49 protein-coding genes and 1 pseudogene are annotated in these 57,014 nt (G+C 61.3%); 20 read left to right on the top strand and 30 right to left on the bottom strand.

All coding sequences use genetic code 11. The features are described 5' to 3' along the window. Positions 1-63: 63 nt before the first annotated feature. Entirely contained in the window at positions 64-1,584 is a 1,521-nt protein-coding gene (locus tag ATY80_RS09955; protein ID WP_088692375.1) for an ABC-F family ATP-binding cassette domain-containing protein, read from the top strand. A gap of 159 nt (positions 1,585-1,743) precedes the next feature. Here the strand turns inward: ATY80_RS09955 and ATY80_RS09950 are convergent, their stop codons facing one another. After that, positions 1,744-2,991 (bottom strand): hypothetical protein, encoded by a 1,248-nt coding sequence (locus tag ATY80_RS09950; RefSeq protein WP_245306789.1) that lies wholly within the window; start codon positions 2,989-2,991, stop codon positions 1,744-1,746. A gap of 302 nt (positions 2,992-3,293) precedes the next feature. Here ATY80_RS09950 and ATY80_RS09945 point away from each other — a divergent pair, with 302 nt between their 5' ends. Continuing rightward, the gene (locus ATY80_RS09945) at positions 3,294-4,175 is read left to right on the top strand and encodes a transglutaminase-like cysteine peptidase (RefSeq protein ID WP_245306788.1); all 882 of its coding nucleotides are present in this window, start codon (positions 3,294-3,296) and stop codon (positions 4,173-4,175) included. 68 nt (positions 4,176-4,243) lie between these two features. Here the strand turns inward: ATY80_RS09945 and ATY80_RS09940 are convergent, their stop codons facing one another. Genes ATY80_RS09940 through ATY80_RS09925 form a run of 4 tightly spaced genes read right to left on the bottom strand, consistent with a single transcriptional unit; the run spans position 4,244 to position 9,742 of the window. Next, positions 4,244-4,903 carry a ribbon-helix-helix domain-containing protein gene (locus tag ATY80_RS09940; RefSeq protein WP_088692278.1) on the bottom strand — a complete coding sequence of 220 codons (660 nt, stop codon included), beginning with the start codon at positions 4,901-4,903 and terminating at the stop codon, positions 4,244-4,246. A gap of 1 nt (position 4,904) precedes the next feature. Then, a complete protein-coding gene (locus tag ATY80_RS09935) occupies positions 4,905-6,203 on the bottom strand; it encodes an HlyD family type I secretion periplasmic adaptor subunit (RefSeq protein WP_088692277.1) in 1,299 nt (432 codons plus the stop codon). Next, on the bottom strand, positions 6,200-8,362 hold the full coding sequence (locus ATY80_RS09930) for a type I secretion system permease/ATPase (RefSeq protein ID WP_088692276.1): 2,163 nt from the start codon (positions 8,360-8,362) through the stop codon (positions 6,200-6,202). Before ATY80_RS09930 ends, ATY80_RS09935 begins: the two co-directional genes overlap by 4 nt. 18 nt (positions 8,363-8,380) lie before the next feature. Next, on the bottom strand, positions 8,381-9,742 hold the full coding sequence (locus tag ATY80_RS09925; RefSeq protein WP_088692374.1) for a TolC family outer membrane protein: 1,362 nt from the start codon (positions 9,740-9,742) through the stop codon (positions 8,381-8,383). 454 nt (positions 9,743-10,196) lie between these two features. On the opposite strand from ATY80_RS09925, the gene ATY80_RS09920 reads away from it, so the two are divergent. Next, complete coding sequence (locus tag ATY80_RS09920; protein ID WP_245306787.1) at positions 10,197-10,820, top strand: diguanylate cyclase; 624 nt, start codon at positions 10,197-10,199, stop codon at positions 10,818-10,820. Between the two features lie 481 nt (positions 10,821-11,301). On the opposite strand, the gene ATY80_RS09910 is transcribed toward ATY80_RS09920, so the two are convergent. The 4 genes from ATY80_RS09910 to ATY80_RS09895 all read right to left on the bottom strand — a co-directional run bounded on the left by ATY80_RS09910 (position 11,302) and on the right by ATY80_RS09895 (position 22,349). Further along, complete coding sequence (locus ATY80_RS09910) at positions 11,302-19,944, bottom strand: immunoglobulin-like domain-containing protein (protein WP_088692273.1); 8,643 nt, start codon at positions 19,942-19,944, stop codon at positions 11,302-11,304. A gap of 344 nt (positions 19,945-20,288) precedes the next feature. Further along, positions 20,289-21,068: a VOC family protein gene (locus tag ATY80_RS09905; RefSeq protein ID WP_088692272.1), complete on the bottom strand. Its 780-nt coding sequence runs from the start codon at positions 21,066-21,068 to the stop codon at positions 20,289-20,291. Positions 21,069-21,119: 51 nt separating this feature from the next. Beyond that, positions 21,120-21,587: a DUF1579 domain-containing protein gene (locus tag ATY80_RS09900; RefSeq protein WP_088692271.1), complete on the bottom strand. Its 468-nt coding sequence runs from the start codon at positions 21,585-21,587 to the stop codon at positions 21,120-21,122. 33 nt (positions 21,588-21,620) lie between these two features. Continuing rightward, positions 21,621-22,349, bottom strand: coding sequence for a thioredoxin family protein (locus ATY80_RS09895; protein WP_088692270.1), 729 nt, complete (start codon positions 22,347-22,349; stop codon positions 21,621-21,623). Positions 22,350-22,438: 89 nt separating this feature from the next. Here ATY80_RS09895 and ATY80_RS09890 point away from each other — a divergent pair, with 89 nt between their 5' ends. Next, a complete protein-coding gene (locus ATY80_RS09890) occupies positions 22,439-22,885 on the top strand; it encodes a MarR family winged helix-turn-helix transcriptional regulator (protein WP_088692269.1) in 447 nt (148 codons plus the stop codon). 24 nt (positions 22,886-22,909) lie between these two features. Here ATY80_RS09890 and ATY80_RS09885 read toward each other — a convergent pair whose 3' ends face one another. The 3 genes from ATY80_RS09885 to ATY80_RS09875 form a co-directional block, all read right to left on the bottom strand. Next, positions 22,910-23,665 carry an RES family NAD+ phosphorylase gene (locus tag ATY80_RS09885; RefSeq protein WP_088692268.1) on the bottom strand — a complete coding sequence of 252 codons (756 nt, stop codon included), beginning with the start codon at positions 23,663-23,665 and terminating at the stop codon, positions 22,910-22,912. Then, positions 23,625-24,008, bottom strand: coding sequence for an antitoxin Xre-like helix-turn-helix domain-containing protein (locus ATY80_RS09880; RefSeq protein WP_088692267.1), 384 nt, complete (start codon positions 24,006-24,008; stop codon positions 23,625-23,627). The genes ATY80_RS09885 and ATY80_RS09880 overlap by 41 nt, the downstream gene beginning before the upstream one ends. A gap of 88 nt (positions 24,009-24,096) precedes the next feature. Further along, positions 24,097-24,519, bottom strand: coding sequence for an organic hydroperoxide resistance protein (locus tag ATY80_RS09875; RefSeq protein ID WP_088692266.1), 423 nt, complete (start codon positions 24,517-24,519; stop codon positions 24,097-24,099). Positions 24,520-24,642: 123 nt separating this feature from the next. Between ATY80_RS09875 and ATY80_RS09870 the strand changes: the two genes are divergently transcribed. Beyond that, positions 24,643-25,110 carry a MarR family transcriptional regulator gene (locus tag ATY80_RS09870; RefSeq protein ID WP_088692265.1) on the top strand — a complete coding sequence of 156 codons (468 nt, stop codon included), beginning with the start codon at positions 24,643-24,645 and terminating at the stop codon, positions 25,108-25,110. A gap of 34 nt (positions 25,111-25,144) precedes the next feature. Here ATY80_RS09870 and ATY80_RS09865 read toward each other — a convergent pair whose 3' ends face one another. Continuing rightward, the gene (locus tag ATY80_RS09865; RefSeq protein WP_088692264.1) at positions 25,145-25,969 is read right to left on the bottom strand and encodes a winged helix-turn-helix domain-containing protein; all 825 of its coding nucleotides are present in this window, start codon (positions 25,967-25,969) and stop codon (positions 25,145-25,147) included. 188 nt (positions 25,970-26,157) lie between these two features. Between ATY80_RS09865 and ATY80_RS09860 the strand changes: the two genes are divergently transcribed. Beyond that, positions 26,158-26,424: a DUF1127 domain-containing protein gene (locus ATY80_RS09860; protein ID WP_088692263.1), complete on the top strand. Its 267-nt coding sequence runs from the start codon at positions 26,158-26,160 to the stop codon at positions 26,422-26,424. Between the two features lie 120 nt (positions 26,425-26,544). Here the strand turns inward: ATY80_RS09860 and ATY80_RS09855 are convergent, their stop codons facing one another. The 5 genes from ATY80_RS09855 to ATY80_RS09835 all read right to left on the bottom strand — a co-directional run bounded on the left by ATY80_RS09855 (position 26,545) and on the right by ATY80_RS09835 (position 32,058). Next, a complete protein-coding gene (locus ATY80_RS09855; protein ID WP_088692262.1) occupies positions 26,545-27,270 on the bottom strand; it encodes a L,D-transpeptidase in 726 nt (241 codons plus the stop codon). 166 nt (positions 27,271-27,436) lie between these two features. Beyond that, positions 27,437-28,273, bottom strand: a complete 837-nt coding sequence (locus tag ATY80_RS09850) for a L,D-transpeptidase (protein WP_088692261.1) — start codon at positions 28,271-28,273, stop codon at positions 27,437-27,439. A 113-nt stretch (positions 28,274-28,386) separates the two neighbouring features. Beyond that, positions 28,387-29,310 carry an alpha/beta fold hydrolase gene (locus tag ATY80_RS09845; protein WP_088692260.1) on the bottom strand — a complete coding sequence of 308 codons (924 nt, stop codon included), beginning with the start codon at positions 29,308-29,310 and terminating at the stop codon, positions 28,387-28,389. A 109-nt stretch (positions 29,311-29,419) separates the two neighbouring features. After that, on the bottom strand, positions 29,420-31,048 hold the full coding sequence (locus ATY80_RS09840; protein ID WP_088692259.1) for a cisplatin damage response ATP-dependent DNA ligase: 1,629 nt from the start codon (positions 31,046-31,048) through the stop codon (positions 29,420-29,422). Further along, positions 31,048-32,058, bottom strand: a complete 1,011-nt coding sequence (locus ATY80_RS09835; protein ID WP_088692373.1) for a ligase-associated DNA damage response exonuclease — start codon at positions 32,056-32,058, stop codon at positions 31,048-31,050. The genes ATY80_RS09840 and ATY80_RS09835 overlap by 1 nt, the downstream gene beginning before the upstream one ends. A gap of 121 nt (positions 32,059-32,179) precedes the next feature. Here ATY80_RS09835 and ATY80_RS09830 point away from each other — a divergent pair, with 121 nt between their 5' ends. Together ATY80_RS09830 and ATY80_RS09825 are read left to right on the top strand one after the other, a co-directional pair. After that, entirely contained in the window at positions 32,180-33,556 is a 1,377-nt protein-coding gene (locus tag ATY80_RS09830) for a TIGR03808 family TAT-translocated repetitive protein (protein WP_088692372.1), read from the top strand. A gap of 99 nt (positions 33,557-33,655) precedes the next feature. Then, positions 33,656-34,315: a glutathione S-transferase family protein gene (locus ATY80_RS09825; protein WP_088692258.1), complete on the top strand. Its 660-nt coding sequence runs from the start codon at positions 33,656-33,658 to the stop codon at positions 34,313-34,315. Here ATY80_RS09825 and ATY80_RS09820 read toward each other — a convergent pair whose 3' ends face one another. After that, a complete protein-coding gene (locus ATY80_RS09820) occupies positions 34,316-35,212 on the bottom strand; it encodes a LysR substrate-binding domain-containing protein (RefSeq protein ID WP_088692257.1) in 897 nt (298 codons plus the stop codon). Positions 35,213-35,332: 120 nt separating this feature from the next. On the opposite strand from ATY80_RS09820, the gene ATY80_RS29510 reads away from it, so the two are divergent. Together ATY80_RS29510 and ATY80_RS09810 are read left to right on the top strand one after the other, a co-directional pair. Beyond that, complete coding sequence (locus ATY80_RS29510; protein WP_088692256.1) at positions 35,333-35,521, top strand: hypothetical protein; 189 nt, start codon at positions 35,333-35,335, stop codon at positions 35,519-35,521. Positions 35,522-35,570: 49 nt separating this feature from the next. After that, entirely contained in the window at positions 35,571-35,924 is a 354-nt protein-coding gene (locus ATY80_RS09810) for an MmcQ/YjbR family DNA-binding protein (RefSeq protein ID WP_088692255.1), read from the top strand. 51 nt (positions 35,925-35,975) lie between these two features. On the opposite strand, the gene ATY80_RS09805 is transcribed toward ATY80_RS09810, so the two are convergent. Together ATY80_RS09805 and ATY80_RS09800 are read right to left on the bottom strand one after the other, a co-directional pair. Further along, the gene (locus ATY80_RS09805) at positions 35,976-36,593 is read right to left on the bottom strand and encodes a glutathione S-transferase (RefSeq protein ID WP_088692254.1); all 618 of its coding nucleotides are present in this window, start codon (positions 36,591-36,593) and stop codon (positions 35,976-35,978) included. 92 nt (positions 36,594-36,685) lie between these two features. After that, positions 36,686-37,042, bottom strand: a complete 357-nt coding sequence (locus ATY80_RS09800) for a DUF4406 domain-containing protein (protein WP_088692371.1) — start codon at positions 37,040-37,042, stop codon at positions 36,686-36,688. 121 nt (positions 37,043-37,163) lie between these two features. Here ATY80_RS09800 and ATY80_RS09795 point away from each other — a divergent pair, with 121 nt between their 5' ends. Next, positions 37,164-37,919: a DeoR/GlpR family DNA-binding transcription regulator gene (locus tag ATY80_RS09795; RefSeq protein ID WP_088692370.1), complete on the top strand. Its 756-nt coding sequence runs from the start codon at positions 37,164-37,166 to the stop codon at positions 37,917-37,919. On the opposite strand, the gene ATY80_RS09790 is transcribed toward ATY80_RS09795, so the two are convergent. The 3 genes from ATY80_RS09790 to ATY80_RS09780 form a co-directional block, all read right to left on the bottom strand. Beyond that, positions 37,894-38,643 carry a hypothetical protein gene (locus ATY80_RS09790; RefSeq protein WP_088692253.1) on the bottom strand — a complete coding sequence of 250 codons (750 nt, stop codon included), beginning with the start codon at positions 38,641-38,643 and terminating at the stop codon, positions 37,894-37,896. The genes ATY80_RS09795 and ATY80_RS09790 overlap by 26 nt on opposite strands. A 139-nt stretch (positions 38,644-38,782) precedes the next feature. Next, positions 38,783-39,790: an asparaginase gene (locus tag ATY80_RS09785; protein WP_088692252.1), complete on the bottom strand. Its 1,008-nt coding sequence runs from the start codon at positions 39,788-39,790 to the stop codon at positions 38,783-38,785. Between the two features lie 97 nt (positions 39,791-39,887). Then, positions 39,888-40,508 carry a MarR family transcriptional regulator gene (locus ATY80_RS09780; RefSeq protein ID WP_088692251.1) on the bottom strand — a complete coding sequence of 207 codons (621 nt, stop codon included), beginning with the start codon at positions 40,506-40,508 and terminating at the stop codon, positions 39,888-39,890. 105 nt (positions 40,509-40,613) lie between these two features. Here ATY80_RS09780 and ATY80_RS09775 point away from each other — a divergent pair, with 105 nt between their 5' ends. Together ATY80_RS09775 and ATY80_RS09770 are read left to right on the top strand one after the other, a co-directional pair. Next, on the top strand, positions 40,614-42,047 hold the full coding sequence (locus tag ATY80_RS09775) for an MFS transporter (protein ID WP_088692250.1): 1,434 nt from the start codon (positions 40,614-40,616) through the stop codon (positions 42,045-42,047). 207 nt (positions 42,048-42,254) lie between these two features. After that, positions 42,255-43,469, top strand: coding sequence for an MFS transporter (locus ATY80_RS09770; RefSeq protein WP_088692249.1), 1,215 nt, complete (start codon positions 42,255-42,257; stop codon positions 43,467-43,469). 12 nt (positions 43,470-43,481) lie between these two features. Here the strand turns inward: ATY80_RS09770 and ATY80_RS09765 are convergent, their stop codons facing one another. The 5 genes from ATY80_RS09765 to ATY80_RS29505 form a co-directional block, all read right to left on the bottom strand. Next, positions 43,482-44,477, bottom strand: coding sequence for an NAD(P)H-quinone oxidoreductase (locus ATY80_RS09765; RefSeq protein ID WP_088692248.1), 996 nt, complete (start codon positions 44,475-44,477; stop codon positions 43,482-43,484). Between the two features lie 78 nt (positions 44,478-44,555). Continuing rightward, positions 44,556-46,361 carry a GGDEF domain-containing protein gene (locus ATY80_RS09760; RefSeq protein WP_088692247.1) on the bottom strand — a complete coding sequence of 602 codons (1,806 nt, stop codon included), beginning with the start codon at positions 46,359-46,361 and terminating at the stop codon, positions 44,556-44,558. Between the two features lie 137 nt (positions 46,362-46,498). Beyond that, complete coding sequence (locus ATY80_RS09755) at positions 46,499-46,741, bottom strand: type II toxin-antitoxin system ParD family antitoxin (protein WP_088692246.1); 243 nt, start codon at positions 46,739-46,741, stop codon at positions 46,499-46,501. 184 nt (positions 46,742-46,925) lie between these two features. Next, positions 46,926-47,474 (bottom strand): HdeD family acid-resistance protein, encoded by a 549-nt coding sequence (locus ATY80_RS09750; protein ID WP_088692245.1) that lies wholly within the window; start codon positions 47,472-47,474, stop codon positions 46,926-46,928. 63 nt (positions 47,475-47,537) lie between these two features. Then, positions 47,538-47,786 (bottom strand): hypothetical protein, encoded by a 249-nt coding sequence (locus ATY80_RS29505; protein ID WP_245306799.1) that lies wholly within the window; start codon positions 47,784-47,786, stop codon positions 47,538-47,540. Here ATY80_RS29505 and ATY80_RS09745 point away from each other — a divergent pair. The 4 genes and pseudogenes from ATY80_RS09745 to betA all read left to right on the top strand — a co-directional run. Next, positions 47,671-48,340, top strand: a pseudogene (locus ATY80_RS09745) (transposase); the annotation flags it as partial. The gene ATY80_RS29505 and the pseudogene ATY80_RS09745 overlap by 116 nt on opposite strands. Before the next feature lie 421 nt (positions 48,341-48,761). After that, positions 48,762-49,361 carry a transcriptional regulator BetI gene (gene betI, locus ATY80_RS09740; protein ID WP_088692369.1) on the top strand — a complete coding sequence of 200 codons (600 nt, stop codon included), beginning with the start codon at positions 48,762-48,764 and terminating at the stop codon, positions 49,359-49,361. Further along, a complete protein-coding gene (gene betB / locus ATY80_RS09735) occupies positions 49,358-50,827 on the top strand; it encodes a betaine-aldehyde dehydrogenase (RefSeq protein ID WP_088692244.1) in 1,470 nt (489 codons plus the stop codon). The genes betI and betB overlap by 4 nt, the downstream gene beginning before the upstream one ends. Before the next feature lie 106 nt (positions 50,828-50,933). Next, positions 50,934-52,586 (top strand): choline dehydrogenase, encoded by a 1,653-nt coding sequence (gene betA, locus ATY80_RS09730; protein WP_088692243.1) that lies wholly within the window; start codon positions 50,934-50,936, stop codon positions 52,584-52,586. 139 nt (positions 52,587-52,725) lie between these two features. Here the strand turns inward: betA and ATY80_RS09725 are convergent, their stop codons facing one another. Continuing rightward, on the bottom strand, positions 52,726-53,172 hold the full coding sequence (locus ATY80_RS09725; RefSeq protein ID WP_088692242.1) for an Rrf2 family transcriptional regulator: 447 nt from the start codon (positions 53,170-53,172) through the stop codon (positions 52,726-52,728). Between the two features lie 412 nt (positions 53,173-53,584). On the opposite strand from ATY80_RS09725, the gene ATY80_RS09720 reads away from it, so the two are divergent. The 3 genes from ATY80_RS09720 to cysN all read left to right on the top strand — a co-directional run bounded on the left by ATY80_RS09720 (position 53,585) and on the right by cysN (position 56,885). Beyond that, positions 53,585-54,331 carry a phosphoadenylyl-sulfate reductase gene (locus ATY80_RS09720; RefSeq protein ID WP_088692368.1) on the top strand — a complete coding sequence of 249 codons (747 nt, stop codon included), beginning with the start codon at positions 53,585-53,587 and terminating at the stop codon, positions 54,329-54,331. A gap of 111 nt (positions 54,332-54,442) precedes the next feature. Continuing rightward, positions 54,443-55,396, top strand: a complete 954-nt coding sequence (gene cysD / locus ATY80_RS09715; RefSeq protein WP_088692241.1) for a sulfate adenylyltransferase subunit CysD — start codon at positions 54,443-54,445, stop codon at positions 55,394-55,396. 1 nt (position 55,397) lies between these two features. Continuing rightward, positions 55,398-56,885 (top strand): sulfate adenylyltransferase subunit CysN, encoded by a 1,488-nt coding sequence (cysN, locus tag ATY80_RS09710; RefSeq protein ID WP_088692240.1) that lies wholly within the window; start codon positions 55,398-55,400, stop codon positions 56,883-56,885. Positions 56,886-57,014 lie beyond the last annotated feature (129 nt).

The following is a 57,014-nucleotide window of genomic DNA, read 5'->3' as shown; positions in this document are numbered from 1 at the left end:
CGCACGCGATGAAGGCTGCATGCCCTCGCCCGTGTGATCGCTCGGCAAGGCCAGAGCAAGATCATGCCCCTTATCAATATCCGCAATCTCGGCGTCACCCTCAGCGCACCGCTTTTCGCCAAGCTCGACCTCGTCATCAATGCCGGCGACCGCCTTGGGCTCGTTGCCGCCAATGGCCGCGGCAAGTCCACTCTGCTCCGCTGCATTTCAGGGGCGCTGGAGGCAACCCATGGCGACATCACACGCTCACGCGGGCTGGCGATCGGCTATGTCGAGCAGGACGTGCCGGCCAAGCTGCTCGACGTTCCGTTCCACGATGCCGTTCTGCAGGTGCTGCCGGCCGACCAGCAGGCCAACGAAAGCTGGCGTGTGGACATCGTACTTGACACACTCGACGTTCCCGAAGCCCTGCGCAGCTGCCCGGTCGGGCAGCTCAGCGGCGGCTGGCAGCGGCTGGCGATGCTGGCGCGCACCTGGGTGATGGAGCCGGATGCACTGCTGCTCGACGAGCCGACGAACCATCTCGATCTCGGCAAGATAGCAGCACTCGAGGATTGGCTGAATGCGCTGCCTCGCGATGTGCCCGTTGTCATCTCCAGCCACGACCGCGCCTTTCTCGATGCCGTCACCAACCGCACGCTGTTCCTGCGGCCGGAGCAGTCGCAAGTCTTTTCGCTGCCCTACAGCCCGGCGCGGGCAGCACTGGACGAGGCGGATGCGGCCGACAGGAGACGCTACGAACGCGACATGAAGACGGCCGAGCAACTGCGCAAGCAGGCGGCGAAGCTCAACAATATCGGCATCAACTCCGGCAGCGACCTGCTGGTGGTCAAGACCAAGCAGCTGAAACAACGCGCCGAGAAACTGGAGGATGCGGCCAGGCCCGCTCATCTCGAGCGATCGGCCGGGACGATCAGGCTCGCCAATCGCGGCACCCATGCCAAGGTGCTGATTACGCTTGATGATGCCGAAGTCCGCACGCCTGAAGGCACACCGCTTTTCCGGACCGGCAAGCAGTTTATCTGCCAAGGCGACCGGATCGTCCTGCTCGCGGAGAACGGTGCCGGCAAATCGCGGCTGATTGCGATGCTGCGAAAGGCGATCGGCAACGCGGAGACGGCGCAGGACGGCATCAAGGCCACGCCCTCGCTGGTGCTCGGCTATAGCGACCAGGCGCTTGCCGACTTGAAGGACAGCGAGACGCCGATGGAGACGATCATCCGGCGCTTCGACGTCGGCGATCAGCGGGCGCGGGCACTGCTGGCGGGCGCCGGCATGGCCATCGACATGCAGTCGCGTCCCGTCGGGCGGCTTTCGGGTGGCCAGAAGGCGCGGCTGGGCATGCTGGTTTTGCGGCTGACGGAGCCGAACTTCTATTTACTCGACGAACCGACGAACCACCTCGATATCGACGGGCAGGAAGCGCTGGAGGGCGAGCTCATGGCCCATCAGGCGAGTTGCCTGCTGGTCTCCCACGACCGCAGCTTTGTGCGCGCCATCGGCAACCGGTTCTGGCAGATCGAGCGCCGGCGGCTGGTCGAAGTCGAAAGCCCGGAGCCTTTCTTTGCGGCGGCTCGGCCTTAGAACAATTGGCCCGCCTCTCACGCGGCGGGCTTTAGGTCTGGGAAAGCGTGCCGTTTATCAGGACAAGGACCGCATCTGCTGGCCGGCCCACCATGCGCTTACACAGCGCGGGGGAGATGGCGGACGCATCCTCTGACCAATGTCCAAGATTGCGAGCTATCAGAACGAGGCCGGCGTGGCGCCGAGCAAGCTGAGCTTGCCGCCGCTGAGAGAATAGAGGCTCATCTTGCGCTCCACGGTTCCGCCCGGCATCAGCCGGAAGAGACCCGTCACACCGCGAAAGCCGACCTTGCTGGTCAGGTTCTGCGCGTTCATCCCCTCCGGCCCCTTTGTCCGGACAATGCCCGAGGCAACCGCCACCGCATCGTAGCCGTAAGCCGCATCGGTGGAGAGCGTGCGCTTGTAGTGGCGCTGGTAACGCTCGGCAATCATCGTCGCGCCTTCAGGCTCGACCATGGCGATCACCGCGCCTGCCACCGAGGGATCGGTGTAGGTCTGCGGCGGCCAGGCGCTCGTGCCGACGACGGCGACGTTCGTTTTGACGCTGGCTTTTACAGCGCCGGCAATAGTGGTCGTGATCACCGTCTTCCCGAGGACAAGCACGGCGTCGGCATTCTGCAGATTGACGCTGGCTTTCTTGACTGCATCCGATGCGGCAGCATCTGTCAGATCATAACGGGCAAGGCCGAGATAGGTACCGCCGCCGGCGCGGATCGCGCTTGCCAGCCGCTCCTCGCCCGCAGCCGGAAAATCGCTCTGCGCGAAAACCAGCACCTTCTTATGGCCGCTGGCAGCCGCTGCCCGCGCGCCTTCGATGGCGCTGTCGATCTCGTCGGAAACGAAGTTATAGACATTCCCCGATGTCGGCGGCACAGGCACGCTCAGATTGAGCAGAGGCGGTCGCTGATCAGCCGGTATCGCGGCGATGGCCGCTGTGACGACAGGCGATGCATAACTGACGAGGAGAACGGAGCCGCGTGCCTTTGCCGCGCTGACCGCGGTCGCGACAGCAGGACCGCCGGAGGCCACGTCGACAACCTTCACGAAAACCTGGTTGCCCCCGAGTTCGCCGACACCGAGGCCGGCGCCATCGCGCACGTCACGCGCAGCGCCCTCATAGATCCCGGTCGCACCCTTGGGCAGCAGCAGCGTGATCTCCGCTCCGGTTTCTCCAAAGCTCTCCTCGACCTCGCTCGACGGTGCCTTGATGTCATTGGTCTTCACATTCTTGGCGACACCATCGACGTCGGATTGGCAGCCGGCGAGCGCACCGCAGGCTACCACGATCGACATCGCGAGAACGGACTTGATGCGTTTCAGGGGACGGACGCCTTCCGAAGGCGACATTTGCCGTGGCGAGCGTAAACCATGCGAGCCTTGCACCGGCTCGATCGACTGCACTGTCACCTGCTCTCCACCCTCGTAATTGCGGCCTTTTCCTGGCCTTTAGCAGGACTACATATCTGCACAGGCAACACCGGAAAGCAAACCCTTCACCCAAACTTGGTTGACGGGCGCACTAAACTTTTATGTTCTTTTGAATGGATAGTTTATACTGACCTTATCCATGCTTAAATACCTGATTTTTATAGATGTTTTGTACGTTTCTCACAACCAACGAGAGACGACGATCCATGAAGTGCAGTATAAGAATAAGCAAAATTGCTGCTTTTACTTTCTCCGCATTTTCCCTTGCGTTCTCGCCGAACATGTCGTCGGCATCCGCCCTTCCGTCTGCGCAGTTTTCCGGCGCGATGCACTCGGTCGACTTCGCTGTCGATACGGCGCGCGTCCTGACGCTCGGTAGCGTTGCCGATCTCCTGAGCCTGGCAACGAATGTCATCGGCAGCATCGACGTTGCTGCGCTGACGCGCTCGCTTCAGCCCGAGCCTGCCGGCTGGGTGAAGGAGAGCGTCGCACCAACGCAACCGGTCGCGCGCCCGGCGATTGCCGCGCCGACGGGCAACGCCGCTTTCGGGACCGTCGCCATTCCTTTCAAACGACTTGCCGCCCTGCAGAAGTTCGAACCGTCTTTGGCGGAAATGACGGATGGAACCGCCATTAATTGCAGCGCCGGCGCATGCTCCGAGGCCGCAACCACCATCAAGGTTGCCTTCACCAAGACCTCGCAGTCCTCGATCCGCGACAAGCTCAACGCCATCAACATCACCGTCAATCACACGATCCGCTACAGTCGCGACATCGACACCTACAAGGTGGCTGATTACTGGGCGACGCCCGCCGAAACGCTCGCGCGCCAGCAGGGTGATTGCGAGGATTTCGCGATCCTGAAGATGGCCGCTCTGCACGCGGACGGCGTTGACCTCAAGGACATGTCTATCGTCGTGCTTTTCGATCAGAAGCGCCACTTCTACCACGCGGTCCTTTCCGTCGCGGTGAACGGCAACCACTTCATCCTCGACAACATGCGTGACGAGGTGCTGCCCGACACGAAGCTGCCTGATTACGTGCCGCTCTACTCGATTGCGGACGGCAAGGGCTACCTGCACGGAACGCGCACCGGCGCTAAGCAGGTCGCCTCCGCCATGCCGTTGGAAAAGGTTGCCCCCGGCGAAGGCGTTGCGTTCTGACAATCAGAGGCAAGACAAGAAAAAAGTGGCTGAAATTCAGCCGCCTTTTTCGTGACGGGATTTGGCGGTCAGTAGCGGGAGATATAGCCGATCAGCATCGGCTTCTCGTGGGTCGGCGCGAGAGCCAGATTGATCTGCCCCTTCATCGAGGCAGAGCCGACGCCGATGGTGAAACCGGTGTTCAGAGTCTTGCCCCGGTTGCGATAAAGCGTGGCAATGGCCTCGTCGATCTGCGTGTCGATCGAGAACCGCAAGCTCTTCGTCAGTTGCGCCGCATCGCCGAGCGGAAGTCGCTGGCGCAGCATGGTCAGGAAAGGATCGTTGAAGAGCTGGATCTTCTTTTCCTGCGTCAGCAGGATCGTCGGCGACGGCGACGCCTGAATGATGGCGTTGACGTTTGCCATGGACGAGGCGTCCTCGACGGTATCCAGCCGGCGCAGCGCCCACTTGAAGCTAAGCACACGCAGCAGCGAGGCAAGGTTGCCGGACTCCGGCATCTGCGAGGCTGTGTAGTGGACGAGGTCGGCAGTGCTCATCTTGCCGGCAGCCGACATGCGGCCGAGGCCATCCCAGTAAATCCGCTCGAGGCGAATGCCGCGACGCTCGCCGCCTCGGCCGACGACCGCCCGGAAGCGCGGCTCGATCTCATCGGCGCCGATGGCCGGCAAAGGCTCCTCGATCTGTTCGAGCTCGGAGAGTGCGTTGCTGCCAGGCTTAACGATCAGCATCCTATCGCTCCGTCAGCGCTTCGCTGCGCGCCTTGTTGATCGGCTTCATCAGGTAGCTCAGCACCGTCTTGTTGCCGGTCATGATTTCGACCGAGGCAACCATGCCGGGGATAATCGGATAGGACTTTCCATCACGCTCCAGCGCGGACTTGTCTGTCTTGACCTGCACCAGATAGTAGGTCTCGCCCTTTTCCTTCTCCACGAGGCTGTCGGCCGAGATGTTCTCGACGACGCCTTCAAGGCCGCCAAAGATCGAGAAATCGTAAGCCGTGATCTTGACGACGGCCGGCTGGCCGCGGCGCACGAAGGCGACATCGCGCGGCGAAATCTTGGCTTCAACCAGCAGCGTGTCGGCGGTCGGCACGATGCCGGCAATGACACGGCCCGGATCGACATAGGCGCCGATGGTGTTGACCTCCAGAGTATTGACGATGCCATCGACGGGCGAACGGATATCGGTGCGCTTGACGCGGTCGGAGGCGCCGCGGATGGTCTCGTCGACGACCGAAAGCTCGGCCAGCGCCTGCGCCTTGTCGGTCAGCGCCTGCTGGCGCAGCTCAAGTGCAAGATCGCCGAGCTGCAGCTTGGCCTCCTGCACGGCAGCCTGCAGGCGGTCGATGCTTTCCTGATAGACCTTGAGCTGGCCCTGCTGGTCGGTGAGATCGCGCTCGGTCTTCAGCACTTCCGTCTGCGCCACCAGCTTCTTCTGCGCCAGCGGGAAAATGAGGTCATACTGGCGCTGTGCGCCTTCGATGTTCTGCTGTAGGCGATCGATGTTCGCATGCGCTTCGCTGAGCTCGTTCTCGCGCTGGCGGACACGCTCCTGCAAGACGCCGAGCTTGTTCTGGTAGCTGGCGCGATCAGCGGCGAAGAGCTTCGCCTCGTTGCCGCAAACATCCTTGGCGACCGACATGATCTCCTCGGGGCAGATGAACTCAGCGTCGTACTGGCCCGCCTCCTCGAGCTTCAGGCGTGCAACCTTGGCGCCGAGCGCACGCGCCTTGGCAACGGATTCACCAAGCGTGGACGTCGTTGTCGTGTTGTCGAGCTGGACGAGCAGCTGGCCCTTGCGGACGACCTGACCGAGGACGACGGCGATCTGCTGAACGACGCCGGGCTCCGAAGACTGGATGATCTGCGTCTTCGACACCGGAATGACCTTGCCCTCGCCGCGGGCGATCTCGTTGATATCGGCGATCGCCGCCCATGCGATGAAGCTCGCAATCACGAGGGCTACCAGAGCCAGAATGCCGCGGGCGAGAAGCGGAGGATTGTCGTGGCGGTTGCTGGCGAGGCTCATGACTGCGCCCCCGCCGGCTTGCGCTGCATCGCTTCGATCACCGCATTCTTCGGACCGTCGGCAATGATCCGCCCCTTGTCGATGACGATCAGGCGATCGACGAGCTCAAGCATGCTGTAGCGATGAGTGGCGATCAAAAGCGTGGTGTCACGGCTGATAGCCTTCGACAAGCGCGCAATCAGATTGCGTTCGGTTGCCAAATCCATGGCGCCCGATGGCTCGTCGAGAAATACGATCTTCGGCTTGGTGAGCAGCAGGCGTGCAATCGTCAGTGCCTGCTTCTGGCCGCTCGACAGGTTCGTGCCGCGCTCGCCGACCGGCATGTCGAAGCCGCGAGGATGATTGCCGACGAACTCGTCGACACCGGTCATGCGGGCGACCTCGAGCAGTTCCTCGTCGGTCGCGTCGGCGCGTCCGATCAGCAGGTTTTCCTTGACCGTGCCGGAGAAGAGATCGGACGACTGGCCGGCCACGGCGACCGCCGAGCGAACCTCTGCCATGTGGTACTGGCGGATATCAACGCCATCGATCAGTACGCGGCCGCCCGAGGGGCAAAAGAGGCCGTCAAGCAAACGACCGAGCGTGGTCTTGCCGGAGCCGATGCGGCCGATGATGCCGACGCGCTCGCCCGGCTGCACCGTGAAGGACAGCTTGTTGATAACGGGATAGTCCGACCCCGGATACTGGAAAGATACATCCTGGAAGCTGAAGGCGCCGCGGGTAATCTCCCGGTTGACGAAACCGACGGTAGACGGACGATCGTCGGGCTGTTCCATGATCTTATCGAGGATGCGAAGGGACATGGTTGCCTGGCGGAACCGAGCCAACGTCATGGCGATCTGGCCGAGCGGCGCGCCGGCGCGGCTCGCCAGCATGACCGTCGCGACGATCGCGCCCATGGCAATGCGGCCTTCGGAGAACTCGTAGGTACCGGCAATCACGATCAGGACGCTCACCATCTGCTGGATGAACATCGTCATGTTGATGGCGTTCGTCGAGATATGCTTGATGTCTTCGCTGGTGCGGCTCGAATATTTGGTCAGCTCCTGCCAACGGCGGAGCATCGTCGCTTCGGCGCGCAGGCTCTTCAGCGTTTCGATCGTCGAAATCGTCTCCACCAACAGGGATTGGCGACGCGATGCCTCGTTGGCGGCAGTCGCCATGCGCTTGCCAATCGCGGCCTGCGCCCACAAGCCGATCGCAACCGACAGGACGAAGGCCACAGCCGGGATGACCACTAGCCAGCCCGAGATCAGATAGATCACGCCGAGGAAGATGAAGACGAAAAGGCTGTCGATGAGGACGCCGATCGTGTTCGACGTGAAGAACTCGCGAACAAATTCATACTGCGTCACGCGGTTGGCATATTCGCCGGTCGACAGCGGCCGCGAGGCGAGCGTCGAATTCAGCACCTTGTCAAACAGCAACTGCGACAGGCGCAGATCCGCCTTGCGTCCGGCATAGTCGATCAGCGACGAGCGCGCCGTCTTCAGAAGAAAGTCGAAAATATAGGCAAGCGAGATACCCCCGGCCAAAACCCAGAGCGTCGGGATCGCCTTGTTCGGCAGCACCCGGTCATAGACGTTCATCGTAAAAAGCGGCGAGCCGAGCGCAATCAGATTGATAAAGAGCGCCGCGATCATGACGCGGACATAGGTGCGCCAGTAAGGCACGAGCGTGGTTGCCAGCCAATGCCGCTTCTCGATCTCCACGGCATTGCCAACCAGCGCCTCTTCCGAGGCGTTCTGATAATAAAGCGTAAAGGCAAAGGCCAGCTGCGGCTTCAGCGCCAGGAATTCTTCCCGCGTCAGCCGGATGGCGTTGCCGGCAATCGGAACGATATCCGTGACATAGGAGCCGTCCTCGGCGACCTCGAGCAGAGGCAGCACGCTGCCATCGGCAAACGCGACGATCGCCGGACAATCGAAATTGCCCTGGCGGCATTCGCGCTCCTGGTGCTTGATCACCTGCAGGCCGATCCGTTCGGCCATGCGCTCGACATCGTCCACCTCAAGCGACTCGGTCACCTCATCCGGAAGACCGGAGAAGAGGACCGTGTCTGAGCTTGGTCGGCCATAGAACGCAGCCACGGACTTGAATGCGGCTTTGAAGGTCTGCAGCGGCGTGCTGCTGGAAGTCTCTGGCGCTACGTTCAGCATCGTTCCATGGCCGTTCGACTACTGCTGTCGAATTGGCGCTAGGAGATCCAGGGGCATGCCGGCCTTCTGATGGGAATCAAGCTCGACATATCCAGGATTCGCGACGCTCGCGGGGACAGCAAACCCTTCCCGCGCATAAGGCTGGCTTTGCTCGACCGGCTTCAGCTTCATCGTCTGCAGCAGATTGCCGGATGCCGCCAGAATCTTGTACTCGGCAAACTGCGACGCGACCCGCGCCGTGTCGGCAAGGACCTGTGTATTGAACTTCGTGTTCTGCGCATCGAGCACGTCGAGCAGCGAGCGCTGACCAACCTTGAACTGCTCGCGGTAGGAACCGACGAGCTGGTTGTTGATCGAGGCCTGCTTGTTCAGGATGCCGGACAGCTCGCCGCGGCTGACGCGCTCGTTCCAAGCGGAACGGACCGACTCTTCGACCTCGCGCTGAACCTGAGCGAGATTATAGCGCTGCTCACCGGCGCGGCGGATCTGCTCCTGCTCGCGAGCAACATCGATGCCGCCGCGATAGAGGTTCCAGCGGGCAACGACACGGACCTGGTAGTCGTTGGTGTTGCCTTCGTCGCCGTCGATGTCGTTGCCGACGCGGGCGGCGCCTTCGAGATTGACCTTCGGCAGGTAGTTGGCGCGCGCGCCGCGAACACCGGCATCGGCCGCATCGACGTCGGCATTGGCCGAATAGATGCGCGGGCTGTTCTTGCCTGCAACAAAGACCGCGTCGTTCAACGTCTTCGGAACATACTTGCCGACCGATGGCGGCGTCTGCGCATTGGTGATCGGCTCGCCGACTGCCTGCAGGAAGCGGATCTTCGTCTGCTCGAGTTCCTCGAGCGCCTCACGCAGCCGCGCCTTGGCGGCCTGCAGACGCTCGCTGCCCTGCAGGCGGTCGGCGTCGGTCAGGGCGCCACCCTTGATGCTCTCGTCGATATCGCCGACCATCTGCGTGTGGAAGGCGACGTTCTGCTTGGCAGCAGCGACGATCTGATTTTGGAGCATATATTCCAGATAATCCTGCGTCACTTCGAGGGCGAGCGACTCAGACCGTTCAAGGACGCGAAAGGAAGCGCCATCGACACGCGAAGCCTGCTGCTCGACCTGCGCGCGGCGGCTGCCGCCATCGTAAAGTGTCTGCGTGACCGTAAGACCAACATCGCCCGGCGACAGATAGTCATGATCGTCTCTCAGCGAACCGGAGCTGGCATTCGACAAGCGACGACGGCCGATCCCGCTCTCCAGGTCTACCGATGGCAAGTATAAACCGCGCGCCTGGCGCAGTTCAAACTCGACAGCTTCACGATCCTTCGCAGCCTGCAAGATCTGCGGGTTCGTTTTCATCGTTTTTTCGATAGCCTGCTGCAGAGATATTGCATTCGCATCAGCATAAAACGAAAAACTGAAAGCAACCGTCGCAGACAATGCTGCAAAAATTCTTTTGCCTTTAAACAAGATCGATGCCCCTCAACATCAAAGATTCACCGGCGTACCCGTATACCAAAGTCTCTTCTTCAGCAAATAAGTAACACCAATCTTTCCACATTCCAATTGCGGCCCCAAGCATTCCTGCCAAAACAGTTAATCGCGGTGGACAACTGCCTAAAGCGAGAATTTTACAGGATTTTTTAACGGGGGCTTTGCCCGAACCTGTTTATCTGGCATGACTTTCAAACGGACAAGAACCCCGATGAATTTAAGCCAGCGTTACTCTTCCGCCACAATCGTTTCAGCTCTTCGGATCGCCACCCTCGGCGCGGTCTGCTTTGCGGCTGGATCCGTCGGCGTTTTACTTATCTTAAACCTTATCGTGCCGGATCGACCATTTTTGGTAGGATTTATCGGCGCAGGCTTAATTTCACTTCTTGTTGCATTTCCGCTGCTTCTGATCTTGCAGCTCAAAGTTGGTGACCTCAAGAAACTACAAGAAACGGTTAACTATGCTGCGCGCCACGACGCTTTAACGAAGACGCTGAACGGTACTGCCTTTGCAGCTGCCGTCGAGCACTACATCGATCGGCGCAAGCGAATCGCAACCGATGCCGGCGGCGTGATGATAGCCGTCGTGATCGATACGCTCGACGAGATCAGTCGGCGTTACGGCCCGCAATGGGCCGACACGGTCATGCAGTCGCTTGCCGCGATCATCCAGTCCTCGGTCAGAAAGGGCGATCTTGTTGCTCGCCTCGCCACCAACGAACTCGGGGTATTTCTCCCGGGTGCGACGGTCGAAAACGCCCAGGATGTCGGCACCCGTATCCGCCGGCGCGTGGCCGAGGCCTCCTTCTCGGCGGAAGGCACGCCGATGACGATCGGCGTGCGCCTCGGCGGCGCGGTCTTCGAGGGAGCGACCGACTTCAATCACATCCGCCAACTGGCCGACGAAATGGCGATGCAGCGCGGCGGCGAGACCGAAGACGCCATTCCGTTGTCGCGGCTGCCGGCCGCCTGATCCGACCGATCAGTAACAGCGAGCAAAGGGCGCCGAAAGGCGCCCTTTGCTCGTTGAACCCTATTGTCCCGCGTATCCGGCGTCTCTCTTCCTTTGAGAAGAAAAGCTGCCTGCGGCCGTGCACTGGCGGGAGACGCGGATCATCTCCAAGCCCGGCCGAGGAACCGCTCGGCAATATAACAGGCGCAAGAGGATGGGTAATCCGACGTGCGGAAGATTGCCCACACCGATCCCGGAAGGCAGAAGATGCGCCGATAAAGCACCTTTTCTTCCGAGGTGAGCGCGCCTCGGTCGCCCGTGACCGGGCCAGTCTCGCTAGAGTCGTCGTCCGAGCCAGAGCCGACTCCGTCCGCTTCGCGAAAGCGGTGGCGAATGACCATGCGGGGACAGCAGCAAGAGAAGGGCTTGCCCCGAATCGGTACCAGAAAGCAGAAAAGGCGCCGAAGAAGGGCGCCTTCTCCTTTGCAGGTTCGTACGAACATCAGCCGACGTGCGGTGCCGTCGTCGTGTCGTGCTTGTCGTCGTAGAGGATCTTGACCGCTTCCGTGGTGTTCTGGAGAATCGCCACATCGTGCCAGCCGCCACTGGCGTTGACGCTGACGACGGTATCCGCGCCGGTGACCGTCGTCTTGACGCTGGCGAGCGCCTCTGCCTCGCTCGCCTGGTGGCCGAGCAGGCTGTCGAGGAGCTTAGACACATCGAGGGTGTCGCCTTCGCTGGCCTTGAAGTCGGTGATGACATCGGCGAGCTTGACGTCGTTCAGAGCATCGGCGTCGAGGACGAAGGTGTCGGCCCCTGCCCCGCCCGATATCGTGAACATGCCGCCGCTGCCTGACAGGATGTCGTCGCCGTCGCTACCGATCAGCGAATAGGCATTGCTGCTATTTTCGCTGCCACCGAGCGACGTATCGAAGGCAACCTCGACGAAGTGGCCGGTCGCGCCGTCTGTCAGAGTGTAGTCGCCATCGGCGAGGATCGACTGGCCGTTGATCTCCGCGTTGGAGGCGCTAGCGTCGAGCGAGATGCTGCTGATCGAATGATCCGCCAGGCTCGAAAGCTCGCCGCTATCGGTGATGCCGTTATGGTTCAGGTCCTGCCAGACGGTGAGCTTCGAGAAGACCTCGTCGGTCGCATCGATCTTGCCGTCATGGTTGCTGTCAAGCGCCGCCAGCGCCGCCAGACCATCGACGTAGGTGCCACCAGCAAAGTGCGGCGAGAAGATCTCGCTGCCATTGTCGATCTTGCCGTTGCCGTCCACATCGAGTGCCAGGATGCCGTCGCTGCCAGCCGTCCAGGCGATCTGGTCCTTGTGACCGTCGGCATTGATATCGAACTGGACGCCTTGATCGAGCGAGGTCAGCGCGACTCCATTGTGGTCGAGGTCGAGGACAATGGGGTCGATGTGGCTGTTGCCGATCAACGTCGCAAGGCTGGTCCCGCCGCTGATCAGGTTGACGTTCTGCAGATCGACCAGGATGTCCTTGCTCGCATCTGGGGTGTCCCCGACCTGTTCATAGATAAAGGTGTGGGCCGTACCGCCGATCGTCGCTGTGAAGGCGACGGTCGCTCCCGCGTTGCCCATATCGTTTTGGTGCAGATACTGCACCACCGCCGCGACCTGGCTCGCCGACGACAACGTCACCACATTGTTGGAGGCGTTTTCGAAAGTGATGATGCCGTTCGTGATGCTGTGCTTGCTGATCTGAGAGCTGCTTATTGTCAGCGACGAGTTCGTACCGTCGACCCAACCGCTAGTATTTCCGGCGGCAAATGGGGTACCAGCGAGGTTGAGGATATCAGCCGTCGTATCGAAGTCGGTGATGATGTCATAGCCAGATATAGTCCCGTTGTCTCCGTTGCCGCCGGTGGTGCCGAGCGACTCGCCACTGCCGATGACGAACGTATCCGCGCCACTGCCGCCGGTCAGGGTGTCAGCGTCCGCTCCGCCGGCCAGGATGTCGTTACCAATACCACCGTTGAGGATGTCATGGTCCTGCCGGCCGTACAGCATATCGTTGCCGCCGCTGCCGGTGAGCACGTCCTCGCCGGACGTCCCGTAGATGGTATCGGCCAGAGTCGTGTTGCCGGTGACCGGGATGCCCGGGTCGCCAGGATTATGGGTGAAGAAGTCGAACGTTACCGTTCGGGCCTGGAAGTTGCCGCCGTTATTGTCGGTGTAGACCAGCGTCCAGGTGTTCCCGGCTGCCGGGGGGTTGCCGATCAGGTAGCTCGCCAGGGTCGTGGAGGTGGCGTTGCCGGCAGCGTCCAGCAGGTAGATGTGGTCGTAGTCGACCGTCGCCTTCATCAGCCCACTTGCCGAGTCGTAGAACCAGCTCTGCTCAAACGTGCCGGCCGACCGGTCGTCCTCGACGACGGCGAAATGGTTCGCGCCGATGCGGATCTCCACCTGGACTTCTTGTTCGCGCGCCGACCCGGCCGAGCCGTCGCCAAAAGCCCCGGGGTTTTGTTCGTCAGCGGGGATGGGCGTGGCGAACGGGGACTTCTGGAAATCCGTATAGACCACGACCGTCGAACCATGCGGATCCGCGAGGATGCCGTTGACCGTTCCCTGCGACAGCGTCAGCGTCTGGGTCTGATCGTTGCCCGAGGTCAGCGGGCTGCCGCCGCTGCCGATCTGCTGGACATCCGAAGGCAGGCTCGTCGGCGGGACTTCGTGAATCCCGACGTTCTGAGTGACATGCACGGTACCGTCATAGACGTCGAGCTTCAGCGTCAGGTTCTGCGCGTCGGTCTGGCTCGATGTCGGCCGATAGACCACGCTGTCAAGCAGGTTGATGCCGTGGGCGAGATCATAGAGCGTAACCCCCGCCGTGAGGGCGACATAGCCGCTGCCGTCGTTATAGAACACGCCCGTGGGAACTGTGCCGGACACCTTCACGACCAGGTTGTTGTGGTCGGCATCGGTCGGCGCTTCGATGTGCAGCGGATACCCGTTGGGATAGCTCGATGCACCTGACGTGTACTGAGCCGGATCGCTCGACAGCCAGTTTTCGGAGTCGACGACGGTTGGCGGGGTATTGACCGTGGTACTGGTCGAGCCGGTCGTGAGCAGGCTCTCATACTCGTTCTGCCCTGTGACCGAGGTGATCGAGTTGCTGATCGAGCCGGAATAGCTGTCCGCACCGAAATGTAGGTCGACCGTTACCGAGGTCTGGCCCTGCGGCAGTGTGATCGTGCCGCCGTGGGCAAGTGTGAACACGAGGCCCTCGGCATCTAGCGGCGCGATGGGGCCCGTGGGACCGGACAGCGTGATTGTATACGATATCGTGAAAACGCCATCGCTGTAGGTAGCGTTCCCAGCGGTGAGCGTCGCGGTGACGGCGTCGATGGTGTCGGTGACCGTCGCGGTCGCCGGCGTCGTGTCGGGAACGAGGTTTTCGAAGCCGCCGCCCGAGGCGCTGGTGATCGTCGCCGTCTTCGAAGAAGCGTCGCTGTAGACGTCCTCGCCATTGCCGGCGGCAATCGTCAGCGTGCCGGTGGTCTGGCCGTTGCCGATGGTGATATCGCCCTGGTCGGTGTGGACAATCGTGATGCCCTGCGAGGCGCTCGACAGCGTCGCGGTGAAGACGAAGCTGGCGCCAGCGCCTTCCTGCTGGGTCGAGGCGGTGAGGCTTACGGTCGTGGTATCGATGGTGTCGGTGACCGTCGCGGTCGCCGGCGTCGTGTCGGGAACGAGGTTTTCGAAGCCGCCGCCCGAGGCGCTGGTGATCGTCGCCGTCTTCGAAGAAGCGTCGCTGTAGACGTCCTCGCCATTGCCGGCGGCAATCGTCAGCGTGCCGGTGGTCTGGCCGTTGCCGATGGTGATATCGCCCTGGTCGGTGTGGACAATCGTGATGCCCTGCGAGGCGCTCGACAGCGTCGCGGTGAAGACGAAGCTGGCGCCAGCGCCTTCCTGCTGGGTCGAGGCCGACAGGTTGACAGTGGTCGGGTCGAGCGTGTCGGTGGTGTTGAACGAGATACTCGCCGACGAGGTATCGCCGTCGCCGTCCTTCACCGTGTAGGTGAAGCTGGACGAGCCGCCGTCCTGGTAGATCGTGTTCGCCTGGGCGGTGAACTGATAGCTGCCGTCGGCCTTCACCTGCAGCGTGCCGTGCTGCACGCTGAACTGCTGCGACCAGCCGTCATTGCCGAAGACTAGGTTGGAGCCGTTGATCTGCGTGACTGTCGCGCCATCCGCGCCCTTGACGAAGTCGAGGGTGCCGGTGGTAACCGCGCCCTCGGCAACGTTCTGCTGGGCCTCGTTGCTGGCGTCAGGGCCGTCGTCGTTGATGGCAATCGTCAGCGTGCCGTTGGCACTGTCGCCGTCGGTGTCCGTAACGATAATGCCATAATTGGCGAGGACCTGGTCGGCCGCGCCGGTCTGGTTATGGTCGCTATGGGCGGTGTTGTCGGCAAGCGTGAACTTGTAGGAGACCTCGTGGGTCGCGGCGTTGTAGCCGGTGATCACCAGCGTTCCGAGAGTCGAGCCGCCCGTGACGGTGATGGGCGACTGCGCCGAGGCATTAAGTTGCGCGAGGGTGATCGTATTCGTGCCGATCTGAAGCGTGGCGAGCCCATCCGGCGCAGTGATGGTGAAGCTGCCGGTGGTGGTCAGCGCCGCCGAGTCCGGCGACGAGCCCCAGGGCAGATCGGCCTCCGAAACCACAGCGTCGCTGTTCGAGGCGGCAGTGTGGAGATCGCCGATCGTCACGCCATTGTCCGAAATCGAGATCGTCAGCGTGGCCTGCGAGCTGTCGCCGTCGCCATCGGTAAGCGTGTAGCGGAAAACGTCGCTGTCGGTGACCGGCGAGCCGTCGGTGCGATGATAGGCGTAGCTGCCGTCTGCATGCAGTTCCAGCGTGCCGTACTGGCCATGGATCGTCAGGACGCCGCCGGCATTCGTCGCTGTATGACTCGGCGCGTTATTGCTGGTGACCCCGGTGACCGTTGCGCCGTCGGTGCCGACCGTATCCTTGCCGGCAGCATCGGTAATGACGTTGCCGCTGGCCTCCAAGTCGGAGACGCTCTGGGTGTCGTTCACCGCCAGCGGACCGTCGTCCTGGAATTGCACCTTGAGCGCCACCGGGGACACGGCGCTGGCCGTGTCGCCGTCGGTGTCGGTCAGGGTCCCCTTGATGTGAAGATCGGCCGCCACGGTGGCGATGTCGTCATAGGCGCCGTTAACGTTGCTGGAACGCGCCACGTCGTTGTGGATCGCCTGGTACTGCGCGATCCAGATATGGCCGGCGTTGTCGACATAAACCTTGAAGACCTGGTTGGTGGCCGTCGAGGGATCGCTGCCGGTATAGCCGACCAGCGCGCCGCTGCTGTCGGTGGCCAGATTGATCGCGAGGCCGGTCGTCGTGGTCAGGCCTGAATTGACGCCGTCGAATCCGTAGCCGTTCGCATCCGTGACCGCAAAGGTCCAGGCGCCGCCGCCCGAGGCGTTATGGTCGGCGCCGACGGTGCCGTTGAACAGCGCGGTGAAAGCACCGTTCGGGGTGAGCACGCTCGCCGACTCGGCATAGCCGATGGCGCCGTCCTTGTAGATCGCGCTGTAGGCGTCGGTCCCCGAGTCCGGCGCGGCGTGATCGTTCGACGCGTTGGGATCGGGTGCGTTGTTGACGCCCGCCGTCTCGTCCTGGCCAAGAGTGAACGTCTCGTTTGTGATCGTCGTCGTGACGGTGGTGACGGAAGTCGAGATGCCCACAATGCCGAACTTGTTGCCGGAATTGCCGTTAATGCCGTCGTAATTGCTGACGTTGAGGGCGTCGAAAGTGGCGCCGGCCGCCCCATGAACCGAGATGGTGGCGTTGTCGGGCATGTTGTCGAACAGGTAGCCGATAAGCACGCCGCCCTGGTAGACTGCGGTTGCCGGCACAGGCGCATCGAAGGTCAGCGCGACGAAGGTTCCGTCATGGGTGGCCGAGACGAAGACGTCGGATGTTTTGTTGCCATTGACATTCACTTGGAAGGAGGCGTTGGCGTAATATTCCGGTCCGCCGTGGAACGTATTGTCGGCCTGCAGGTTTGCGCCGAACTTCATAAACAGAGATTCGCCGCCGTCTAGCCACTGGCTGCCGGAGCCGATCTGGCCCTGTCCATTGCTGTTGACCTTCTCGCCGCTACCCGTCTTGATCAGCACGTCGTGGTCGTTGGTGCCGTTCACGCCGAACGCGCCGAGGGCATCGACGGCGCCGGCCTTGAGATCGTAGCTGTGCGTGTCCACGTGGGTATCGATCGTGGTCGTCTGGATCGCGTCGCGCGCTGAGACGACCGGCACGTCGTCGATCACGGTGATCTTGAAGTCAGTGACTGGCGCGTGGTCGCCGGCATCGCCGGTATCAGAAACCGTTACGAGCCCGCCGAGGTCGATGACCAGCGAGTCCTCGCCCGTCGTCTGGGTCGAGCCGTGAACCGGGTGGTCAACCGGACCTTGCAGGGTGAAGGTATAGGCGCCGGTCGTTTGGTTGGTGATAGCCAGCGTGAAGATGGTTGTGCTGCTGGCGGAGTACCCGCTCGATCCGGTGCTGTTGGTATACCCCACCAGGGTGGTACCGTCATCGCTCTGATGGAAGTAGACCGTATACCCCCCCGACGTCAGCAGCGTAGAACCCCCTCCGCTGACCGTTGTGACTGCAACACTGTCAGCAACGGCGCCGATGGCGAAGCTGAGCGTTCCATCCTTGCCACTAATGCCGAGTGCGCTCGTAAGGACACCCTGCACCGCATTCGAAAGCGTGGCGTCATCATTGCCACTGAGCGACAGGAGATCCGGGTTGCCTCCAGAAAGCTCCTCTTCCTCGACGACGCCGGTCGCCGAACCGGTGATCTCCAGCGGCGTGTTCTGGTGCGGGACGGTTACCGTCAGCGTCGCCGTGTCGGTGTCGCCGTCGCCGTCCGTCAGCGTGTAGGTGAAAGTGTCGGTACCGCCTGTGTGGTCGGCGGGGTCCTGAGCGTAGATGTAGTGGCCGTCAGCAAAGAGCGTCAGCGTGCCGTGAGCGCCATGGACCTCGAAGCCCGCACCATGAGTTCCGTCTGTGACGTTCGTCACGGTGGCATTGCCGAAGCTCACCTCGCTGACATGCGCGCCATCGGCGCCGGTCACATCCTTGCCGGCGGTGCCGCTGGTGGTGTCGGCGCCGGTGATGACGTTGCCGTCGGTCGAGAACGTGTCCGTGTCGAAGGAGTCCGTGTCGTCATTGGCCGTCGGGCCGTCGTCGTTGATGGCAATCGTTAGCGTGCCGTTGGCACTGTCGCCATCGGTGTCCGTAACGGTGATGCCGTAATTAGCGGAGACCTGGTCGTCCACGCCGGTATGGGCGGTGTCACCATGCGTTGCGTTATTGGCGAGCGTGAATTTGTAGGAGACCTCGTGGGTCGCAGCGTTGTAGCCAGTGAGCACCAGCGTTCCGAGCGACGAGCCGGCGGGAGTAACAGAGATCGGGAATGTGGCCGCGTTCAGGAGATCGGCGCCGTTGATGGTCGTCGCGCCAATCGTAACGCTCGCCAAGCCATCCGGAGCCGAGATCGTGAACTTGCCGTCCACGACAGTCGGATTGGCGGACAAGCCCTCGGCCGAGCCGCCGGGGAGCCCGGCTTCCCAGACCACGGCGTCGCTGCCGGTGGCAGCGCTGTCGAGGTCGCCGATCGTTACGCCATTGTCCGTGATGTTGATCTTGAGCGTCGCGGTGTCGCTGTCGCCGTCGCCGTCGGTGAGCGTGTAGGTGAACGTGTCGCTCACCGTGTCGGCCACGGGCGAGTCGTTGGTACGGATATAGCTGTAGTGGCCGTCCTCGTAGATGGTCAGCGTGCCGTAGGTGCCCGTAACCTGGTGGCCATGGCCATACGCGTCGGTGACGCTCGTCCCGGTTTCGTTGCCGAACGCAACGTTCGTCACACTGGCCCCGTCAGCGCCCTTCGTGTCGAGGCCCGCGGTGACGCTCTCGTCCGCCCCGCTGATCACGTTGCCGGTCGCGCTCGGGCCTGAAACCGCATCCTCGTCATTGGCGGCCGTCGGGCCGTCGTCGTTGATGGCAATCGTTAGCGTGCCGTTGGCACTGTCGCCATCGGTGTCCGTAACGGTGATGCCGTAATTAGCGGAGACCTGGTCGTCCACGCCGGTATGGGCGGTGTCACCATGCGTTGCGTTATTGGCGAGCGTGAATTTGTAGGAGACCTCGTGGGTCGCAGCGTTGTAGCCAGTGAGCACCAGCGTTCCGAGCGACGAGCCGGCGGGAGTAACAGAGATCGGGAATGTGGCCGCGTTCAGGAGATCGGCGCCGTTGATGGTCGTCGCGCCAATCGTAACGCTCGCCAAGCCATCCGGAGCCGAGATCGTGAACTTGCCGTCCACGACAGTCGGATTGGCGGACAAGCCCTCGGCCGAGCCGCCGGGGAGCCCGGCTTCCCAGACCACGGCGTCGCTGCCGGTGGCAGCGCTGTCGAGGTCGCCGATCGTTACGCCATTGTCCGGGGTGGGCGTGTCGACGCTCGGCGGGTTTGCGGCCAGAAGATTGCCGCTGCCGCTGTCGCGGCCGCCGAAGAGGCCGCCGGGCTGCCCATCGGGCTGGTCTGTGGGCGGGAGAAGGTCCGCTATCAGCGGCGGCAGATGGGGAGGCTGCTGGATCGTGTCGAAGTTGCCGCCTGAGCTTGGAGCGGATGCGCTCGCCGAATAGGAGCCATCGGGACCCGCAGCGACGTTGATGTTGTTCTGCTCGAGGGCGGCGATCACGGCTTGCTGCGGCAGCTCGACTTCGCCAAGCAGGAAGGTCGGCACGTGCAGGGCGCCGTTGACGATGACGATCTCCGTGCCATCAGCCTGGACCAGTACAAGATTGTTGCCTTCGACGCGGATGTCGTCGATCGATACGTCAGCCGGCAGATGTGCAACGTTGTGCTGATCCGGGACGACTTCAACCGCATTGCCGTTGGCAGCTGCGATCTGCGGAGCCGCCGGCACGCGGTCGGTCTTCTCAGGTTGCTGGCTATTATCGGCCTGTGCGACCTCGACGCCCTGCCGGGCGGAAGTCTCAATACTTGCATCTTCATGAATGTCCTGGCGGAAGTCGTGCGAGACGTTTTCGCTTGCGATAGCGGAAATGCGCGGATCTTCGATAGACATAACAAAACAACCCCAATGTGAAACTGGGACCAATCAATTACGCAGAAGAACCAAAATCAATGCTTGCGGCGGCTTCAGACATAGCCGGTTATGCATCCACCCAAAAATGTTTGAGGAAGAGTTAACAGCAGGCGCCCGAATATCGCCGGAAACGCTAAAATTCTAATAAAATTAATGAAATACGAACGAGCTTCGGCATTCGCCGCAGCGCGCCCTCGGCTCTCGATTCGATGTCCGCGCCACGCTGGATCACATTCCATCAACCGGCTTGAAACCCTCAAATCAAGCAGCGCAGGACGGCGTCCGGCCGTCTTACGCTGCGCTGATGTCATCGTCAGTCGCGTCTATCTGGCGGGCGCCACGAGACAGAAGAATGCGCCCTGCGGATCGGTCGCCTGGATGATCCAGCTGCCGCCGGGCACTTCCATCGGACCGTTCAACACCGTGCCGCCGCCGGCCTTGACGCGCTCGATGGCCGCATCGATGGCCGGCACATTAAAGTAATAAGCCCATGCCGGCATGGGGACATTCGGCGGCTTGGTCATCATGCCGCCGACAGGGGTGCCGTGTTCGGCAAAGATCGTATAGGCACCCATCTCGCCCATGTCGAAGTCATGATCCTTCGTCCAGCCGAAAAGCTTCGAATAGAATGCGAGGGCTTCCGCACCGTTGCCGGCATAGAGTTCGTGCCAACCGATGTGGCCCGGCGTGCCCATCGGCGCGGGAGGCGTTGGATTGTCCCTCGGCAGCGGCGTCATGATGCAGATCACCGCGCCGTGCGGATCGGCGACGACGGCAAAGCGTCCAACCGTCGGAATATCCGCAGGCTCGCGGCGGACCGAGCCGCCGTTGGCGGCAAAATCCTTCGCCGTCTTGTCGACATCATCGACCGCGACGTAGCCCGTCCAGTTCGGCGGGATACCCTTCCCCTCCAGTTCGGCGGGAAAATCCATCAGCCCGGCGACGCCCGCGCCATTGGCTTCGAAGATCGTATAGGGCGGCAGGTCCTGGATCGTCATGTCGTTTGTGGTCCACCCGACAACCTTGCCGTAGAATTCGGCTGCGGCCTTGGGATCGGGGGTCATCAGTTCGCACCAGATAAATTTGCCGTGGGTTTCGGACATCGTGTTCTCCATTTTGGGTTTGACGAACGGCACGCCGTTCTCTGCCCGCAGCTACTGCTTGCGGGTGTAGTGCGCCTCCATGAACTGCTTCCAGGAGCCGTCGGGCTGCCTGGCGGCAGAATTGAACGTGCGGTGGTCGCGATCGTGAAAAATGAGCTGCTCGCGATACTCGGCAAGCTTCCTTGCGTCAGCGAAGTCGGGGCCTGTCGTATAGAGGCTCAAGGTCTTGCCGTCGTCGGACACATCACCCTGATAGACCCACAGATGGTCCATCATGGTGCCGATCCAGGTGCCGACATATTTGCCCTTGTCGGCGTTGTAGCCGAGGGTGAGAACGGTCGTTGCCGCGCCGCCGCCCGGCATCTGGCCGGAGCCTTCGGCGACGAACCAAATACCGTGGAGCGACCGCACGATTTCCGTCCAAGGCTCTTGTCCGGTCATCCCGGGCGCTATTACATCCCAGACGCCGACAAGGTCTTCCAGGAACTCGTGCTCCTTCAGAGCTTTTGCTTGCTGCATCGTCCTTCTCCCGTGGGATGATGGTCGCAGATCTCAGTGACAGCAGGACGGCTCGCTCGTGGCCGGCTCGTATTCGTCGTGACGCTTGACGAAATCCATCGTGCTATCTTCGTTGCGGCCCTTCGGCGCGCGATCGAGGATCATCAAGGTGCCGACCGCCTCTTCAAGCCCGCGTGCGTAGGTCGAGTAAGTGTGGAAGACCTCGCCGTCGTCATTCTTGTAGAACGCGCTGAGGCCGGGCAGCTCGTCATGGGCATTGGCGGGCTCGATCGCCTCGAAATTGTAGATGACCTTGTCCTTCGCCAGATCCTCCGGGCTGAAAGACACGTGGTAGTCGAAGTTGAAGCTGTTATCGAAGGATGACACCCACGGGAATTTCCAGCCCATGCGCTTCTTGTAGGCCTCGATCTTGGCCACGGGCGCGCGTGAAACGGCGACCCAGGTGACATCGTGATTGTTGAGATGCGGAAGCGTTCCGTCCACATGATCCGACAGGAACGAGCATCCGGGGCAGCCGGCCTCCCAATCGGGGCCAAGCATGAAGTGATAGATCAGGAGTTGGCTGCGGCCATCGAAGAGTTCGGCAAGGCTTTTCTTTCCCTGCGGCGTATCGAAGACGTAATTTTTGTCGACCTTGACCCAGGGCAAGGCCATGCGCTCGGCATTGACCTTGTCCCTCAGATGCGTTGCTTCCTTCTCCTTGAGAAGCAGCGCGCGGCGGGCTTCCAGCCATTCTTCACGGGAAACGACTTGGTTATGCATCACGAGCACCCTCCTCCGGCGCGATCGAGACGTGGCAGTCCATGTTGCTTTTCCTTGACTAATTACATTGATATCAATAGAAATTGGACATGTCAAACGCGGTAGAGATTCCCTTTTCAACGACGCTTCTGGTGCGCGACACGTGCCTTTGCCTGCATGTGCAGCGGGCTGCGCGCGCACTGGCGCGGCTCTTCGACGAGGCGCTTCGCCCTGTCGGGCTCACCAACGGCCAGTTCTCGCTGATGATGTCGCTGAACCGCCCGGAGCCACCGCCGATGGGACCGGTCGCGACCCTGCTTGCGATGGATCAGACGACATTGACGGCAGCGCTCAAGCCATTGCAGCGCCGTGGTTGGGTAAATGTAACGCAGAATGCGAAAGACAAGCGCCGGCGCTTGCTAAGCCTGACGCCGGAGGGCAAGGCGGTGCTCGCGGCCGCAGTGCCGATCTGGGAAAGCACCCACGCCAGCCTCGATCAGGCCCTGCCGGATGGCGACATCGGAAGATTGCGACGCGACCTGCAGGCGCTCTCCTGAAGACCGGTCGCATATGACAACGCTTTAGTCGCGCGCCATGCGCGGGTCTGAGGCGAAATCCTCGACCGAGAATCCAATTCTGACTTTCGGAAATTCGCAGAGCGCCTGGACGCCAATGCCCGAAAGCCGGATCCTCCACGTCTGGCGCTCAACGGGCTCGCGGGCAGCAAATGCCGCCGCCGTCAAAAGCGCGATGTTACGGCCGCGCTGCGGATCGCGCACGGATTCGTAGAGGATTGCTTGGGAGCCCGCCTCCCGCGCAGCGTCCGCGAGGGCCTGGCACGGCGCGTAGTTCTGGGGATCGGTCCAGATCTCCCGATCAGAATCGAGCGGCGGGCACGTGAGATCGATTGCTGACGGCGTAGCGATCGCAGCGGCAAAGGCGGTGTATTCGGCGGCGTTAGCGGGAAGCGACGTGGCGGGCGATTCCGAATAGAACAGCAGCCTATAGAAAGCCATTTCCGCAAGCGCGGTTTCTACCCGCTCGGACGCATAGAAGACGCCGAGCGTGCGGCCTGCCCGTCGGAAACGCGAACCATATGGATAGACCGCGCCATAGCGGAACGGCGTGGCAAGCAGGTAGTCCAGCCCGACACATTCCGGCGGCAGCGCCGGCTTGCTTTCCTCGAGCAGGTTTTCGAGCAAGGCCTGCTCGTCGAGCGTATCGACAAGCTTCAGCGTCGATATCTGATGCTGCGCCTCGACCAGCCGCCAAAACCTGCCCGAGATCGCCCGCGTCTCAGACGATAGCGCGGCGGGCGTCCAGATAGGCAAGGACATCGGTCAATCCCGAGATGCTGACAATCTTTTCGAGCGGTGTCGCGCCGAGCGCCGTATTGGCGTTGCGCAGCCATTGACGGGCGATGGCTTCGTCGCCGCCGACGATCGCGTCGAGCGAGCGAAACAGACGCACGAGCAGGATCGCGAGTTCAAAGGACTTCGAGCCACGCTCAAGCAGATAATCCTGCCGCTTCATACGCGAGACAGTTGCCTCCGAAACGCCGAGCACCGCCGAAAGCGTTCGAGCATTGAGGCCGAGATGGTCGGCGGCATTGACGGCGGCCTTGGTGATCACGGTTGCTTCAGGAGACCGGACGCCAGAGATCGGATGCGCTATAGCCATGCCATATTCCTTTCACAGGAAAGAATATAGCACTTTATTTTCATATGAAAAGAGCGTCGCGATCCGCGACGCTCTTCCACAATTATAATCAGGCGACGGTGACCGGAACCTCGGTCGACGTGCGCATGGCGTGGCTATAGGGGCACACGATGTGGGCGGCGGCGGCAAGCTTTTCAGCCGTTGGCTTGTCGAGGCCGGGAATGTTCACCGTCAGGGCGACTTCAATGCCGAATCCCGTGCCATCTTCGCGCGGGCCGATGCCGACCGTCGCGCTGACCGCGGTGTCCTCGGGAATCTTGACCTTTTCCTTGCCGGCGACAAATTTCAAAGCACCGAGGAAGCAGGCCGAATAACCGGCTGCAAAGAGCTGTTCAGGGTTGGTGCCAGTCGCGCCGTCGCCACCGAGTTCCTTCGGAACCGTCAGCGTCACATCGAGAACGCCGTTTTCGGAAACGGCGCGGCCCGCGCGGCCACCGGTGGCGGAAGCTTTGGTCGTATAGAGGATAGGCATGTCAGTCTCCTTTGCGTTGGGGTTGGATTTTGTATATTGCACAATTAAATTGTACGCAAGTTAATTTTGCAAATTGCATTTCGAATTCGAAAAGAGGACAATCACGCCTCAAGGACAACGACAATGAAAGCGCATCTGGCAAAGACGATGGAAATTCCGGAAGAAGAGAAACGGCTGGAAAACCAGCTCTGCTTTGCGGTCTATTCGACGGCGCATGCCTTCACGCGCGCCTACAAGCCGATTCTCGACAAGGTCGGCCTCACCTACCCGCAATATCTGGTCATGTTGGCGCTGTGGGAGAAGTCCGAACAGCCGGTCAAGGCAATCGGCGAGCAACTCGATCTCGACTCCGGCACCCTCTCTCCCCTGCTCAAGCGCCTGGAGCAAACCGGACTGATCAAGCGCAAGCGCGATTCCCGCGACGAGCGACAGGTCATCGTATCGCTGACAGACAAGGGCCGGGCGATGCGGAGCGAGATCGACACAATCATGACCGCCATCGGTCAGGCGGCGGGCTGCACACTCGAAGAAATGAAGACCATCCGAGGCCTGTTGAGGGGCCTGCGTTCAAACCTTACGGCTGCGGTATAGAGGTCGCGGTCGCAGCAACAGGATTGGCCAAACCCTACCGATCCCAGAGCGCCGGATGGCCGGAATGGTTGCCCGGCAGGTCAAATTCTCGTTGGTTTTCGACGACAGCAGCGCCGCGGCCTTGCGGCAGAAGCTCGATCTTCAGCCGCTCGACAACGGCCGTTGTTATCTCGTCTTGAACCTCGAAGATTTGCCCGAGATGACGATCGAAGCGGTCCGCCCAGACGATTCCGCCGGTTCGCGCATCGACAAGTTCGGTCGTCAACCGCAATTCGCGGCCGCTCACGCGGGCACTTCCGCTAAGGACGTAGGCCACACCAAGCGCTAGGGCGACGTCCGGCAGGCGACCGACCTTGTCGCGATAAGCAAAGCTCAAGTTCTTCGATGCGACAAAGAAATTGGGAATCTTCGCCAACGCAGTGATGATGTCCTCGACAATGCCGTCTGCGATCCATGTGTGCCGACCACCAGGCACCGCGACCGTGAACGGAAGCACCGCAATCGAGGGCCGCCCCGACGGACTGACTGCCGCAGACGGCAACAGAGCCTCGCTGCGCCGCATGAGTTTCTCGTCCAAGGCATAACCGCGGCACGGAATGGTGCGAATGAGCTTTACTGCGCCCTCGCCCAGCGTCCTGCGTATATCCGTCACGCACTGGCTGAGCGAGCCGTCCGTGACGGCTACATTTGGCCAGACGGCTGAAACCAGTTCGTCCTTGGTGACGACGCGCCCCGAATTTTCAAGCAGATAAGTCAGCAACGCCAGGGATTTGGGGCGCAAACGAACATCCTGCCCGCCCTTGCGCAACCGGCCCTGTTGCAAATCGAGTTGGTGTCCCGCGAATTCGAACATCGACATTGGATGCTCCGAATGTTGGCGCGCAATTTAGCAAACGCTTCCCACCACGACAACGAAGTGTATCGAAGCGCGACACCGAAACCAAAGAATTTCAGAGAAATTTCAAAAGCGCTTCAGCCGGGCTTCACGACAACCACACGGACAAATGGGAGGCTTTGCCGTTACAACTGCAGCTTGGGGGAGCCACCATGACATTCCTGCACCTACATGGCGTTCGCACTTTTTCGCCGACAGCAGCGTTTTCGGGAACATGGCACGCGCTCGCGCATCTGGTCCCGCATGGGGAATACCATTCAACGACAGATCATGCTGCATGCCGGGCGTTGGATAAGCTTGACGACGAGCAACTCGCCGATATCGGCATCGTCAGACACGACGAGTTTGCCGGTTGGCATGAGTCAGCCAGAGGCATCGATCCTGACGCGATCATCTCACATAGCTACTCGTGGCGGTAAATTTCGGCCCGGCCAAATGTGGGCGGAGAGACGGTACCGTCTCCCCGGTAAGGCGCGATTTCCCTTGGCGGGAAGATGCTGTCCCCCAGGGGAAAAGGGAGACAGCGGGACGCAAATCGATCACTGCAGAACGACGACCGGCGCCTTGTTCGGCACGCGATCATAGAGGTCGATAATATCCTGGTTCAGCAGTCGCACGCAGCCCGATGACACGGCCTTACCGATGGAGCGCCATTCCGGGTTGCCGTGCAGGCGGTAGAGCGTGTCTTCGCCATTCGAGAAGATGTAGAGCGCACGCGCGCCGAGCGGATTCTTCAGGCCTGGCTCCATGCCGCCGTTTTCAATCGAATACTTGGTGAGCTCCGGCTGGCGTGCGACCATCTCATTCGGCGGCTTCCAGCGCGGCCACCTCTGACGCCACTGAATGACGCCCGTGCCCTGCCAGGCAAATCCTTCGCGGCCGACACCAATGCCGTAACGCATCGCGGTACCGCCGGGCTGCACGAGGTAGAGGAAACGTGAGGGGGTATCGACGACGATCGTGCCGGGCGCCTGGCCGGTCGGATCGACGACCTGCTGACGATAAAAGCGCGGATCGATCTTCTGGTAGGGCACGGCCGGAATGAGAAAGCCGCCGTCCTCTATCGGGCCGTACATGACCTCCAGCTCGGCATCACCCGGAGCCAGCGGGGCCTGGAACATGTTGACCGGGGGGGTGCGCATGACGACCGGCTGAGCCATGGGAGGCGGCCCGGCCGTGGATGCGCAGCCAGCCAGGGCCGAAGCCGCGGTCATGGCCGAAAGCGAAAGGAAGCTGCGGCGGGAAAGGGATGTTTCAAAGCTCATAACGCGGGTCTGGGTTCCTGTTGCGCTGGAAGGACGACGCCCTTCGCGGAGGGTGGTTCAACGCCGGTGACGACAAAGGAAATTACCGTCTTGCGCTAAATAAACCACTACCTCACGAAGTCGTGTCCGTCCGACGACCGACGATATCGCCCGCGCTGTTGCGCGTCTACATCACGACGATCTCGGCCTTCGCCGGAACGCGGTCATAGAGGTCGACCACATCCTGGTTCAGCATGCGTACGCAACCCGACGACGTGGACTTTCCGACCGACTGCCAATCCGGAGTCCCGTGGATGCGGTAAAGCGTATCCTGACCATCCTTGAAGATATAAAGAGCGCGCGCACCCAGCGGGTTTCCAAGACCTGGGTTCATGCCGCCGTTTTCCGCCGAGAAGGCCCGGACGTCAGGCTGGCGTGAGACCATTTCGGCGGGCGGCGTCCAACGCGGCCATTTTTGCTTCCACTGAATGACGCCCCGGCCGGACCATGCATAGCCTTCGCGGCCGAGGCCGACGCCGTAGCGCATCGCCTTGCCGCCAGGCTCGACAAAATAAAGGTGTTTGGTTTTCGTATCGACGATGATCGTACCGGGCTTCTCTTTGGTCGGATAGGCGACCTCCTGCCGCAGATACTGTGGGTCGATGCGGCTGATCGGTATCGCTGGCAACGTGAAGTCGGTATCGCGCACCTGGCCATACAAGGTGCCATTCACCGGATTGGTGACCGGCAGGCCGTAGGTCCGGCTGAAGTTCGCGCCTGGGATACCATAGGTCTGATTATAGATCGTCGGCGGCACACCCGGCCTCTGCGGGACCGGCGTATCCACCGGCTTGACGCGCATGGGATCGACACCGGGTGGGTTATAGAAAACAGGGGATGTTTCCTGCACGAAGCGGGCAGGATCGGTGGCACCGGTATCCGGAATGAGGATATTGCAACCACTCAGGCAAAGAGCAGCGGCCGCAAGCCCGGCAAATGGCGACACCCGGCTGAGAACAGTCATAAAACACCCTCATCGACAACAGCGAGACGTATAGCTGTGGCAAGGATGGCACTTGCGGCTGGCGCGAGGCTGGTCACCAGATCAGCCTCGCATCAATGGACGTCAGACCACGATCAGGCCGAGACCCCGTGGAAAAACTTTATGCTCTGTTCAATCTCCGCCGGCAGCGCCGAGGTGTGGTTGCCGGTCACCGTATCCGTTTCGATCTGGACACCGCCGGAGCGGGCGCGGCTGGCAAGCAGGCCGGCGCGGTCGTTGAAATGCGCCTCCTCAGTGCCATGGACGACACGGACGGGGCATTTGAAGCTCTTGGCATAGCAGAGCGCACTGCGGACCTCGAATTCGTGGGCGTTGCTGTCGTCGAAACGAATGTCCTGCGGGTAGCGATTGAAGAAACGAAACGCATCCGGATTGCCGGAGATCGGCGCCGCGGCGCGGAATTTGTGGCTGCTCATCGCCGCAAGCATGGTCAGCGTACCGCCGATGCTGTGGCCGGCGATAAACAGGCGGTTGCCATCGACGCCGGGAAGATGCTGCAGACGGTCGGCCGCCGAGAGCACATCGTCGACCTCGTCGTAGAAGCCCGAGAAATTGCCCATCTGGCCATTTTCGCCGCGCAGCGACGGCATCATCACCACGAAGCCCGCGTCGACATAGGCCTTGAGCAGAACCCAGTGGCCAAGACCCATGGCGTTGCCGCCGTGCAGGAACAGAACACCTGGCTTTGGCTTGCCGCCGCGCTTGTATTTGGAGACCCAGGCAACCAGTTCCAATTCGCCGCCATAGCCGGACCGGTAGAAGATCTTCTCACCGTCCGCGGGCGCGTCGAGCGGTTCATACTTGTCGGGAGCCGGCCCCTTCTGCAAGAGCTTGGTATGGAAGTGCTTGCGGACCTTGGCATAGTCGTGATCGATCAGTCTCGGCACGTCCGGAACGTCGAATGCACTAGCCATGCGCGGGAGCAGGAGGGCTCCGGCCAGGCCTGCAAGAACCGTGCGGCGTTGGCGGAGAAAAGAATTACCTTTGTCTGACGTCATTTCACACTTCCATGGTTCCCGGCGATTCGAAAATTGCACCGGAAGCGCGCGGTCGCCAACACACGTTGTGTTGAAAACTGTGATCCTGCGGCGTTTTGCGCCAGAAAAACTACTGATCGCCCTTGGCATCGATCATCGCGACCAGCGTCTGAAGGCGATCCGCCTCGTAGGACGGCTTATCGGGGCGCAGACGGGAGATCCGCGGAAAGCGCATCGCCACGCCCGACTTGTGGCGGGTAGAGCGATTGATGCCTTCGAAGGCGACTTCCACGACGAAGCCGAAATCCTTGTCCGCCCTGACGGCCCGTACCGGACCAAAGCGCTCGGTCGTGTTGTTGCGAACGAACTTGTCCAGCAGTTCCAGTTCAGCATCCGTGAAGCCGAAATAGGCTTTGCCAACAGGCACCAGCTGTTCTCCCTCCGGTGTCTCCGTCCAGACGCCGAAGGTGAAATCCGAATAATAGCTCGACCGCTTGCCATGGCCGCGCTGCGCATACATCAGCACGGCGTCGACGTTGTAAGGGTTGCGCTTCCATTTGAACCACGGCCCCTTCAAGCGCCCCGCCTGATAGATGCTGTCGCGGCGCTTGATCATCACCCCCTCGATGACAGGATCCGGCGGTGACGACCGCAGTTGATCCAGTTGGTCCCATGAAGAGAATTCGACCAGAGGCGAAAGATCGAAGCGGTCGTGCGGTGCACGGTCAATGACCTCCGCAAGACGTTCACGACGATCGACGTAGGAGCGACCGCGCACGTCCTCCTCCCGATCGAAAAGCAGATCGTAGGCACGAATGAAAGCCGGATACTCGTCGAGCATCCTCGTCGTTACCGTCTTGCGGTTCAGGCGTTGCTGCAGATCGGAAAAGGTACGCGTCGGGCTGTTCGAGCGGGTGGTTCCGCCAACAAGCAGCTCGCCGTCCATCACGCCGTCGAAGCTGATCGAATCGACGATATCGGGAAATGCGCCTGATATATCGTCGCCGGAACGCGAGTAGATCTTGCGCGTGTCGCCGGAGCGCGACAGCTGCACGCGAATGCCGTCCCACTTCCACTCTGCTGCATATTCGGCTGGATCGAGCCGATCGAGATCCCCCTCCTCGACCGGATTGGCAAGCATGACGGAATGAAAGATCGCGGGCGTTGCCAGCACCGGCTTGTTACCCTGCCCTTCCAGCCAGCGAAACAACGCTTCGTAGGGAGGCTGCAGGCCATGCCACAGCGTCTCGATTTCGGTCACGTCGCGGCCACCCATATCGGCGAGCGCCTGCTTCGCCAATCGCGAGGACACACCGATGCGGAGCGCCCCGGTCGCGAGCTTGATGAAGGCGAAACGACCTGACGTATCCAGCCGATCGAGCAAGTCGCGCACGAAGCTGCGGACCTCGGTGCGCCCGAGCGCGTTCATCTCTCTGACGACATCACCAAGCCGAGGCTGGGCAAGCGCCGGCCGTTCGATGTCTTTCTCGGCGTCCCAGACAAGGGAGATCGTTTCCGCCAGATCGCCGACATAATCGTAGGAATAGCGGAAGAGCACCTCGTCCATCCGCTCCAGCACCAGCTCGCGCAGCATAGCCGGCTTGACGTTGCGCACTTCAAGCGTGCCGGCGATGGCGGCAAGACCGTAGCCGCGATCCGGGTCCGGGGTGTCGCGGAAATAATCGGTAAGCAGTTTCAGCTTGCCGTTGCGGCTGGGGGTGAGCACGAGGCGATCGAGAAGGTCGGCGAATGCTTTCATCAGTCGGCCTCGTCTTCATAGCCGACCAGATGGAGCGGCCGGGCCTTGATGCCTTGCAGCTGGCACCAGCGGACCAGCGCCTCCTCGCGACCATGCGTCACCCACACTTCCTCGGGGCGCAGGTCGCCGATCGTCTCGGTCAGTTCCGGCCAGTCGCAATGATCGGAGATGACCAGCGGCAGTTCGACGCCCTGCTGCTTGGCGCGCTGACGCACCATCATCCAGCCCGACGCAAATGCCGGCAAAGGCTCGTTGAAGCGTCGTGCCCAGCGATCGGCAAAGGCCGAGGACGGGCCGACGACAATGGCTCCCTTGAAGGCGGACTTGTCGCGGCTCTCGATTGTCGCCGGGCGAAACTCACCAAGATCGATGCCCTGCTCCATGTAGTAGTCGCAGAGCCGTTCCATCGCGCCGTGGATATAGATCGGCTGGTCGTAGCCGGTATCGCGCAACAGGCGGATCACGCGCTGCGCCTTGCCGAGCGCATAGGCGCCGATCAGATGCGTGCGCTCCGGAAACTGCCGCAGCGAGGCGTAGAGCTTGCCCATTTCATCGACCGGATCGGGATGGTGGAAGACCGGTAGCCCGAAGGTCGCCTCGGTGATGAAGACGTCGCAGGGCACCGGAACGTAGGCCGCGCATGTCGGGTCTGCGCGCCGCTTGTAATCACCCGAGACGACGATGCGCGTGCCACTCTTCTCGATCGCGATCTGCGCCGAACCGAGCACATGGCCGGCAGGATGAAAGCTGACCTTCACGCCGTTGATCAGGATCTCTTCGCCGAAGGCGGCAGCCTGCTCGCTTCCGCAGAAGCCGTCGCCATAGCGGATCTGCATGATGTCGAGCGTCTGGCGCGTCGCGAGCACGTTTGCATGGCCGGGCCGCGCGTGATCGGAATGGCCGTGGGTGATCAGGGCGCGCTCGACCGGCCGCACGGGATCCACATAGAATCCTCCCTCGGGACAATAGAGCCCTTCGGGGGCGGGATAGAGCAAGGCGTCTGGTCTCATGCCTGCAAAGATAGCGGGAAAGAATGGAAGGGCCAGTGGCATGCGTGACGCGGCCGGGAGATGCTTGCCTGTACCAAAATGAAACAAGCCCACTGGCACGTTTCCTGCAAGAATGATGGCAATGAGGAAAACTTCGTTAACATCGTCGCGCCGCGACCTCTTCCGCCTTGCGGGAGCATCGGCCCTCGCGCTGATCGCTTCCCGCAGTTTGGCGGCAACACGCGAAGGCGATCTGCGTGGAGCGATCGACGCGGTCGAATACAAGACGACGCCCGGCGCGGCCGACCGCAAGAGCGTCGGCCTGCAGAAGATGATCGATCAGGCCGCAGCGGAAAACGTGCCGGTTTTCCTGCCGCCCGGCACCTACAAGGTTTCCAATCTCGTGCTGCCGGAGAATACGCGGATAACAGGCGTACCGGGAGCGTCGCGTATCATCTACACCGGCGACGGCCACCTCTTTAGCGCTGACAATATCAAGCGTGTCGAGCTGTCGAACATAGCCATCGACGGCCAGAACCGTTGGCTCGGCGACTACGCCGGCGCGCTGTTGCAATTTACCGGCGTCGACGAGGTGATGATCGACAATTGCGAGATCGGCGGCAGCCGCAAGCATGCCCTGCAGCTGGAGCGATGCGGCGGTCGGATCGAGCGCAGCCGCATATCAGGTGCGGGCCAGTCCGGCATCTATGCCCTCGAATCCGACGGGCTCTCGATCACCGGCAACGAAGTCTTCGACTGCGGCAATGGCGGCATTCTCGTGCATCGCTGGAAGAAGGCGGCTGATAGCAGCGTCGTCAGCGGCAACCGCGTCTACCGGATCCAGGCCAATGACGGCGGCACCGGCCAGAACGGCAACGGCATCAACATCTTCCGCGCCGACAACGTGATGGTGGCGAACAACCACATTTCCGATTGCGCTTTCACCGCAATCCGCGCCAATTCGGCGTCCGATGTCCAGATCACCGGCAACCAGTGCCGACGCTCGGGCGAGACGGCGATCTATGTCGAGTTCGAGTTTGTGGGCGCCGTTGTCTCCAACAACATCGTGGACGGCGCGGCAAACGGCATCTCGATCGCCAACTTCGACCAGGGCGGCAGGTTGGCCAGCGTGACCGGCAATGTGGTGCGCAACCTGACGCTCAAGGGCCCCTACGAGCATGAGGTCGGCTTCGGTATAGGCATTGCCGCCGAGGCGGATACGCTGGTCACCGGCAACATTATCGAAGGTGCACCACGATGGGGCATGCAGCTCGGCTGGGGTCCCTATCTGCGCAACCTCGTCGTGACCGGAAACATCATCCGCAAGGCGCCGGTCGGCTGTGCGGTCTCGGTGGCGGAGGATGCCGGAACGGCGGTCATCACCGACAATGTGTTTCAGGAAACGTCCGGCGGCGCCGTCCTCGGTTTCGAATGGGACAAGAAGGTGTCGGGTGAACTGGCGGCGACGGACTCCTCGCGCTATCCTCAATTGACGATCGAGCGCAACCGCATCTCCTGAGAAACATCAAAAGCTTTCATCGATTCATAAGGCTCGGCGGCTTCCGTCAAGACGTTTCCGCTCCTACCCTGCAGCCAGCGAATTAAGGGGGATATCGACATGCTGACGATCTATGGGGTCTATCGCTCGCGCGCCTCGCGCGTTTACTGGATGGCTGAGGAGCTGGGGCTGGAATTCGACTCCGTGCGGGTCATCCAGGCCCGGCGACTTGCCACTCCGCTTGCCGCCGATGCACCTATCAATACGCTGTCGCCGGATTTCCTGGCAATCAATCCAATGGCGCTGATCCCGAGCATCAAGGACGGCGACCTCGTGATACACGAGTCGCTTGCCATCACGCTTTATCTCGCACGTAAGCATGGCGGGCCTCTCGCCGGCCAAACCGTCGAAGAAGACGGTTTGATGACCATGTGGACCATCTGGGCAGCAACCGAGGTAGAACCGCATACGGTGAAGATCGTTTACGTCTATGACGACGAGAAGCAGGACAGCGATGAGGGCAAGGCGACGATCAGTGTTGCGGTGCGTTCGCTGAAAAAGCCGTTCGCGACGCTGGAGAGGCACCTTGCGACGAACGAATACGTGGTCGGCAACCGCTTTACGGCCGCCGACCTCAACATCGCGGAGGTGCTTCGCTACGCCCAGACGGAACAGGCACTGTTCGACGCCCATCCGAATATCAGCGCCTGGATCAAACATTGCCAGTCCCGCCCGGCCTATATTGCGATGCAGGCGACGCGTTCGCAGGAACCGGTCTGATCAGGGAAAGAGCTTGAGGGTACCGGCCATTTCCTCGCGGATCCAGGCCTTGAAATCCTTCACCTTCTTGGGTTCGCGCGCGCCTTCGGCCGTCACGAAATAGTGGCCGAAACCGGTTTTCGCGCGAATGCCGAAAGGCGCAACCAACTGGCCCTGCTGCAGAGCAAAGCCCGCCAGCGTCTGCCAGGCGAGCATGACGCCCTGCCCTGCAATCGCCGCATCGAGGCAGAGCGAGGCGTCATTGAAGACGTGACGCGTCTCGAGCGTGGAACCCGAGAGGCCGACCTCACGCATCCAGACTTCCCAGCTAAACATCGCGCGGCCGTCGATCACGGCCGGCAGCGACAGGATATCGGCGGGCTCGTGCAGGCGCGCCGCCATGGCGGGCGAGCAGACCGGAAAGACTTCCTGCTGAAGCAACAACTCCGCCTTCACGTCGGGCCACTGCCCGCTGCCAACCCGGATGCCGACATCGACGTCGCAGAGCGCCGGATTGACGAGCCGGGTGGTGGCATCCATCCGCAGGCTGATTTCAGGGTGCCGCTCGGCAAAGCGATCGAGCCGATAGACGAGCCAGCGCGCGGCAAAGACCGGCGCAACCGAGATCGTCAGGATACCGTCGTCGCGCCGCTGTGTCGTCGCGACGGCCTGTGACAGCGCGTTGAAACCCTCGGTCAAACCGACCAGGAGGCGCGCGCCTGCCTCCGTCGCGACCATGCCCTTCGGCGTGCGCTCGAAAATCACGTGATCGAGTTGTGCTTCGGCTTTGATGATCTGCTGGCTGACGGCGCCGATCGAGACCCCGAGTTCCTCGGCCGCGGCCTGCAGGGAGCCGAGCCGGCCTACTGCGTCGAGCGCGCGCAATCCATTCAGGTGAACCGAGTTCAAGTTTCGCATATAGTTTTTCTATACTGATATGATGGTAATCTCAATTGAAACGTGCCCGGGTGGCCGCAATAATCAGGCTGTGTTGAGCAGATGCTCCGTTCGCCACCCTGGAAGGAAGCGAGGCACGCCATGCAAATCCTGAAGTTTTTCTTGAGCGTCGAGACAGTAGTGCCGCCATACAGCGCGGATATCAAGCGAGATCCGTTGTACCATCCTGACCTGGCACGGATGTCACCGACGGCGTTAGCCGACCTGCCGCTCGGCCCGCGACCAGGCGCGCAAACGCCCGAACGGCAACCGCTCGCAAGATGCGCATGACGCTCAGAAATCTGTTAGTTTGAGTGAGCTGTCATTCGAGCGAACCGAAATGACCGACAGTGTCGACACGATATATGCGCGCCTCAAGCGTCTTTCCTCGGAAGCCAATCTGCCTGATGTCGAGGAAAGCACATCCTACGGCAACCCGGCGCTGAAGGTCGGCGGGAAATCCTTCGTGGCTGTCAAGAACAACGAGACCATCGTGCTTTCCATCTCGATTGACGACAAGGAGCGGCTAATCGAGATGGCGCCTGACATCTACTATCAGACACCCCACTATATCGGCTGGCCATATATGCCCCTGCATGCCGCCATGATCAGCGACGCCGAACTGAAGGAACGGCTGATCAGCGCATGGCGGTTCCGTGCGCCAAAGAGACTTGCCGCGAGTTTTCAGGGCTAGCGCATCGCCCGGCACTTGCCTCCGGCGGTGCTCGGGATCTGGAACCGCTTGTTAGGCCTGCTCGCGCTCCAATGCTCGTTGCACGGCCGGCCGTTCCATCATCTGGGCGTAATGTGCGGTCGCCTTTCTGAAGCGAGCCGGATCGACGCCGTCTGGCCGAAGCCAGCCAGTCATGACGAAGAGATAGGGATCGGCGACCGAGTAATACTCGCCCATCACCCACGGACCTTCCAGCATCTGCGCATCGATGAGTTCGAAGCACTCGGCCATCGTCTGCGGCACTTTCGCCTTCATCGCTTCGTGAGCTGTCGGATCATCCGCCCAACGGCTACCGCGGCGGCCATGCGCGTGGTTCACATGCACGGTCGAACACAGGTAATTGTTGAACGCCTGCATCCGGGCGAACTCGAAGGGATCGAGCGGCGCCAGCTGCGCGGCCGGCGCGACCTGCGCGATGTAGGCGAGGATCGCCGGCGTTTCGGTGACAATGCCGCGATCCGTTAGCAGTGCCGGAACCCTGCCCTTGGGATTGACCGCCAGATATTCTGGAGAACGCTGCTCCGCTGTGGCAAAATTCAGCTTCTTCGTCTTGAACGGCAGCCCAGACTCTTCCAGTGCGATGAGGCTTGCGAGCGCACAGGTATGCGGCGCGAAATACAATGTCAGCATGATCGACTCCCTTCGATGCTGACTTTATAGCGCGGCGATCCGCAAACGCACAGATCGAGGCCGGCAAGCCGGCCTCTCAAAATCAAGCTGCTTCAGGCACTGTCTGGAACATCTTCGATCCGATGCCAGACTGGAATGCCGCGTTCACGCGCGATCCGCACATCGTTGTCAGCGCCCTTGGATTCTCCCTCAAGCCGAAGCACCCCATCGCAAAGCTGTAGCAGCCGGCCAGCAACGGGATGGAATATCTCCTCGTAGAGATCATCGCCAACGGTCTTTCCGCCGGCGGCGTTCCACACCGGCAGAGCCACCCATTCTCCAATCATCGGCACATGGCCCGCTTTGAACAGCCTGTGCGAGGGCTGCTCCAGCCGCTGCAGGTTGGCCGCCATTTTTGCCGGGTCGTCCCCGGTTCCCGACCTGTAGGGCCCGGCAATCAGAATCAACATGATCAAGCTCCATTTCCCTCGGCTTCATGCACGAGATATCCGATATCTGCACGATATTTCTTGAATGTCGAATCATTTCGTGCAGTATCACGATAATTCGTGCACAGATCGAATCAGGGCCATGCTTACAAGCCAGCGCAAATCGTTGATCCTCGACATTCTCAGGCGGGACGGCCAGGTGATTGCCAAACGCATCGCCGAAGATTTCTCGCTGTCGGAGGACACGATCCGTCGCGACCTCAGAGAGATGGCGGCGGAGGGATTGTTGAAGCGTGTGCACGGCGGGGCGATGCCCGTTGCGCCTGACCTGCCGGACTTCTCGACTCGAAAGGGTGTGTCTTCCGAAGAGAAGGCGCGGCTCGGAAGGAAGGCAGCCTCACTCGTGCGGCCGGGCCAACTGATCTTTCTGGATGGCGGTACGACGACAGCGGAGATCACACGGCACCTGCCACGCGACTTTGCGTTTTCAGTCGCGACACATAGCCCGACGATTGCCGCGGAGTTCGAACACCACCCGACGGCCAGCGTGATCCTCATCGGCGGCAAGCTCTACAAGCACTCGATGGTGGCGGTCGGGTCCGTTGCCATGGCCGCGATCTCGCAGCTTCGACCAGACATCTTCTTTCTCGGAGCGACGGCTGCCCATCCGGTGCATGGGTTGTCGACGGGCGATTTCGAGGAAGCGGCCATCAAGCGGCACATAGCATCCTGCGCAGCCGAAACCTACGTGCCGCTAACGCAGGAAAAGTTCGACCGCGTCTCCCCGTGCCAAGTGCTGCCGATCTCAGGCGTATCAGGGATCATTGTCACGGCAGACGTCGCCGCCACTACCATCGACCCCTACCGCAACCTTACGGCCGAGATCCTCGAAGCATGAACGGCTGGATGAGGCGCGCCTTCAGTTCCTCCAGGTTCTGCGGCAACAGGCTTACGGCAAGTCCGGCAACAAAGACTGCCAGGACAATGTAGGCGAAGGTGTCCCGGTCCATCCCGAGTGTCAGGAGATCATGCAGTCCGGGCTGCAACGCCGCGATCGACGTGGTAAGCCGCACCTCCCCGAGCATACGGCCCGGAATGGTCGCGAAGGCAGGCGCCTCCGACAGCGCCAGCAGCGCGCCATAGACGGCAGTGACGGAAATGGTCGCTCGCAGCAGGCGCCACCCGCCGAGTGGCCGCGCGCCACTCTCTTCGAACGACCAGCCGATATAGGCGCAGAAAGCCACGAAGAACAGGAACGCCACGGGCAGCCCGTCGAGAACGGCTTCCGGCTTCAACTGGCCGGTCCAACCATTGGCGAGCAGCAGTGGAAACGGCGCCGATGCGACGAACCAGATTGCAGCGAAAACGCCCCACATCCAGCTCATCGACAGATAATGGATGCGGGCAAGGGTAACGACGAGGATGATGCCGCCCGCGAGATAGACGCCCGACGGTTTCATCGACCCGGTCATGGTGACGACGATCGGTCCGCAAGAGCCGGCGATGCGGGTGCAGCCCGACGAAACGACCGTCAGCCAGGTCACGTAATCGAAACACATGGTGAAGAAGAGGAAGATCGCGATGGCGATCAGCATCCACCAAAGATAGCGGCCCGCAAACATATCCTGCCCTCATGGCGTTCGATGTACTGGGCGAAGGGTAACTCAGCCTAGGAAAACCGCATCCGTTCTCGTGGGCTGTAGTTTCACATACATTAGCAATTTCTGTTCCTGCGGCGAGACTGTCCCGTTCCGGAACGGCTTATGCCGTCAACGCAGCCGTCGCGCGAATGTCGCCGACATGAATACCGTTCCAATTGTGCATCTGGACGGTCGCCATCACGGTCAAGTTCGCGCGAATCGGATCGTCCTTGCCGAAGAAACGACTCAGCGCAGCCGCAACCATCGCCTCCGAGGCACGCGAATGGCCGTCGTCGCACTTGATGGCGATCGCAATTCCCTGCTCGGGAATGGCCGCGCAGAAGACACCCTCGGCACCTGTTTTGGCGAAGATGCGGCCCGGAGCCACCTCCATCAGCTCGGTGCAAGCGCGGCCGGTTCCGGCCACATAGAAAGGCTCTGCCATGCAGGCATCGAAGAGCCGCCGGGAAGCCTTGGCGCGAAGCGGCTCGAGGCCGTGACCGGTCGCCATCTTGGCAAACCCATGCGCCAAGCCGCGCAGAGGAACCGCATAGGTCGGGATGGAGCAGCCATCCGTGCCGCAATTGTCACGGCCGAGCGCCGCGCCGGTCAGGCTTTCCATGACGCCACGGATTTCGGCCTGCAGCGGATGGTCGTAGCCGACATATCCCTTCGGATCGACGCCCTGATGGCAGCAAGCGCAGACAAAGCCGGCATGCTTGCCCGAGCAGTTGTTGTGCAGGGCAGTTGGCTTCCCGATCGTGCGCGCCTGGTGGATCAGCACCTTCTGGCTGGAGGACCAATGCGCCCCGCATTCGAGCGTTTCGACGTCACGCCCGGCTTTTGCCAGCATGGCGGCGGCGAGCGCCACATGCTCGTCCTCGCCATTGTGCGAGGAGCAGGCGAGCGCCAGTTCCTTGTCGCCGAAGCCATAGGCATCCGCCGCGCCGCTTTCCATCAGCGGCAGCGCTTGCATGGCCTTGCAGGCAGAACGCGGGAAGGTTGGCGCGTCGATATCGCCGATCGAGAACACGATCTTTCCATCACCATCGACGGCGACGACCGCGCCGCGATGCCGGCTTTCAACGAGCGAGCCTCGTGTGACTTCGACGGTGACGGGATTGGTCATGGCTTAATCCTGATCGTGTACGCAGATGCCTCACGCATAGCGAGTCGCGTCGATAAAGCAATTGTCTTTTAAAGGCTCAGCACCGCGCCGATGCCAGTCAAGGCGGCGTGATGCGGTAGGCGCAGCGACGGGCACCAAGCAAGATATGCTCTTCGCGCTCGACTTTGGCGCCGAGCACGGCTCGAAAGGTCTCGAGCTCGGAGCGGCAGAAGCCGGCACAAATGCTTGCCGCGGCACAGATCGGGCAATGGTTTTCGACGAGCAGCAGCGAGCCGTCCGCCTCCTCCCAGCAGTCGGCCATATATCCTTCGCTGGTGCGAACGGCCGCAAGCTGCCGCACGCGGGATTGGATGTCCGCCGCGTCGACTTCTTGACGATAGCGCTTGAGGGTGTCTGCTTCGCGGGCCGAAATGACGGCATCCAGGGCCGGCGTCCCCAGCTGCGCGACCAGCGTACTCAGGATCGTGGCGGTCAGTTCGGCATGGCCATCGGGAAAGGTTTGGTTGCCGGCAGCCGTCAGGTTCCAGAGCTGTCGCGGCCTCCCCCTGCCTGCCGCGCTTTCGCTCATCGCTTCGACCAGCCCCTCCTCCGCCATCTTCATCAATTGCTGACGGGCGGCTTCCGAGGAAATGGCGAGCTTTGAGCCCACCGTCGCGGCAAGCTGAGGTCCTTCGGTCTTGATTAGCAGCAGGATTCGGTTGGCAGGCGACTGTCTCATTTATTTTTCCAAGTTAATGCTTTCTTTAATAGCATGGCCGTGTATTTTTCCAAACAATAACTTGTAAAAATAATACATACCCAGGAAACACACAAGGCATGACCTATGATCGGCATTGAAGAGATTTCCGCAGACAGGCCCTCCGTCTTTCATCTGTTTTCCGCGCCGCTGCTGCCCGCGACCCTCATGCTCGGCGGCGGCGTCACCCTCTACGCCGTCGAGACCTACATCACGGCGACAATCGCGCCGTCAATCGTGCGCGACATCGGCGGGCTCGAACTGCTGTCATGGATGACGACACTCTTCGTTGCCGCGGCGGTCCTGGGGTCGATCTTCGTCGCGATGCGCCCGCGAGGCATCGGGCTGCGGAGCGTCTACGTCGCAGGCGCACTCATCTTCGGCACGGGCAGCCTGATCTGCGCGCTCGCCCCTGCGATGCCGTTCGTGCTCGCCGGACGCACGGCACAGGGATTCGGCGCCGGCATTCTTGCCGGCCTTGCCTATGCCTTCATTCGCTTCGCCTACCCCGAACCACTATGGCAGAAAGCGTCAACGCTTTATGCGGCCATATGGGGTATCTCAACCTTGCTCGGCCCCAGCCTCGGAGGCCTGTTTTCCGAAGGCAGCGCGTGGCGCCAAGCCTTCATACTGCTTGTTCCGCTCTGTGTGCTGATGGCGGCGCTCGCGCCTTGGCTCCTGCCGCGCGCCGAGGATGACCGCGCCCAAGGCAAGACGCCGATCCTGCAGATTGCCCTGCTGCTTGCGGCCGTGCTGCTGGTCAGCATTGCTGGAACGATTGACGAAACAAGCTTCAAAGCATGGCTGATTGCGGCATCGATCGTCACGATCGTTTCTATGTTGAGCGTCGAGCGGCGCGGCAAGAACCGTCTGTTGCCGACAGGCGCCGTCATACTCGCAAAGCCGGTGGCACGCGTCTACCTGACGATGTTCGTGCTGCTTCTGGTGCTGACAAGCGACATCTACATAGCATATTTCCTGCAGGTGCTGCATGACGTAACGCCGCTGGTATCGGGGTATCTGACCGCCCTCGTCGCACTCGGCTGGACCTTTGCGGCCTTCTTCAGCGGAACGCTCTCGGGACGCCGCGCCAACAGGGCGATCGTCGCCGGTTGCCTGATCGAAATGGTTGCTGTTGCGTCCCTGACGATCTTCCTCGCAACGGATAATCAATCCAGCAATCTCGCCATTCTCGGCCCAGCCGCCATCGGCATGTTCCTTATGGGTTTCGGCGTCGGTCTCGGCTGGGCTCATCTAGTGACCAAGGTTCTGAGCCTTGTCGACAACTCCGAACAGGACAAGGCCTCGGCCGCGATCTCGACGATACAGTCGCTCGGCAGTGCCTTCGGCGCCGCCGTTGCCGGCGTGATCGTCAACAGCACCGGGCTGGTGAACCCCGGTGGCATAGCCGGCAGCGTTTCGGCTGCGCACTGGCTCTACGTGCTGATGGCTCTTCCCGGCCTGATTGCAGTCACGACGTCCTTAACCCTCTCGTCGCCCGCCGAACGGCAGGCCCGGTGAGCGACGTGCGAGCGGTCACAGACGCAGCATGATCTGCCGATGTGACCGCTCGTTTCCATGCGGGCGATTGGGCGGACCCGGCTTTTAGCCACCGACAGCGATCACGGCATGAGGCCACCCATCACGTGATTTGACAACTGCCATCACAAACTCTCGTTTTTCGAAAGCACACTACTGGTTTATGTCAGGGGCATCGGGAACCACGCCATGCCATCCGCCTTTTCGTCCATTCTCCGCGATCGCCAAATCCGCGTCCCAGCGCTGACACTGATTGCGCTCGCCTTCACCTATGCCTCTACGATGCCCTATCAATCGATCATCGGCATCAACGAACTCGGTCTGTCCGACCGCACCTATTCCGGGCTGATCTTCGTTGCGGCGCTCGTGAACGTCGCGACCAGCCTGACGCTCGGCATCTGGTCCGACAGGCTCAACGATCGCCGCCCGCTGGTGCTGGCGCTGTCGGTAAGCGGCATGCTCGGCTTCGGAATGATCTACGAGTTCCGCACCGCCGGCGCCTTCATCTTCGGCATACTGGTGCTGATCCCCATCAGCAATTCCACCTATTCAATCCTGTTTGCCAGCATCCGCGCAACGACGAACACGATGGACCGCGGAAGGGCGGCGGCGATCACATCCACGGTTCGCGCGCTGTTCTCGGGCTCCTGGGCACTGGCACCCGGCCTGATCGGCCTGTACCTCATCAATTCGCAATCGATGACGCCGGCCTACGGCATCGCAGCTCTCGCAAGCCTGACCTGCTTTTGCCTCTACCTGTTCGTGGCCAAGCCCGCGCCGGCGGGCGAAGCCTCCCCTTCGCTGAATATCGGCTTCTTCTCATCGCTCGGCAGAATCTTTTCCCCCCATGTGCTGGTGAGGGTCTGCCTCATGGCGCTGCTGCTCGGCCTGCAGCGGTTGAACAGTGTCGTGTCGCCGCTGATCATCACCAATGCCGCGGGCGGCACGGTGATCGATGTCGGTTTCATGGCCGGCCTCGTCGCCTTCCTGGAAATGCCGTTCATGCTGATGTGGGGCGCGCTGCAGCGCCGCTTCCGCAGCGTGCACGTGCTTGCCCTGGGAGCACTGATCTATTGTCTCTATCTGACATTGCTGAGCTTTGCCTCGGCGCCCTGGCAGATCTATGCCCTCGTGCTGATCAACGCCAGCGGCGCTGCAGCCATCCTCAGCGTGCCGATCACCTACCTGCAGGATCTGATTGCCGATCGCCCGGGACTCGGTAGTTCACTGGTCTCGGTCAACACGTTCATCGCCAACGGCATCAGTGCATCGATCTTCGCAGCCGGGACCGCTTCTACGGGATATTCAGGCACAGCACTGCTTGCCGCTGCCGTCGGTCTCGCTTCGGTTGGCCTCCTGCTGTTCCTTGAGCGAGCTCCCCGACCGGTTCGGCAGCCGGCCTAGAGCCGTTCAAGGTTAGAGCCGCAGCATGATCTTGCCGATGTGACCGCTCGTTTCCATCAGCCGATGCGCGTCGGCGACGTCTTCGAAAGCAGCAACGGTATCGATAACAGGCGTAAGCTTGCCTTCATCGAGAAGTGGCCAGACCTGGGAAAGGAGATCGTCGCGGATCGCGCGCTTTTCCTCCGCAGTGCGCGGGCGCAGCGTAGAGCCGGTGATCGTCAGCCGTTTGACCATGATCGGCGCCAGATTGACCTTCTCCGCGACGGCCCCGCCGAGAAAGGCGATGATCGAGAGGCAGCCGTCCTTCGCAAGCGACGCCACGTTCCGTTCAAAGTAGGCAGCGCCGATCATGTCGAGGATGATATCGACACCATGACCGGTCTCGGCCTTGATGACCTCAGCAAAATCCTCTGTCTTGTAGTTGATGGCCCGCTTTGCGCCGAGCTTGACGCAAGCATCGCATTTCTCCTGCGAACCGGCCGTTGCGTAGACCTCGGCGCCGAAGGCCCGCGCGAGCTGGATGGCCGTCGTCCCGATACCACTCGAGCCGCCATGCACGAGAACCTTTTCGCCCTCGGTCAGCCCTGCCATCTGGAACATATTGGCCCAGACCGTGAAGTAGTTTTCCGGAAGTGCCGAAGCTTTGACGGCGTCATAACCCTTTGGGAAGCGCAGAGCCTGGCCGGCGGGCAGCAGGCAATATTCGGCATAGGCGCCGCCGTTGGTCAGCCCGCACACATTGTCGCCGACGGCGAAATCCCTGACGCCCTGGCCGATGGCGACGACCTCGCCTGCCATTTCGAGGCCGAGAACCGGGCTCGCGTCCTTTGGCGGGGGATAAGTTCCTTGACGCTGTGCGACGTCAGGCCGGTTGACGCCGATCGCCGCAGTGCGAACAAGGAGCTGGCCCTCCCCCGGTATCGGCAAGGGTCCGGTGGCAATCCGCATCACTTCAGGCGCGCCGAAGCTCGGCAGGTCGATGAAGCGCATCTGCATGGGCAAGGACATGACCCGGTCTCCTCGTTCCGAAAGCATGTCAGATAGTCCAGCGCTACGGAGTTGAGAAGGCAGGAAGAGCGGGTGGCGTCAATTGGTCTCGCCCAGGAGGTGGAAGACCAAGCCTTCTTCGCTTTCCTTGGCCTCGGCCTTGATATGGGCGATTTCGGCGCTGACGCGATTGATGTCGTCGATGACGAGACCTTCCGGCAGTTCCAGCACACCGATCGAGCAGCGCATCAGCGGGAACAGCGCCTCGACGCCGGCGCGATCATGGCCCCGAATACGGCCAGCGGCACGATCCGCATCGGAATAGAGGTCGAGCACATCGTCGTGAAAATCGCTGATCAGGCGATCAAGAATTTCGGTCAGTTCCTCCTTGGTCCAGCCACGCACGCCGATGAAGAAATCGTCGCCGCCGACATGCCCCAGGAAATGACGCTCGGCGAAGAAATAGCGGCGCATCAACGCTGCAAAGAGCGAGATCGCGTGGTCGCCGAGGTGGAAGCCATAGGCATCGTTGAACGGCTTGAAGTTGTCGAAGTCGCAGTAGCAGAAGTGACGCTTCTCGTCGCCATCAAGGCTAGACTCGCGCATGAAATCGCGGATCGCCCTGTTGCCCGGCAGCCCGGTCAACGGATTCTGGTCCTGGGCGGTCTTCAGCTTCTTCTCGTTCATGACCTTGATGAGCGAGGCGGCCGAGACGACGCCCGCATAGCGCATGTTGTCGGTCAAAAGCAGGCAGTTCGTGCCTTCCATGTTGGCGAAGATCGCCATCAGCTGCTCGGTATCGGAATCAAGCCCGACGATCGGCGCCATCTCGACGAAGTGCGAGATCGTTCGCTCGTAGACCTTGTTCTTGAGGAGATCGCGACCGAAGGGCTGATAGATGTATTCCTTAAGATGCCGTTCGTGCAGGATGCCGCGCGGCTCGCCGTTCGCGTTCAGCACCGGGAAAAACGCCTGCTGCGGATTGCGGCGGAAAAGCTCGAAGACGCTGTCGATGGTGTCGTTCTCGTAGACCGTCGGCAGCATCTCGATCTGCTTGCGGATGAGGATCTCGTCGAGGGATTGCGGATTTCGCTTGCTCTTGCCGAGATCCAGAAGGTGCGGAAACGACGGCTGCAACTCGGTCATATGGGTCGTCGGGCGCGAGATAAACCAGCCCTGGACGAGATCGACGCCAAACTCGCGGCAGGCAACGAATTCCGCCTCCGTCTCGATGCCCTCGGCGATGACACGAGTGCCAAGGACGTGCGCGATGTGGACGATGTTCTTCAGAAGGTGGCGCTTGCGCGGGCTGCTGTCGATATCGGCGATGAAATGGCGGTCGATCTTCAGGTAGTCGACCGGGTGGTCGCAGAGCAGCTTCATTTCGCCGTGGCCGACGCCGAAATCGTCAATCGCCAATTTGAAGCCCGCCTTGCGGAGCAGCGATACAAGCGCCGCAAACTCCGGCACGCTGGTATTGTCGAAACGCTCGGAAAACTCAAAGCAGATGGACGACGGAGGAATATTGGCAAGCTTCAAATGCTGTAGCAGACCCTCCACCAGCCGTTCGCCATGCGGAATCAACCGGACATCGAGATTGAGGAACAGCGTCGAACTCGAGAAGTGCGGGAGCGTGGCGAACTTCGCAAGCGCGCGGCTTGCCACCATCTGCTCCAGTTGTAGCAACTGGTGGTTCTTGTACGCCTCATCCAGAATCTCGGCGGGGGAACCGAAACCGATGCGTTCCTGCCCGCGCATCAGCGATTCATAGCCGAATGCAACGCCTGTTCCTGCCTCGACGATAGGCTGAAAGGCATTTTCGATAACGAGCTTTGCAAGCGTTACGATCTGGTCGCTTGCATAACGCCGAACAAGGGCCGGATCGACGGTGGCAGCCAAAGACATGCCAATCTCCACTGTGTCTTATTGTTTTTCGCAGGGAGACTGGCGGAGAAGGATCAACGAACCCTTTCCCGAATGTGAAATTTTTGTGAAAGCCCGGCCTTTTTCGATCGAATTTTATCGATCAATCAATGGCTTGGTCAGGCTGTACGCCTGTTCTCAGCCTCATGATCGGCGAACATGTCAGCGACGCACTGGCCGCCATGGGGGCCTCTGCCCTGATCGAACATGTCTTCGTGGTATCCGCCAAGTTTGCGGGCGGCGTCCCACATGCGCAGGGCCTCGCGCACGACCTCGCTGCTCGATGCGTAACTCCCGTTGTCAACGGCGGCCCGGATGTCGGCAGCCTGCAACGGTGAAATGGATACGGTGACCATCGGCATGAGATTCCTCCCTTTACCTCGTGGGGCACGTATGCCCGGTCAGGGGACGGTTAATCCGTCCACGGCATAACCGACGCGCGCCGCCGCCTCGGCTGCCTCTTCGTGCTGAAATTTTAGCCCCCACTCACATACTTGTCAAAAAGGAAACAGTCCGTGATGTGAGCCTGTGAATTGCGGGCATAACTCAGCGACGGACGGCCAGACCGAAGGCAAGCATCGACCAGCCCTGGATGAGAAGGTCGCAGGCCAAGAAAAGGCCAAGGACCCAGAGGCTGTTGACGGGCCATCCAGTGGCAATCACAACCCCGGCCAGCGCGGTAATGATCCCGCTGACAAGAACCCAGCCCCACCCCCTGACCGGACGCATGCGCCAGCCGACCCAGGTGCGGAATACGCCGGCGATCAGCAAGGCGATCGCAAGAAACAGCGTCAACACGGCCGATGCCAGAAGGGGATTCTCGAAGGCAAAAAAGCCGGCCAACACATAAAGAACACCGCTCAGGGCCCAAACCAGTACCTGCCCCCAGGTTCTCACCTGAAACGCGTGAACCAGATAGACGATGCCGCCTATCAGCATCAGTATTCCGACATAGTAGACGGACACAACGGTCGCGAGCGCAACGTTCGCCAATGCGATCAGGCCGCAGACGATCAGCAGTGCGCCAAGTACGGCGAACCAGCCCCATTTCGATTGCAGAGATGAAAAGCTTAGTCGATCAGACATGTCTGCCATGGCACACCTCCTGGTTGATACAAGAATATGCCGCAAAAACACGGAATTGGAAGGGGTTAGACCTTATGTTCCAAGGGTGAAGGTGGCCCGCCCCCGCGCTAAGCTGAATTCGGGGATTGCTCTGGATAGGCCGGAGCCGAGCCCCACGCTTAAGCGAGGGCGAACCATGAAAGAGAATAGCGTAACTTTCATCGGCTTGGATACGTCGAAGCTGAAGATTTCAGTGGCGGTTGCAGATGGTGAGCGCAACGGCGAGGTGCGATTTTTCGGCGCCATCTCCTCGGAGCCGCCATCGGTTGCATCGATGGTCAACAAGCTTTCCAAGCGTGGAACCAAGCTTCACTTCTGCTATGAGGCAGGTCCGACCGGTTACGGTCTTTACCGGCAGATTATCGAACTTGGGCATGACTGCGTGCTGGTCTGCTGCATCCTGGTCGATGGCCCCGGTTGTGGCCGCCTATCAAGCGATGCGCGGCGTTGCATTCATAACGGCGGTTACCTTTGTCGTCGAAATCGGCGATGTGCGCCGTTTCGACAATCCTCGTCAGTTGATGGCGTATCTCGGTCTTGTACCGTCGGAAAACGCAACGGGCGAACGGGTCAAGCGTGGCGGGATCACCAGGGCGGGTAACACAAGGGCGCGTCGAGCCCTCATCGAAGGCGCCTGGACATATCGCTTCCCCGCACGTGTGAGCCGGCCAATCCAGGCGCGGCTGGATGGATTGCCGAGGACAGTTCAAGAGATTGCCTGGAAAGGCCAAGTGAGGCTTTGCGCGTGCTATCGCAAGCTGATAGCGGCCGGCAAGCCGAAGGTCGTCGCGGTCACCGCCGTTGCTCGGGAAATGGCAGCGTTCCTATGGGCGATCGGGAAGAGGTCGCTCCCACAGCAAGGGGCTAGTGTCAATCCTCGGCTTGAAGAGACATTTAACCCGAAACCATCTGCTGTTGGACAAAGATGGAGGCAGGGCTCCGGTGGGGAATCTTCGTGAAAGCTATGTGGCGGACATTGTCCACGCCCGACTTTAGACCGAGGTAGGCCCAGACGAACAAACGGAAATGCGGTACCCAACCCGCGCATAAGAGTATGCCAGCCGTCGTCAAAATGCCCTGTCTCCTCCTTTGTCCACCAGCTTCACGCATGTGCTTTCGCCGCCAAAGTCGAAAAGGAAAAATCATGCCCAAAGAGCTTGAAAACGAACATAAGAGGCTTTCGGACTCGCCAGCAGATTTTTATTGATTGATCAGTCAATCAAAATTATACTTGCCGCCATCTTCAGGAGTGATGCGATGCCCAAGGTCGGAATGGAGCCGATTCGCCGCAAGGCGCTCGTCGATGCCGCGCTGCGTGTGATCGGCGATCAAGGCTCGCTTGCTGTTACCATGTCCGAAATTGCCCGGCAGGCCGGTGTATCAGCGGCACTGGCGCATCATTACTTCGGCAGCAAGGAACAGCTGCTGATCGAGACCGTCCGCTCTCTTCTAAAGCAGCTGCGCGACGATGCGGTGACGGCGCTAAAGGCGGCGGATGCGCCGCGCGAGAAGCTTTCCGCCGTCATCCGGGTCAGCTTCCAGGCCGACCAGTTCGCGCCAGCGACGATTGCCGCCTGGCTTGCCTTCTATGCCGAGGCGCAGCGTTCCGAAGAAACTCGACGCTTCCTTGTCATCTATGCCCGCCGTCTGCGGTCGAACCTGCTCGCCAACCTTAAAGCGCTCTGCCCTCACAATGCCGCAGAACGCATCGCCGAAGGCGCGGCTGCGATGATCGACGGGCTCTACATCCGCCAAAGTCTGAGGTCTGCGCCTGTCAGCATCGAGGCATCGATCGCGCTTACCGAAGACTACATCAATTCACAGCTTGCCGCCCTTGCGAAAGGACAGATCCAGTGACCCTCAAAGCCCAGCCAAAAGCCTCCCATTTCATCGACGGCGAGTATGTCGAGGATGAAGCCGGCAGCGTCATCGAAAGCATCTATCCGGCGACCGGCGAGGTCATCGCCCGGCTGCACGCGGCAACGCCCGCCATTGTCGAAAAGGCGATCGCGGCGGCCAAGCGCGCCCAGCCGGAATGGGCGGCGATGAGCCCGACCGCGCGCGGCCGTATCCTGAAGCGCGCCGCCGACATCATGCGCGAGCGCAATCGCCAGCTGTCCGAGCTTGAGACGCTGGATACCGGCAAGCCGATCCAGGAAACGATCGTCGCCGATCCGACTTCGGGCGCCGACAGTTTCGAGTTTTTCGGCGGCATCGCGGCTGCCGGCCTCAACGGTTCCTACATCCCGCTCGGTGGTGATTTCGCCTACACCAAACGCGTGCCGCTCGGCGTCTGCGTCGGTATCGGCGCGTGGAACTATCCGCAGCAGATCGCTTGCTGGAAGGGTGCACCGGCGCTCGCCGCCGGCAATGCCATGGTCTTCAAGCCATCGGAAAACACGCCGCTCGGCGCGCTTGCCATTGCCGAAATCCTTCACGAAGCCGGCCTGCCGAAGGGTCTCTACAACGTCATCCAGGGCGATCGCGAGACAGGACCGCTGCTGGTCAACCACCGTGACGTCGCCAAGGTGTCGCTGACGGGCTCGGTGCCGACGGGCCGTAAGGTCGCCGCGGCGGCTGCCGGCAGTCTCAAGCATGTGACCATGGAGCTCGGCGGCAAGTCGCCGCTGATCGTTTTCGACGACGCCGATATCGATAGCGCCGTCGGCGGCGCGATGCTCGGCAATTTCTATTCGACTGGCCAGGTCTGCTCGAATGGTACCCGCGTCTTCGTGCAGCGGAAGATCAAGGCTGAGTTCCTGAAGCGGCTGAAGGCCCGCACCGAGGCGATCGCGATCGGCGATCCAATGGACGAGGCGACGCAGCTCGGGCCAATGGTGTCCTGGGCGCAGCGCGACAAGGTTCTCTCCTACATCGAGAAGGGCAAGGCCGAGGGCGCGACGCTCGTCACCGGCGGCGGCATCCCGAACAACGTCTCCGGCGAAGGCTACTACGTACAGCCGACCGTCTTTGCCGACGTTACCGACGAGATGACGATTGCTCGCGAAGAGATCTTCGGACCTGTCATGTGCGTGCTCGATTTCGACGACGAGGCCGAAGTGATCGCCCGCGGCAACGCGACGGAATTCGGCCTCTCCGCCGGTGTCTTCACTGCCGACCTGACGCGCGCCCATCGCGTCGTCGACCAGCTCGAGGCCGGGACGCTGTGGATCAACACCTACAACCTCTGCCCTGTCGAAATCCCGTTCGGCGGCTCGAAGCAATCCGGTTTCGGACGCGAGAATTCGCTGGCCGCGCTGGAGCACTATTCGGAACTGAAGACGGTTTATGTCGGCATGGGGCCGGTGCAGGCGCCCTATTGAGGCAGCAGGCGGCCAGTCCCGGCAGGTAGCATTCAATTTCGCTTCGTCCCGATCGGCTCTCCAGTCGGCCGGGGACGAGGCGGGGAATCGGAAAAGAAGTACACCAATGCATCAGGCAGATTTCGTCATCATCGGTTCCGGCTCGGCGGGCTCCGCCCTCGCCTACCGGCTTTCGGAAGACGGCAAGAATACCGTCATCGTGATCGAGGCGGGCGGTTCCGATTTCGGGCCGTTCATCCAGATGCCGGCGGCGCTTGCCTGGCCGATGAGCATGAAGCGCTATAACTGGGGCTATCTTTCCGAACCCGAGCCGAACCTCAACAACCGGCGCATCACCGCGCCGCGCGGCAAGGTGATCGGCGGCTCCTCCTCGATCAACGGCATGGTCTATGTGCGCGGCCACGCCGAGGACTATAACCGCTGGGAAGAGCTCGGCGCGCAAGGCTGGGCCTATGCCGACGTTCTCCCCTACTTCAAGCGGATGGAGCACAGCCACGGCGGCGAGGAAGGCTGGCGCGGCACGGACGGACCGCTGCACGTTCAGCGCGGAGTCTTCCGCAACCCGCTGTTCCACGCCTTCATCGAAGCCGGCAAGCAGGCGGGCTTCGAGGCGACCGAGGACTACAACGGCTCGAAGCAGGAAGGCTTCGGGCTGATGGAGCAGACCATTTTCGGTGGACGCCGCTGGTCGGCTGCATCAGCCTATCTGAAACCGGCGCTGAAGCGGCCGAACGTCGAGGTCGTCTATGGCCACGCCCACAAGGTGGTGATCGAGAACGGCCGGGCGACCGGCGTCGAGATCGAGCGCGGCGGCAAAGTCGAGATCGTCAAGGCCAATCGCGAGGTCATCGTTTCGGCCTCCTCCTTCAATTCGCCTAAGCTCCTGATGCTCTCAGGCATCGGGCCGGGTGCGCATCTGCAGGAGATGGGGATCGGGGTAAAGGCAGACCGGCCGGGGGTCGGCGCCAACCTGCAGGACCACATGGAATTCTATTTCCAGCAGGTCAGCACCAAGCCGGTCTCGCTCTATTCCTGGCTTCCCTGGTTCTGGCAGGGGGTCGCGGGCGCGCAATGGATGTTCACCAAATCGGGGCTCGGCACCTCGAACCAGTTCGAGGCCTGCGCCTTCCTGCGCTCGGCGCCCGGTGTCAAGCAGCCTGACATCCAATACCACTTCCTGCCGGTCGCGATCAGCTATGACGGCAAGGCGGCGGCCAAAAGCCATGGCTTCCAGGTGCATGTCGGCTATAATCTGTCGAAGTCGCGCGGCAATGTTACGCTGGCTTCCTCAGACCCCAAGGCCGACCCGGTCATTCGCTTCAACTACATGAGCCATCCGGAGGACTGGGAGAAGTTCCGCCATTGCGTGCGGCTCACCCGCGAGATCTTTGGTCAGAAGGCGTTCGACCATTATCGCGGACCGGAGATCCAGCCGGGCGAGAAGGTGCAGACCGACGAACAGATCGACGCCTTCCTGCGCGAGCACCTGGAAAGCGCCTACCACCCCTGCGGCACCTGCAAGATGGGCGCAAAGACCGACCCGATGGCTGTCGTCGATCCCGAAACGCGCGTCATCGGCGTCGACGGGCTGCGCGTCGCCGACTCGTCGATCTTCCCGCATGTCACCTACGGCAACCTCAACGGCCCGTCGATCATGACCGGCGAGAAGGCAGCCGACCATATCCTCGGCAAGCAACCGCTGCCGCGCGCCAACCAGGAGCCGTGGATCAATCCGCGCTGGGAAGTGAGCGATCGGTAGGACTACTGATCGCCATCAGATAAAGCCGACTCCGGTGACGGGCGACATTGCTGAGGACGGCTTTCGTGAGCGCCACGGCGTCCGCAATTCGCGCAACACCGGTGGCGGAACACCATGGCTCTGTCGAGGAGGTCGCTCCCTAGGCCAACAGGCGAGTAACCTGCGCGCCCTTCGCGGGAGCAACGGCATCGGCGATCGTGGTAGAGAACAACACCTTGCGGGTGGCATCGGCCACCTTGGCGAAGACATGACGGATCTCGCAGTTCTGCTCGCCGTCGCAGTCATCGCATTTTCTATAGGCGGTGATCGAGAGGCAGGGAAGCGGCGCGATCGGGCCGTCGATGATACGCAGCACTTCGCCGAAAGTGATCGTGTCGGCCGGCTTGAGCAGGAGATAACCGCCCGTCTTGCCGCGACGACTGACGACGATGCCCTGGTGCTTCAGGTCGAGCAGGATCTGTTCGAGGAACTTTTTCGGTATCTTCTGCTGCGCCGCGATGTCGGAGATCATCACAGGTTCGCCGTCCTCGGCTTCAGCCAATACCGTCAGCGCTCTCAGCGCATATTTTGCTTTCTGCGTAATCATTTTTAACCGTCGACACACACATGGCGGGCGGAATCACCAACCCGCAGCAAGCTCGATCCTGCCTCTATGGCATGCGCAGCATGAACGGAATTTGAACAAACCTGCGAAACCCTTGAGAGACAAGGTTTTTTGGCCTTGTTTTTCCACCTCAGCCAATACCCTAAATTTACGCCAAAATGCGCCCTGATGTCATCAATTCACATTTCCGATTGACAGGCAACGTGTTACTCTACTAAATCAATAGAGAATTGGGCTAACCGTCGGCAAAACATCGCCGGTGCGGCTGCTTTTCCGCATTGCAGCGGCCGAGGAGAGATATTTGCTCCTATCGCGCCTGCTTTCGAAATGCGTTTTTCTGTCCGATCCAAGCCTGACCTGCGATACTCCGGCCAACATCAAGGACAGGATCCCCATGACTGTTGCTGCCAATCCAAACGCTGAGGCGGAAACGCTGAACGCGAAACTCGCAGGCCTTGACCTTGCAGGGCGTCTGTCGCTCGTCGCCGGTCTCGGCGGCCGCGTCGTCTTCACCACCTCTCTCGGCATCGAGGACCAGGTCATCACCGCCGAAATCGGCAACCACCGCCTGCCGATCGACGTGGTGACACTGCAGACCGGACGACTGTTTCCGGAAACGCTCGCCCTGATCGACGAGACCGAGAAGCAGTACGACATCCGCATCAGCCGCTACGAACCGGAACAGGCCGACATCGACGCCTATGCCGCAAAATACGGCCTCAACGGTTTCTACGAGAGTGTGGAAGCCAGGCATGCCTGTTGTGGCGTGCGCAAGCTGAAGCCGCTTGCGCGCGCACTCGATGGGGCAACCATCTGGATCACCGGTCTGCGCCGCGGCCAATCGGCCAACCGCGCGGAGACGCCGTTTGCCGAGTATGACGCCGAGCGCCACCTTTTGAAGGTCAACCCGCTGGCCGATCGGGACATCGACGTCATCAAGGCCTACGTCGCCGACAATGGCGTGCCGGTCAATCCACTGCATGCCCGTGGCTACCCCTCGATCGGTTGCGAACCCTGCACCCGGGCGATCAAACCCGGCGAGCCGGAACGTGCCGGCCGCTGGTGGTGGGAACAGGACGAGAAGCGCGAATGCGGTCTGCACGTTGCTGAAGAGGCCTCGGCGATTCCCGCACAACAGTAACCCGTCGATTTCGGGATCGGAGCGCGGCTTCCTCCTGCGCTCCTCGAAGTCGGAAATGCACCTTGTTCCGGAGGCCTCCCTTCCTGGAATGATCGAAGTCTGGAGTTAGAAATGCCCGATAGCCGTCCGGATACGGAACTCAACAATCCCCGGAGCACGAAGCCGCCGCTCGACCCGCATTTGAAGGCGCTCGAAAACGAAGCGATCCACATTTTCCGTGAGGTCGCCGCTGAATTCGAACGCCCCGTCATGCTCTACTCGATCGGCAAGGACTCGTCGGTCCTGCTGCATCTGGCGCGCAAGGCGTTCTATCCCGGTCGCGTCCCCTTCCCGCTGCTGCATGTCAACACCGGCTGGAAATTCCGCGAGATGATCGCCTTCCGCGATGAAACCGCGAAGAAATATGACCTCGACCTGATCGAGCATATCAATCCGCGCGGTGCGGCTGAAAACGTGACACCGTTCACCCATGGCTCGGCAGCCTTCACCGACATCATGAAGACTGAAGGCCTGCGCCAGGCGCTCGATGCCGGCCAGTTCGATGCCGCCTTCGGCGGTGCGCGACGCGACGAGGAGGCCAGCCGCGCCAAGGAGCGCATCTATTCCTTCCGCACGCCCGACCATCGCTGGGATCCGCGCAATCAGCGCCCGGAACTCTGGAACATCTACAACGGCCAGATCCGCAAGGGCGAAAGCGTTCGTGTCTTCCCGCTCTCGAACTGGACCGAAGTCGACATCTGGCGCTACATCCAGGCCGAAGATATTCCGCTGGTACCGCTCTACTACGCCAAGAAGCGCCCCTATGTTGAGCGCGACGGCATGATGATCCTTGCCGAGGATCCTCGGCTGGAACTGCTTCCCGGCGAAGTGCGCCAGGAAGGCATGATCCGTTTCCGCACCCTTGGCGACTTTCCGCTGACGGGCGCCATCCCATCGAAAGCGACGACGCTCGAAGATGTGATCGCCGAACTCGAAATTGCCACTGTCTCCGAACGCCAGGGCCGCGCCATCGACCGCGACCAGTCCGGCTCCATGGAGAAAAAGAAGCGTGAAGGATATTTCTGAGATGACCGCAGCCGTAACCGCCGCACACGCCCTTGTCGTGCCCGCCGCAGAAACTGCGACGGCAACGCGCGACTCGCGACCGCTGCGCCTCATCACCTGCGGCAGCGTCGATGATGGCAAGTCCACCCTGATCGGCCGCCTGCTCTGGGATACCAAGGCCGTCAAGGAAGACCAGGCCGCCACGCTTCAACGCGATTCCACCGGCAAGCAGAACGATCTCGGCCTGCCCGATTTCGCACTGCTGCTCGACGGCCTGCAGGCTGAGCGCGAACAGGGCATCACCATCGATGTCGCCTATCGCTACTTCTCGACCGACAAGCGCTCCTTCATCGTTGCCGACACGCCCGGCCACGAGCAGTACACCCGCAACATGGCGACCGGCGCATCCACCGCCGATCTCGCGGTGCTGCTGGTCGACGCTCGCGCCGGCATTCTGGAGCAGACGCGTCGCCACGCGACGATCGCCTCGCTGCTCGGCATCAAGCAGTTCGTGCTTGCCGTCAACAAGATCGATCTGACGAACTATGACCGTTCCGGCTTCGAGAAGATCACGCACGAGTTCCGCGAATTCGCGCTGTCGCTCGGCGTCAAGCAGATCACCGCGATCCCGATGTCGGCCCTGAAGGGCGAGAACGTCGTCTATTCCGGCGAAGCGTCGATGCCGTGGTATGCCGGCCCGACGCTGGTCGAGACACTTGAGCTTGCCACCGTCCGCTCCTCGCAGGCGACCGGCTTCCGTTTCTCGGTGCAGCGCGTGTCGCGCCCCGGCGAAAGCTTCCGCGGCTACCAGGGCACCGTCGCCGGCGGCTCTGTCAAGCCGGGTGACAGCGTCATGATCCTGCCGTCGGGCATGGTCGCTAACGTCTCCAAGATCGTCACCTTTGATCTGGTGCGTAACGCCGCCGTTGCCGGTGACGCGATCACGCTGGTTCTCGACCGGCAAGTGGACGTCGCGCGCGGCGACATGATCGTTTCGATCGACAGTCAGCCGCAGGTTGGCCTTGCTTTCGACGCCCAGATCGTCGCGCTGCAGCCGGAAGGCATCGAAGCCGGCAAGCGCTACTGGCTGAAGAGCGGCAGCCGCCGCCAGCGTGTGCAGGTGCAGCCGGTGGCGCAGCTTGAGCTCAAGACGGGTGCCTGGGCTTCTGTCGATACGCTCTACATGAATGCGATCGGCAAGGTGCGCCTCGCCTTCGACGAACAGGCGATCTTCGACCCTTACGAGCAGAACCGTGCATCCGGCTCGTTCATCCTGATCGACCCCGACACCAACAACACGGTGGCCGGCGGGATGGTCAGCGGAAAGCGCAGCGAACTCGGCGGCATCCACGGCGGCGACGCCCGCGTGATCCTATCGCTGCCGGCAGACCTCGCCGACCAGATCATGGCGAGCGAACTCTTCGCCAACCGTCGCCACGAGGCGGAGGTCCGGCGCATGACTGCCGCCCAGGCCGCCGATCTCTGGTCGAACGCCGCAAGCGACATTTAAGCAATCGGCATAGGGGGCGATCTTATTTGATCGCTCCCCTGCCACACCACCCGGCATGCGGGTCCGCACCGGGCGGTTCGAGGGATTGAGGTTATGCGAGCCTGGGCATTCCGAGTTGGTCGGCCCATT

Origin of the sequence: Rhizobium sp. R711, assembly GCF_002211365.1 — a bacterium.
Lineage (GTDB): Bacteria > Pseudomonadota > Alphaproteobacteria > Rhizobiales > Rhizobiaceae > Rhizobium.
Note: the sequence above shows the minus strand (reverse complement) of the source record. Positions and strands in the feature narration are given on the sequence as shown.

What these genes read in the sequence shown, in the direction of transcription:
- ATY80_RS09940 (WP_088692278.1), bottom strand. Translation starts at nt 4,903, where the DNA reads ATGCTGATCGTTAAGCCTGGCAGCAACGCACTCTCCGAGCTCGAACAG.
- ATY80_RS09765 (WP_088692248.1), bottom strand. Translation starts at nt 44,477, where the DNA reads ATGTCCTTGCCCATGCAGATGCGCTTCATCGACCTGCCGAGCTTCGGC.
- ATY80_RS09760 (WP_088692247.1), bottom strand. Translation starts at nt 46,361, where the DNA reads ATGTCTTTGGCTGCCACCGTCGATCCGGCCCTTGTTCGGCGTTATGCA.
- ATY80_RS09885 (WP_088692268.1), bottom strand. Translation starts at nt 23,665, where the DNA reads ATGTCCTTGCCTATCTGGACGCCCGCCGCGCTATCGTCTGAGACGCGG.
- ATY80_RS09800 (WP_088692371.1), bottom strand. Translation starts at nt 37,042, where the DNA reads ATGTTGATTCTGATTGCCGGGCCCTACAGGTCGGGAACCGGGGACGAC.
- ATY80_RS09895 (WP_088692270.1), bottom strand. Translation starts at nt 22,349, where the DNA reads ATGCATAACCAAGTCGTTTCCCGTGAAGAATGGCTGGAAGCCCGCCGC.
- betA (WP_088692243.1), top strand. Translation starts at nt 50,934, where the DNA reads ATGCATCAGGCAGATTTCGTCATCATCGGTTCCGGCTCGGCGGGCTCC.
- ATY80_RS09910 (WP_088692273.1), bottom strand. Translation starts at nt 19,944, where the DNA reads ATGTCTATCGAAGATCCGCGCATTTCCGCTATCGCAAGCGAAAACGTC.
- ATY80_RS09720 (WP_088692368.1), top strand. Translation starts at nt 53,585, where the DNA reads ATGACTGTTGCTGCCAATCCAAACGCTGAGGCGGAAACGCTGAACGCG.
- cysN (WP_088692240.1), top strand. Translation starts at nt 55,398, where the DNA reads ATGACCGCAGCCGTAACCGCCGCACACGCCCTTGTCGTGCCCGCCGCA.
- ATY80_RS09900 (WP_088692271.1), bottom strand. Translation starts at nt 21,587, where the DNA reads ATGCAGCAAGCAAAAGCTCTGAAGGAGCACGAGTTCCTGGAAGACCTT.
- ATY80_RS09780 (WP_088692251.1), bottom strand. Translation starts at nt 40,508, where the DNA reads ATGAGACAGTCGCCTGCCAACCGAATCCTGCTGCTAATCAAGACCGAA.
- ATY80_RS09755 (WP_088692246.1), bottom strand. Translation starts at nt 46,741, where the DNA reads ATGCCGATGGTCACCGTATCCATTTCACCGTTGCAGGCTGCCGACATC.
- ATY80_RS09935 (WP_088692277.1), bottom strand. Translation starts at nt 6,203, where the DNA reads ATGAGCCTCGCCAGCAACCGCCACGACAATCCTCCGCTTCTCGCCCGC.
- ATY80_RS09955 (WP_088692375.1), top strand. Translation starts at nt 64, where the DNA reads ATGCCCCTTATCAATATCCGCAATCTCGGCGTCACCCTCAGCGCACCG.
- ATY80_RS09840 (WP_088692259.1), bottom strand. Translation starts at nt 31,048, where the DNA reads ATGAAAGCATTCGCCGACCTTCTCGATCGCCTCGTGCTCACCCCCAGC.
- ATY80_RS09855 (WP_088692262.1), bottom strand. Translation starts at nt 27,270, where the DNA reads ATGAGCTTTGAAACATCCCTTTCCCGCCGCAGCTTCCTTTCGCTTTCG.
- ATY80_RS09830 (WP_088692372.1), top strand. Translation starts at nt 32,180, where the DNA reads ATGAGGAAAACTTCGTTAACATCGTCGCGCCGCGACCTCTTCCGCCTT.
- ATY80_RS09750 (WP_088692245.1), bottom strand. Translation starts at nt 47,474, where the DNA reads ATGGCAGACATGTCTGATCGACTAAGCTTTTCATCTCTGCAATCGAAA.
- ATY80_RS09785 (WP_088692252.1), bottom strand. Translation starts at nt 39,790, where the DNA reads ATGACCAATCCCGTCACCGTCGAAGTCACACGAGGCTCGCTCGTTGAA.
- ATY80_RS09845 (WP_088692260.1), bottom strand. Translation starts at nt 29,310, where the DNA reads ATGACGTCAGACAAAGGTAATTCTTTTCTCCGCCAACGCCGCACGGTT.
- ATY80_RS09850 (WP_088692261.1), bottom strand. Translation starts at nt 28,273, where the DNA reads ATGACTGTTCTCAGCCGGGTGTCGCCATTTGCCGGGCTTGCGGCCGCT.
- ATY80_RS09820 (WP_088692257.1), bottom strand. Translation starts at nt 35,212, where the DNA reads ATGCGAAACTTGAACTCGGTTCACCTGAATGGATTGCGCGCGCTCGAC.
- ATY80_RS09770 (WP_088692249.1), top strand. Translation starts at nt 42,255, where the DNA reads ATGCCATCCGCCTTTTCGTCCATTCTCCGCGATCGCCAAATCCGCGTC.
- ATY80_RS09905 (WP_088692272.1), bottom strand. Translation starts at nt 21,068, where the DNA reads ATGTCCGAAACCCACGGCAAATTTATCTGGTGCGAACTGATGACCCCC.
- ATY80_RS09875 (WP_088692266.1), bottom strand. Translation starts at nt 24,519, where the DNA reads ATGCCTATCCTCTATACGACCAAAGCTTCCGCCACCGGTGGCCGCGCG.
- ATY80_RS09890 (WP_088692269.1), top strand. Translation starts at nt 22,439, where the DNA reads ATGTCAAACGCGGTAGAGATTCCCTTTTCAACGACGCTTCTGGTGCGC.
- ATY80_RS09775 (WP_088692250.1), top strand. Translation starts at nt 40,614, where the DNA reads ATGATCGGCATTGAAGAGATTTCCGCAGACAGGCCCTCCGTCTTTCAT.
- ATY80_RS09835 (WP_088692373.1), bottom strand. Translation starts at nt 32,058, where the DNA reads ATGAGACCAGACGCCTTGCTCTATCCCGCCCCCGAAGGGCTCTATTGT.
- ATY80_RS09795 (WP_088692370.1), top strand. Translation starts at nt 37,164, where the DNA reads ATGCTTACAAGCCAGCGCAAATCGTTGATCCTCGACATTCTCAGGCGG.
- ATY80_RS29510 (WP_088692256.1), top strand. Translation starts at nt 35,333, where the DNA reads ATGCAAATCCTGAAGTTTTTCTTGAGCGTCGAGACAGTAGTGCCGCCA.
- cysD (WP_088692241.1), top strand. Translation starts at nt 54,443, where the DNA reads ATGCCCGATAGCCGTCCGGATACGGAACTCAACAATCCCCGGAGCACG.
- ATY80_RS09945 (WP_245306788.1), top strand. Translation starts at nt 3,294, where the DNA reads ATGTCGTCGGCATCCGCCCTTCCGTCTGCGCAGTTTTCCGGCGCGATG.
- ATY80_RS09880 (WP_088692267.1), bottom strand. Translation starts at nt 24,008, where the DNA reads ATGGCTATAGCGCATCCGATCTCTGGCGTCCGGTCTCCTGAAGCAACC.
- betI (WP_088692369.1), top strand. Translation starts at nt 48,762, where the DNA reads ATGCCCAAGGTCGGAATGGAGCCGATTCGCCGCAAGGCGCTCGTCGAT.
- ATY80_RS09870 (WP_088692265.1), top strand. Translation starts at nt 24,643, where the DNA reads ATGAAAGCGCATCTGGCAAAGACGATGGAAATTCCGGAAGAAGAGAAA.
- ATY80_RS09810 (WP_088692255.1), top strand. Translation starts at nt 35,571, where the DNA reads ATGACCGACAGTGTCGACACGATATATGCGCGCCTCAAGCGTCTTTCC.
- ATY80_RS09865 (WP_088692264.1), bottom strand. Translation starts at nt 25,969, where the DNA reads ATGTCGATGTTCGAATTCGCGGGACACCAACTCGATTTGCAACAGGGC.
- ATY80_RS09790 (WP_088692253.1), bottom strand. Translation starts at nt 38,643, where the DNA reads ATGTTTGCGGGCCGCTATCTTTGGTGGATGCTGATCGCCATCGCGATC.
- ATY80_RS09825 (WP_088692258.1), top strand. Translation starts at nt 33,656, where the DNA reads ATGCTGACGATCTATGGGGTCTATCGCTCGCGCGCCTCGCGCGTTTAC.
- ATY80_RS09860 (WP_088692263.1), top strand. Translation starts at nt 26,158, where the DNA reads ATGACATTCCTGCACCTACATGGCGTTCGCACTTTTTCGCCGACAGCA.
- ATY80_RS09805 (WP_088692254.1), bottom strand. Translation starts at nt 36,593, where the DNA reads ATGCTGACATTGTATTTCGCGCCGCATACCTGTGCGCTCGCAAGCCTC.
- ATY80_RS09930 (WP_088692276.1), bottom strand. Translation starts at nt 8,362, where the DNA reads ATGCTGAACGTAGCGCCAGAGACTTCCAGCAGCACGCCGCTGCAGACC.
- ATY80_RS09725 (WP_088692242.1), bottom strand. Translation starts at nt 53,172, where the DNA reads ATGATTACGCAGAAAGCAAAATATGCGCTGAGAGCGCTGACGGTATTG.